General features: G+C 72.5%; 52 protein-coding genes (1 of these 52 running past the window's edge). 15 read left to right on the forward strand and 37 right to left on the reverse strand.

The window, feature by feature from the left end:
* Positions 1–528 precede the first annotated feature (528 nt).
* Both LE181_RS06245 and LE181_RS06250 read right to left on the reverse strand, forming a co-directional pair.
* A complete protein-coding gene (locus LE181_RS06245) occupies positions 529–834 on the reverse strand; it encodes a chorismate mutase (RefSeq protein ID WP_225660142.1) in 306 nt (101 codons plus the stop codon).
* 16 nt (positions 835–850) lie between these two features.
* Positions 851–1741 (reverse strand): helix-turn-helix transcriptional regulator, encoded by an 891-nt coding sequence (locus tag LE181_RS06250; RefSeq protein ID WP_225660143.1) that lies wholly within the window; start codon positions 1739–1741, stop codon positions 851–853.
* Between the two features lie 127 nt (positions 1742–1868).
* Here LE181_RS06250 and LE181_RS06255 point away from each other — a divergent pair, with 127 nt between their 5' ends.
* Positions 1869–3632 (forward strand): glycoside hydrolase family 35 protein, encoded by a 1764-nt coding sequence (locus LE181_RS06255; protein WP_225660144.1) that lies wholly within the window; start codon positions 1869–1871, stop codon positions 3630–3632.
* Here the strand turns inward: LE181_RS06255 and LE181_RS06260 are convergent.
* Positions 3608–6796 carry an endo-alpha-N-acetylgalactosaminidase family protein gene (locus LE181_RS06260; RefSeq protein ID WP_372458259.1) on the reverse strand — a complete coding sequence of 1063 codons (3189 nt, stop codon included), beginning with the start codon at positions 6794–6796 and terminating at the stop codon, positions 3608–3610. The two genes, LE181_RS06255 and LE181_RS06260, sit on opposite strands and share 25 nt — an antisense overlap.
* A 148-nt stretch (positions 6797–6944) precedes the next feature.
* Here LE181_RS06260 and LE181_RS06265 point away from each other — a divergent pair, with 148 nt between their 5' ends.
* Both LE181_RS06265 and LE181_RS06270 read left to right on the forward strand, forming a co-directional pair.
* Complete coding sequence (locus LE181_RS06265) at positions 6945–8228, forward strand: alpha/beta hydrolase (RefSeq protein WP_225660146.1); 1284 nt, start codon at positions 6945–6947, stop codon at positions 8226–8228.
* A 46-nt stretch (positions 8229–8274) separates the two neighbouring features.
* The gene (locus LE181_RS06270) at positions 8275–8679 is read left to right on the forward strand and encodes a VOC family protein (protein ID WP_225660147.1); all 405 of its coding nucleotides are present in this window, start codon (positions 8275–8277) and stop codon (positions 8677–8679) included.
* Here LE181_RS06270 and LE181_RS06275 read toward each other — a convergent pair.
* From LE181_RS06275 to LE181_RS06295, 5 genes are all read right to left on the reverse strand, one after another.
* Positions 8676–9392, reverse strand: a complete 717-nt coding sequence (locus tag LE181_RS06275) for an MBL fold metallo-hydrolase (RefSeq protein WP_225660148.1) — start codon at positions 9390–9392, stop codon at positions 8676–8678. The two genes, LE181_RS06270 and LE181_RS06275, sit on opposite strands and share 4 nt — an antisense overlap.
* 81 nt (positions 9393–9473) lie before the next feature.
* On the reverse strand, positions 9474–10628 hold the full coding sequence (locus LE181_RS06280; protein ID WP_225660149.1) for a sensor histidine kinase: 1155 nt from the start codon (positions 10626–10628) through the stop codon (positions 9474–9476).
* Positions 10625–11308, reverse strand: a complete 684-nt coding sequence (locus tag LE181_RS06285) for a response regulator (protein WP_225660150.1) — start codon at positions 11306–11308, stop codon at positions 10625–10627. Before LE181_RS06285 ends, LE181_RS06280 begins: the two co-directional genes overlap by 4 nt.
* A gap of 616 nt (positions 11309–11924) precedes the next feature.
* The gene (locus LE181_RS06290; RefSeq protein WP_225660151.1) at positions 11925–12629 is read right to left on the reverse strand and encodes a hypothetical protein; all 705 of its coding nucleotides are present in this window, start codon (positions 12627–12629) and stop codon (positions 11925–11927) included.
* A gap of 286 nt (positions 12630–12915) precedes the next feature.
* Positions 12916–13716, reverse strand: a complete 801-nt coding sequence (locus LE181_RS06295) for a serine protease (RefSeq protein ID WP_225660152.1) — start codon at positions 13714–13716, stop codon at positions 12916–12918.
* Between the two features lie 206 nt (positions 13717–13922).
* Between LE181_RS06295 and LE181_RS06300 the strand changes: the two genes are divergently transcribed.
* The gene (locus LE181_RS06300) at positions 13923–14792 is read left to right on the forward strand and encodes a hypothetical protein (protein ID WP_225660153.1); all 870 of its coding nucleotides are present in this window, start codon (positions 13923–13925) and stop codon (positions 14790–14792) included.
* A 43-nt stretch (positions 14793–14835) separates the two neighbouring features.
* Here LE181_RS06300 and LE181_RS06305 read toward each other — a convergent pair whose 3' ends face one another.
* Both LE181_RS06305 and LE181_RS06310 read right to left on the reverse strand, forming a co-directional pair.
* On the reverse strand, positions 14836–15885 hold the full coding sequence (locus LE181_RS06305; protein ID WP_225660154.1) for a glycoside hydrolase family 113: 1050 nt from the start codon (positions 15883–15885) through the stop codon (positions 14836–14838).
* 5 nt (positions 15886–15890) lie between these two features.
* Positions 15891–17732 carry a DUF2334 domain-containing protein gene (locus LE181_RS06310; protein WP_225660155.1) on the reverse strand — a complete coding sequence of 614 codons (1842 nt, stop codon included), beginning with the start codon at positions 17730–17732 and terminating at the stop codon, positions 15891–15893.
* 521 nt (positions 17733–18253) lie between these two features.
* On the opposite strand from LE181_RS06310, the gene LE181_RS06315 reads away from it, so the two are divergent.
* From LE181_RS06315 to LE181_RS06325, 3 genes are all read left to right on the forward strand, one after another.
* Complete coding sequence (locus tag LE181_RS06315) at positions 18254–19507, forward strand: glycosyltransferase (protein ID WP_225660156.1); 1254 nt, start codon at positions 18254–18256, stop codon at positions 19505–19507.
* A gap of 66 nt (positions 19508–19573) precedes the next feature.
* Positions 19574–20767 (forward strand): non-hydrolyzing UDP-N-acetylglucosamine 2-epimerase, encoded by a 1194-nt coding sequence (gene wecB / locus LE181_RS06320; RefSeq protein ID WP_225660157.1) that lies wholly within the window; start codon positions 19574–19576, stop codon positions 20765–20767.
* On the forward strand, positions 20764–21432 hold the full coding sequence (locus tag LE181_RS06325) for a calcium-binding protein (protein WP_225660158.1): 669 nt from the start codon (positions 20764–20766) through the stop codon (positions 21430–21432). Before wecB ends, LE181_RS06325 begins: the two co-directional genes overlap by 4 nt.
* A 120-nt stretch (positions 21433–21552) precedes the next feature.
* On the opposite strand, the gene LE181_RS06330 is transcribed toward LE181_RS06325, so the two are convergent.
* From LE181_RS06330 to hisI, 14 genes are all read right to left on the reverse strand, one after another.
* Positions 21553–23013, reverse strand: a complete 1461-nt coding sequence (locus tag LE181_RS06330) for a glutamate synthase subunit beta (protein ID WP_225660159.1) — start codon at positions 23011–23013, stop codon at positions 21553–21555.
* Positions 23006–27562: a glutamate synthase large subunit gene (gene gltB, locus LE181_RS06335; protein WP_225660160.1), complete on the reverse strand. Its 4557-nt coding sequence runs from the start codon at positions 27560–27562 to the stop codon at positions 23006–23008. The genes LE181_RS06330 and gltB overlap by 8 nt, the downstream gene beginning before the upstream one ends.
* 367 nt (positions 27563–27929) lie before the next feature.
* Entirely contained in the window at positions 27930–28661 is a 732-nt protein-coding gene (locus LE181_RS06340) for a VIT1/CCC1 transporter family protein (RefSeq protein WP_225660161.1), read from the reverse strand.
* Between the two features lie 235 nt (positions 28662–28896).
* Complete coding sequence (gene lgt / locus LE181_RS06345) at positions 28897–29925, reverse strand: prolipoprotein diacylglyceryl transferase (RefSeq protein WP_225660162.1); 1029 nt, start codon at positions 29923–29925, stop codon at positions 28897–28899.
* A 200-nt stretch (positions 29926–30125) separates the two neighbouring features.
* Positions 30126–30911 (reverse strand): DsbA family protein, encoded by a 786-nt coding sequence (locus LE181_RS06350; protein ID WP_225660188.1) that lies wholly within the window; start codon positions 30909–30911, stop codon positions 30126–30128.
* 65 nt (positions 30912–30976) lie between these two features.
* Positions 30977–31792: a tryptophan synthase subunit alpha gene (trpA, locus tag LE181_RS06355; protein WP_225660163.1), complete on the reverse strand. Its 816-nt coding sequence runs from the start codon at positions 31790–31792 to the stop codon at positions 30977–30979.
* Positions 31792–33036: a tryptophan synthase subunit beta gene (gene trpB, locus LE181_RS06360; protein ID WP_225660164.1), complete on the reverse strand. Its 1245-nt coding sequence runs from the start codon at positions 33034–33036 to the stop codon at positions 31792–31794. Before trpB ends, trpA begins: the two co-directional genes overlap by 1 nt.
* Positions 33037–33172: 136 nt before the next feature.
* Complete coding sequence (trpM, locus tag LE181_RS32605; RefSeq protein WP_372458261.1) at positions 33173–33325, reverse strand: tryptophan biosynthesis modulator TrpM; 153 nt, start codon at positions 33323–33325, stop codon at positions 33173–33175.
* A gap of 7 nt (positions 33326–33332) precedes the next feature.
* The gene (gene trpC / locus LE181_RS06365) at positions 33333–34145 is read right to left on the reverse strand and encodes an indole-3-glycerol phosphate synthase TrpC (protein WP_225660165.1); all 813 of its coding nucleotides are present in this window, start codon (positions 34143–34145) and stop codon (positions 33333–33335) included.
* A gap of 148 nt (positions 34146–34293) precedes the next feature.
* Entirely contained in the window at positions 34294–34734 is a 441-nt protein-coding gene (locus tag LE181_RS06370; RefSeq protein WP_225660166.1) for a DUF2752 domain-containing protein, read from the reverse strand.
* A 100-nt stretch (positions 34735–34834) separates the two neighbouring features.
* On the reverse strand, positions 34835–35062 hold the full coding sequence (locus tag LE181_RS06375) for an HGxxPAAW family protein (protein WP_225660167.1): 228 nt from the start codon (positions 35060–35062) through the stop codon (positions 34835–34837).
* A 102-nt stretch (positions 35063–35164) separates the two neighbouring features.
* Positions 35165–35815 carry a TIGR02234 family membrane protein gene (locus LE181_RS06380; protein WP_372458262.1) on the reverse strand — a complete coding sequence of 217 codons (651 nt, stop codon included), beginning with the start codon at positions 35813–35815 and terminating at the stop codon, positions 35165–35167.
* Between the two features lie 82 nt (positions 35816–35897).
* Entirely contained in the window at positions 35898–37454 is a 1557-nt protein-coding gene (locus tag LE181_RS06385; protein WP_225660168.1) for an anthranilate synthase component I, read from the reverse strand.
* 11 nt (positions 37455–37465) lie between these two features.
* A complete protein-coding gene (hisI, locus tag LE181_RS06390; RefSeq protein WP_225660169.1) occupies positions 37466–37849 on the reverse strand; it encodes a phosphoribosyl-AMP cyclohydrolase in 384 nt (127 codons plus the stop codon).
* A 123-nt stretch (positions 37850–37972) separates the two neighbouring features.
* Here hisI and LE181_RS06395 point away from each other — a divergent pair, with 123 nt between their 5' ends.
* Together LE181_RS06395 and LE181_RS06400 are read left to right on the forward strand one after the other, a co-directional pair.
* Complete coding sequence (locus LE181_RS06395) at positions 37973–38605, forward strand: TIGR03085 family metal-binding protein (protein WP_225660170.1); 633 nt, start codon at positions 37973–37975, stop codon at positions 38603–38605.
* Positions 38606–38667: 62 nt separating this feature from the next.
* Entirely contained in the window at positions 38668–39222 is a 555-nt protein-coding gene (locus LE181_RS06400) for a DoxX family protein (RefSeq protein WP_225660171.1), read from the forward strand.
* A gap of 116 nt (positions 39223–39338) precedes the next feature.
* On the opposite strand, the gene hisF is transcribed toward LE181_RS06400, so the two are convergent.
* The 8 genes from hisF to hisD are packed head-to-tail and all read right to left on the reverse strand — an operon-like array spanning position 39339 to position 45058.
* Positions 39339–40094, reverse strand: a complete 756-nt coding sequence (gene hisF / locus LE181_RS06405; RefSeq protein ID WP_225660172.1) for an imidazole glycerol phosphate synthase subunit HisF — start codon at positions 40092–40094, stop codon at positions 39339–39341.
* Entirely contained in the window at positions 40091–40495 is a 405-nt protein-coding gene (locus LE181_RS06410) for a RidA family protein (RefSeq protein WP_225660173.1), read from the reverse strand. Before LE181_RS06410 ends, hisF begins: the two co-directional genes overlap by 4 nt.
* Complete coding sequence (gene priA / locus LE181_RS06415) at positions 40492–41226, reverse strand: bifunctional 1-(5-phosphoribosyl)-5-((5-phosphoribosylamino)methylideneamino)imidazole-4-carboxamide isomerase/phosphoribosylanthranilate isomerase PriA (RefSeq protein ID WP_225660174.1); 735 nt, start codon at positions 41224–41226, stop codon at positions 40492–40494. Before priA ends, LE181_RS06410 begins: the two co-directional genes overlap by 4 nt.
* Positions 41226–41879, reverse strand: coding sequence for an imidazole glycerol phosphate synthase subunit HisH (hisH, locus tag LE181_RS06420; protein ID WP_225660175.1), 654 nt, complete (start codon positions 41877–41879; stop codon positions 41226–41228). Before hisH ends, priA begins: the two co-directional genes overlap by 1 nt.
* Entirely contained in the window at positions 41876–42043 is a 168-nt protein-coding gene (locus LE181_RS06425) for a CG2302 family histidine operon protein (RefSeq protein ID WP_225660176.1), read from the reverse strand. Before LE181_RS06425 ends, hisH begins: the two co-directional genes overlap by 4 nt.
* On the reverse strand, positions 42040–42633 hold the full coding sequence (hisB, locus tag LE181_RS06430) for an imidazoleglycerol-phosphate dehydratase HisB (protein ID WP_225660177.1): 594 nt from the start codon (positions 42631–42633) through the stop codon (positions 42040–42042). Before hisB ends, LE181_RS06425 begins: the two co-directional genes overlap by 4 nt.
* Positions 42630–43736 (reverse strand): histidinol-phosphate transaminase, encoded by a 1107-nt coding sequence (locus LE181_RS06435; protein WP_225660178.1) that lies wholly within the window; start codon positions 43734–43736, stop codon positions 42630–42632. Before LE181_RS06435 ends, hisB begins: the two co-directional genes overlap by 4 nt.
* Positions 43733–45058 carry a histidinol dehydrogenase gene (gene hisD, locus LE181_RS06440; RefSeq protein WP_225660179.1) on the reverse strand — a complete coding sequence of 442 codons (1326 nt, stop codon included), beginning with the start codon at positions 45056–45058 and terminating at the stop codon, positions 43733–43735. Before hisD ends, LE181_RS06435 begins: the two co-directional genes overlap by 4 nt.
* 208 nt (positions 45059–45266) lie before the next feature.
* Here hisD and LE181_RS06445 point away from each other — a divergent pair, with 208 nt between their 5' ends.
* The 4 genes from LE181_RS06445 to LE181_RS32750 all read left to right on the forward strand — a co-directional run bounded on the left by LE181_RS06445 (position 45267) and on the right by LE181_RS32750 (position 48333).
* Complete coding sequence (locus tag LE181_RS06445; RefSeq protein WP_225660180.1) at positions 45267–46871, forward strand: oxidoreductase; 1605 nt, start codon at positions 45267–45269, stop codon at positions 46869–46871.
* 44 nt (positions 46872–46915) lie between these two features.
* Complete coding sequence (locus LE181_RS06450; RefSeq protein ID WP_225660181.1) at positions 46916–47653, forward strand: LON peptidase substrate-binding domain-containing protein; 738 nt, start codon at positions 46916–46918, stop codon at positions 47651–47653.
* 17 nt (positions 47654–47670) lie between these two features.
* Positions 47671–48189: a Cys-tRNA(Pro) deacylase gene (gene ybaK, locus LE181_RS06455; protein WP_225660182.1), complete on the forward strand. Its 519-nt coding sequence runs from the start codon at positions 47671–47673 to the stop codon at positions 48187–48189.
* Between the two features lie 69 nt (positions 48190–48258).
* Positions 48259–48333 (forward strand): 50S ribosomal protein bL37, encoded by a 75-nt coding sequence (locus LE181_RS32750; protein WP_466319588.1) that lies wholly within the window; start codon positions 48259–48261, stop codon positions 48331–48333.
* 31 nt (positions 48334–48364) lie between these two features.
* On the opposite strand, the gene LE181_RS06460 is transcribed toward LE181_RS32750, so the two are convergent.
* The 4 genes from LE181_RS06460 to LE181_RS06475 form a co-directional block, all read right to left on the reverse strand.
* Complete coding sequence (locus LE181_RS06460) at positions 48365–49042, reverse strand: DUF2567 domain-containing protein (RefSeq protein ID WP_372458264.1); 678 nt, start codon at positions 49040–49042, stop codon at positions 48365–48367.
* Between the two features lie 59 nt (positions 49043–49101).
* Positions 49102–49938, reverse strand: coding sequence for an ABC transporter permease (locus tag LE181_RS06465; protein ID WP_372458266.1), 837 nt, complete (start codon positions 49936–49938; stop codon positions 49102–49104).
* Between the two features lie 58 nt (positions 49939–49996).
* Positions 49997–50971 (reverse strand): ABC transporter ATP-binding protein, encoded by a 975-nt coding sequence (locus tag LE181_RS06470; RefSeq protein ID WP_225660192.1) that lies wholly within the window; start codon positions 50969–50971, stop codon positions 49997–49999.
* 158 nt (positions 50972–51129) lie between these two features.
* Positions 51130–52428 carry an NYN domain-containing protein gene (locus tag LE181_RS06475; protein WP_225660183.1) on the reverse strand — a complete coding sequence of 433 codons (1299 nt, stop codon included), beginning with the start codon at positions 52426–52428 and terminating at the stop codon, positions 51130–51132.
* 250 nt (positions 52429–52678) lie between these two features.
* On the opposite strand from LE181_RS06475, the gene LE181_RS06480 reads away from it, so the two are divergent.
* Positions 52679–52849, forward strand: coding sequence for a hypothetical protein (locus tag LE181_RS06480; protein ID WP_225660184.1), 171 nt, complete (start codon positions 52679–52681; stop codon positions 52847–52849).
* A gap of 92 nt (positions 52850–52941) precedes the next feature.
* Here the strand turns inward: LE181_RS06480 and dnaE are convergent, their stop codons facing one another.
* Positions 52942–56487, reverse strand: a complete 3546-nt coding sequence (dnaE, locus tag LE181_RS06485) for a DNA polymerase III subunit alpha (RefSeq protein WP_225660185.1) — start codon at positions 56485–56487, stop codon at positions 52942–52944.
* A gap of 181 nt (positions 56488–56668) precedes the next feature.
* Between dnaE and LE181_RS06490 the strand changes: the two genes are divergently transcribed.
* Positions 56669–57671, forward strand: partial view of a DUF2252 domain-containing protein gene (locus LE181_RS06490; protein ID WP_372458268.1) — the 5' portion only. 323 nt of this gene lie beyond the right edge of the window; only the first 1003 of its 1326 coding nucleotides appear in the window; the start codon lies at positions 56669–56671; its stop codon lies off the right edge, out of view.

Consider the following 57671-nt stretch of genomic DNA (forward strand, 5'->3'; position numbering starts at 1 on the left):
GGGGGTGGCCCCGCCCCCGTCTACGGGCCGGCCCGCGAAAGGCTCCCGCCCAAGCGCGGCCCCGCCCCCGTCCACGGGCCGGACCTGCAGGCCCGGCCAAAGACCGGCCTACGGACCGGCCCGCAAAAGGCTCCCGCCCGAGCGCGGCCCCGGCCCTGTCCACGGGGCTCGGCCCAAAACCCCCTGCGGGCCCGGGCTGCGGGGGTTTCCGCCCGGCGGGCGTAGCCGGCTGCGAGCGGTGGGTGCGGCGGGACCGGCCGCGGGTCTGGGCAGCCCTGCCGGGGTGCCCGCGTCGTTGCGGCCTCGGCCCAGTGCCGGTGGGGGTCCGCGCGGGCCCGGCCCGGGCCCCGGCCTGGCTCTCCGGGCGCCGCGGGCCTGGCCCGGTGCCCGTCCCCGGCCGCAGACCCCGCCCCGCCGGGTCGGCTCAGGCCCGTCCCGGCCCCCGGGTGCCCGGTGCGGAACCGGTCCGCGCCCCGGGTGGGGCGAACGGGCGCCGGCCCCCCTCCCCCGGCCACCCGCGTCGGCGGGTCAGGCCCGGGCGATCGTCTCGTGGTGCCGGATGACCTCGGCGATGATGAAGTTCAGGAACTTCTCGGCGAAGGCCGGGTCGAGCTTGGCGTTTTCCGCCAGTTCGCGCAGGCGGGTGATCTGGCGGGCCTCGCGGGCGGGGTCGGCGGGGGGCATCCGGTGGGCGGCCTTGAGGTGGCCGACCTGCTGGGTGCATTTGAAGCGTTCGGCGAGCATGTGAATGACCGCGGCATCGATGTTGTCGATGCTGTCGCGCAGGCGGTTCAGCTCGGCACGGACGGACTCGTCGTTGGCACTGTTGTTCATGTCCACCCCACCGAGCCTATGCGGAAGAGCGTGATCTGATGACCGGCGGGTGCGCCGGGTCGGGGATCTCGTGGCTCCAGCCGCCCGGTACGGCGCGGCCCTGGCGTTCCCGGAAGCGGACGGGGGCGGTGCCGACCCGGCGGGTGAAGAGGCGGCTGAAGTAGGCGGGGTCGTCGTAGCCGACGCGCCGGGCGACGGCGGCGACGGGGAGCTCGGTGGCGGCCAGCAGTTCCTTGGCGCGGCCGAGGCGGATGCCGAGGAGGTAGTCCTTGGGGCTGCAGCCGGCGGCGCGCCGGACGGCGGTGCGCAGCTCGGCGGGGGTCATGCCGTGGCGGGCGGCGTGCTGGGTGACGGACAGTGGCAGGAAGGCGTCGCGGGCGAGGGCCTGCAGGACGGGGTCGGTGTCGTCGGCGCGGTCGGCGCGGGCCCGGCGCAGGGCGACGAGGAGTTCGTGGACGGCGGCGGAGGTCTCGACCTCCAGCAGGGGGTTGCCGCGGCGGGCGGCGCGGGCGATGCGGGCGACGGCGGCGCGGGGGGCGGTGGTGTCGGTGAGGGGGACGACGGGCCGTTCGGGCTGGATGTAGCCCAGTTCGGTGTAGGCGGTGACGGCGGCGCCGGTGAAGTCGACGAAGCTCTCGTCCCAGCCGGCGCCGTGTGCGGCTCCGTAGTGGTGGGGGGTGCCGGGGGCGAGCCAGATGAGGGCGGGGGCGGTCACGGGGTGGGTGCGGGCGTCGGGGGTGCGGTACCAGCCGGATCCGGCGCTGATGACGACGGCGACGTGGTGGTCGAGGGTGCGGGGGCCGACGGCGGGGAGGGCGCCGTGCTGGAGGCCGACGCCGAGGCAGACCAGGCCGAGGCGGTGGTGGACCGGGCCGGGGGTGAAGTACCGCATCCAGGTGTGATACACGCGTCCCTGCCCTTCGTCGTGCCGTGGGCTCCGTCCAAACAGGGCCGATCTTTGTCCATGGCCGTCCGGCCCGCCAGAGGGCGACGATGGCCCGGTCGGCGGTGGTGGCTGAAGGGTGGGTGGGGACGTGCCGGAGTTCAGGGTGGGGGACGACGATTTCGAGCTGGACGGGCGGCCCGTGCGGCTGTTGTCGGGGGCGTTGCACTACTTCCGGGTGCATGAGGGGCTGTGGGGGCACCGGTTGGGGATGCTGCGGGCGATGGGGCTCAACTGTGTGGAGACGTACGTTCCGTGGAACTGGCACGAGCCGCGGCCGGGGCGGTTGCGGGACGTGGGGGCGCTGGGCCGTTTCCTGGATGCGGCGTGGGCGGCGGGGCTGTACGCGATCGTGCGCCCGGGTCCGTACATCTGTGCGGAGTGGGAGAACGGCGGTCTGCCGTGGTGGCTGACGGGTCCACTGGGCCGTCGGGTGCGTACGCGGGACGAGCGTTTCGTGCGGGCGGTCGACGGCTGGCTGGAGGTGGTGGCGCGGGAGGTGGTGGGGCGGCAGATCGGCCGGGGCGGTCCCGTGGTGTTGCTGCAGGTCGAGAACGAGTACGGGTCCTATGGCAGTGACCAGGTTTATCTGCGGCATCTCGTAGAACGGTGGAAGGCGCTGGGGGTGAGCGTGCCGCTGGTCACGTCGGACGGTCCCGAGGGGTACATGCTGTCGGGTGGTTCGGTGCCGGGGGTGACGGCGACGGTGAACTTCGGCTCGGGGGCGCGCGAGGCGTTCGGGGTGCTGCGCGGGTTCCGGCCGCGGGGGCCGCTGATGTGCATGGAGTTCTGGTGCGGCTGGTTCACGCACTGGGGTGGTGAGGAGGCGGGGCGGGCGGCCGGGGATGCGGCAGGGGTGCTGCGGGAGATCCTTGAGTGCGGGGCGTCGGTGAACGTCTACATGGCGCACGGGGGCACGAACTTCGGGGGCTGGGCGGGTGCCGATCGCGCCGGGGAGGATCACCGGGGGGCGCTGCATCCGGTCGTGACGTCGTACGACTACGACGCTCCGGTCGACGAGTACGGCCGGCCCACGGAGAAGTTCTGGGCTTTGCGGGAGGTGCTGGCCGGTTTCCGGGCCGGGGAGGGGCCGCTGCCCGCTCTGCCGCCCGCTCCTGCGGTGCTGGGTGCTCCGGTGGGGGTGCGGGTGGGGGCGTGGGTGCCGTTGGCGGACGTGGTGGACGTTCTGGGGGAGGCGGAGGTGGAGGCGGTGGTGCCTCCGTCGTTCGAGGAGCTGGGGGTGGAGCGGGGGCTGGTGCGGTACCGCTTCGTGGTGCCGGGTCCGCGCGGGGCCGGGCCGCTGACGGTGGTGGGGCTGCGGGACGTGGCGGTGGTGCGGGTGGACGGAGAGCGTGTGGCGGTGCTGGACGGTGCGGACGGGGAGTGCGCGCTCGTCGGCGAGGTGGCGGGGCCGGCCGTGGTGGAGCTGTGGGTGGAGTCGCTGGGGCGGGTCAATTACGGTCCGCGGCTGGGCGAGGCCAAGGGCATCACGGGCGGTGTGCTGCACGAGCGGCAGTACGTGCACGGGGTGCGGGCGCGGGGGTTGCGTCTGGAGGCGCTGGAGGAGCCGGGTGCCGCGGCGGGTCTGCCCTGGCGGGTGTGGGAGGGGCGGGAGGGGGAACCCGGCCTGTACCGGGGGTCGTTCCGGGTGGTGGGTGCGGGTGACGCCTCGTTGGAGCTGCCGGGCTGGGTGCGCGGCCATGTGTGGGTCAACGGCTTCTGTCTGGGCCGTTACCGGGCGCTGGGGCCGCAGCGTTCGCTGTATGTGCCGGGGCCGGTCCTGCGGGAGGGGGAGAACGAGTTGCTGGTGCTGGAGTGCGAGGCGGCGGGTCAGGCGGAGGTGGGGTTGCGCTGAGCTCCCGTCCCGCTGGTCACCGGCCGATGACGGTGGCCAACGGGACGGAACCCCGTGGAGGTCTCTTGCCCGACTGGGTGCACGGTGAAGCCATCCAGGCAGAACTCAGCGGTCCCGTTGGTGCCGACTTTCCGCAGTCCCACCCATGCCTCACCCGTTTCCGGTGCGGTGAACTGGTAGGAGTGCAGGGTGGGGGCGGTGGCGGCCGGCAGGGGTGTGCGGTGGAGCTCGCGGGGGGCGGGTTCGTCCACGCCGGTGATCCAGGCGTACTGGTCCGCTCGTTCGTTGACGTAGCGGAAGGTCACGCGGTAGTGGCGGCCGGGGGTGAAGCGCACGGTGTGCGGAACGGTCCGGTAGACCAGGCCCTGGTTCTCGCCGCGTGACTTCAGTGACCGGGTGCCGTCGACGACGTCGTCGACGGCTTTGCCGTTCCAGCCGCGCTGGGTGTAGGGGGCGTGCCGCTGGGCGATGTGGGTGCGGGGGTCGGTGGTGCCTCCGGCGTCGCCCTTGACGAAGGGGCCCCAGCCCTGGGGGACGTTCTCGAAGTCCTCGAAGGCGAGGGCGCCGGGTGGTGCGGGGGCGGGCCGGCCGGGTACGAGGCGTACGGCGGCGAAGCGGATGCGTGCCGTGCCGGGGGCGGCCGTCAGGGACAGGGTGGTGGGGCCGCCGCCGGGCGGCACGGTGAACCACGTGAACATGCGTTGGAAGCGTGTGCCGTGTTTGCTGTCGGCGGCCATGTGGTTGACGGCGGTGGAGGTGTCGGTCCAGTTGGTGGCGGTGGTGCCGTCGGCCGTGCGGACGGTGAGGGCGGCCCGGCGCCGCTCCCCCGCCGTGGTGCCGACCTCGACCTGGACGGAGGCGGCGTAGGTGCCGGGTCGCAGGCGGGCCGTCCGCTGGCTGACGGTGGCGGCGGCACCGGGGCCGATGACCAGTTCCCAGTGCCCGGGGGTGCTGCGTTCGGCGCGGGCCGGGCCGGTGACGTGCCAGGCGTCGAGGGTGCCGGAGAGGAAGTTCGGGTCGTGCAGGGGGGTGCCTTCGCCCCAGTGGGGGTCGGGGCGGTGGCGGCGGTGGCGTGGGGTGAGGACGTAGGGCTGTGCGGGTGCGGCGTCGATGGTGATGCGGGTGTCGCGTACCGGTAGCTCGGTGATGTCGGTGCGGCCCTGGTCGGTGAGGCGGTGCAGGACGACGGTGGGCAGGGCGGCCCAGGCGCGGGGCAGCTGCCAGGTGGTGGCGCCGCCGTGCGGGTTGTAGTGGTAGAGCTTGGTGGGGTCGGTGGCGCGGCGGGGTTCCCAGGGCAGCAGGTAGGTGTCGCCGGTGCAGACGGTGCGGCCGTCGGTGGTGATGCGCCGGGTGCCGTCGGTGTCGGTGACGCGGGTGGTGAGCCCGCCGGGTCCGGTCAGGGTGATGTCGTGGTCGTGCCAGGTGTGGAGGGTGAACGCCTGGAGGTATTTGGCGGGGAGGTTCTCGGTCCACAGCTGCCGGTGGAAGGCCGTCCAGTCGGTCTTGCCGCGCCAGCCCTCGAAGGTGCCGAGTTTCACGGTGCCCAGGAGGGGCCACTTGTCGGCGAAGACGTCCTTTTGGTGGTGGCGGATGAAGCGGATGAGCCGGGAGTTGATGCCGCGGGAGGTGTCGGGTCCGTAGTCGGTCTCGGTCGCCCAGTGGGCCCACAGGCTGGAGCGTTCCAGGCCGTGTCCCCATTCGCTGGTGATCTTCCAGCCTTGTGCGTGCAGGATGCGCTGCAGTGCGTCGGAGTTCCAGCCGGACTCGCGGAAGACGTCGATGTAGAGGGTGTCCAGGGCGGGGTCGGTTTCCTCGCGCAGTTGCCGGAAGCGGCGGGCGATGTCGCCGGAGAGCAGGTCGCGGCGGGCGTCGATGCGGTACGACTGGTCGAGCCAGTCCCACTGCCGGTCGTTCTTGTCGACGAGCGTCTCGGAGAAGGCGTGGGCGACGGGGTAGGACTCGGTGGTGTTGACGTGGACGGCGAAGTCGCTGTTCCACTTCTTGCCGCGGCGCAGCAGGGTGTTGAGGTCGTCGAGGCCGCCGGCGCGGGTGTTGTAGTTGCCGCCGTAGTCGGGGTGGGCGGAGTCGTGGCCCTCGGACTGGTAGCCCTTGAGGAGGGTGAACTGGCGTAGTCCGTCGGTGGCGAGGTGGATGCGTTTGATGTGGTCGAGGGTGGTCAGGAACGGGTTGGTGGCCTGGCTGGCGAAGTTGAACGCGATGTGGGGGACGACGCGCAGGTGTTGTTCGTCCGCTCCGGGCGGGTCGGTCATGATGTCGCGCATCGCGATGGCCGCGTCCTGCCAGTCGACGGTGCCGTCGCCGTTGCGGTCGCCGGTGACGATGACGGTGACGTGTGGCAGGGGGTCGGTGGCGGAGGGGGGTGCGCCGGCGGGGCGGTGGGTCCATTCGCCGCAGGTGAGCCGGGCCTCGGTGTGGTGGGCGCGGGTGAGGGTCTGTCGCCGGAAGCGGCCGTTCTCCCAGGAGGTGGTGGTGTCCGGCCGGTCGTGGACGGTGTTGGTCTCGATGGCGGCCGCGAGCCGGTCGGTGCTGACGACGGCGTAGGCGCAGCCGGTGGGTGCGGGGTCGGGGGGTGTGGTGGCTGTGGGGCGGACGAGGGTGTCGCCGTCCTTGGTGGCGTCCAGGTGGATGCGGGCGGCGAGCAGGGCGGCGCCGGGCTGGGTGCTGCGGACGGACAGGAAGGCGAGGGCGGGGATGCGCAGGGTGCCGATGCGCAGGGCGGGGGTGTCGGTGATGCGGGTGACCCGCCAGTCGGTGCGCCAGTGGTCGACGCGGATCTCGACGTCGATGCGGGTGCCGCCGGCGAGGCGGAGGGTGTAGGTGGCGTGGTCGGCGGCGATGGTGGTGGTGACGGTGGGGGTGTGGGGGGTGTTGTCGACGAGCAGGGAGGTGACGGGTTCGTCCTGGGCGTGGAGGACGGCGCCGGTGGCGCGGTGGGTGTAGGTGAGGATGCGGGGGAAGGTGGTGTCGACGCGGACGTCCAGGGCGTCGGAGCGCAGGACGGCTTCGTGGTCGTCGGCTGCGGCGCGGGCGGTGCCGAGGCCGGTTCCGGCGAGGGCGGTGGCGACGACTACGGCCCGTCGGCTCGGGCCCGGGTGGTCTGCGGTCACGGCGATACCGTGGTGTGGCGGGGGCGGGGTGACCATGGACAAAGGTCGGGGTGGTCTTGGACTAACGGGGAGCGGGTGGGGTCGCCTCGGCGCCGGGGAGGAGGCGGGCCCTTAGGGGTCGGGGTGGTGAGGGCCCCTCTCAGGGAGGGGGAAACGACCCGTGGCGTCTCGTAGGGTCGTCGGCATGACAATCACAGCGATGGGTAACGAGCGTGCGGGCAAGGGGCGTTCGGCGGGCCGCCGGAGAGTGACGGCCGCGGCGGCGGTCGTTCTGGCGGCGTTGGCGGCGGCACCGGCCGTGGCAGCGCAGCCCTCGGCGGCAGGCACCCCGGCACACGCCGCGGCGGATGCCGGGCGGGGTGCGCTGCTGCGCACCGAGCGTGTGGCCGCGCTCGACGACAAGGAGGTCGCGGCGTACCTGGCCCCGGAGTTCACGGATGCGCCGGTGCGGTACGGGGTACGGGCCTACCGGTTGACCTACCGGACCGTCACCCCGCAGGGCCGGCCCACCACGGCCACGGGTCTGCTGGTCCTGCCCGACGGCGGCGGCCGCAGGCTGGCGGTGGTCTCCGACACGCACGGCACCATGGCCAGCCGCACGTACGCGCCGTCCGTCATCGAGGGCAAGGGCTTCGGCCGGCTCTCGCCGTACCTGCACGCGGCGGCGGGCCGTGCGGTGGCGGCGCCCGACTACCTCGGTCTCGGCAACGGCCCGGGCCGTCACCCGTACATGGACACCGCCTCGGCCGTCACCGCCTCCGTCGACATGCTGCGGGCGGCGCGCACGGCGGCGCAGCAGCAGGGCCGGCAGCTGACCGGTGACGTGTACGCCACCGGCTTCTCGCAGGGCGGGCAGGTGGCGGTGGCGCTCGCGCGGGCCCTGGACGCGGGCGCGGACCGGCACTTCAGGCTGCGGGCCCTGGCGCCGGTCTCCGGTCCGTACGACCTGGAGAAGGCCGAGATGCCCGGCATCGTCGACGGACGCGTCGACGAGCGCAGTGCGGTCTTCTACCTGTCGTACTACCTCACGGCCCAGAACCGGCTGCACCCGGTCTACCGGGACGCGGCCGAGGTGTTCCGGCAGCCGTACGCGGGCGTCGTCGACCGGCTCTTCGACAGCCGGCACACCGAGGAGGAGATCTTCAAGGTGTTGCCGGCGACGGTGCGGGAGCTGCTGACCGACGGGTTCTACGAGCGGCTGCAGCATCCCTCGGGCGGGTTGCTGGAGGCCATGCGGGCGCAGGACGGGGCCTGCGGCTGGAAGCCGGCGGCGCCCGTGCGGCTGCACACCGCGGCCGGGGACCGGGACGTGCCCATCGCCAACTCGGTCAACTGTGCCGGTGACTTCGCGCGCCACGGCGTGCGGGTGCCGGTCGTCGACCACGGGAAGACCGGTCACTTCGGGGCGTTCCTGAAGGCGACGCCGGAGATCGCACGCTGGTTCGATGCGGTGCAGCGCACGCCGTGAGCGGGCCTGCGTTCCCGTCCGGGGGGCGGCACGGCATCATGCTTCCATGATCGCCAAGTTGCAGTGCACCGTCATCGACTGCCCCGACCCCGCCGCCCTGGCGGCGTTCTACTCCGCCGTGCTGGGCTGGCGGGTCGTGGCGGACGACAGCGACCCGTCCTGGGTCTGGCTGACCGACCCCGCCACGCGCCAGAGGATCGCCTTCCAGCGGGTGGAGGGCGACTACCGCCCGCCCCGCTGGCCGGACGCCGCCCATCCGCAGCAGATGCACCTCGACTTCGACGTCGACACGCGGGAGGACGTGGAGCGCGCCCAGGAGGAAGTCCTCGCGCTGGGCGCCACGTTCCTGCACGACAGCGGTGGCCGGGAGCGGGGTTTCCGGGTCTACGCCGACCCTGCGGGGCACCCCTTCTGCCTCTGCTACGGACAGGAGTTTGTCCTTCCGTCCTAAGGGGCCGCCGTCAGCGCCTCGGCGGCGGCCCGCAGCGCCTCCCCCGCGCCGCCGACGATCGGCGCACCGTGACCGAAACAGGCCGTTCGGACGTCCAGTGCGGCCTGACGGTGGAAGGAGGCGATCGTCTGCTGCAGGTCGGTGTTGAAGACGCCCGGCATGAGCTGCTGGACGTTGGCGATGGTGTCGCCGGTGAACAGCACGCCCGACGAGGTCAGGTGCAGGGCCACGCTGCCGTCGGTGTGCCCTGGCACGGCGACGACCCGCACCTCCTCGCCCCAGTCCAGGGTGTCCCCGTCCACCAGCTCCCGGTCCACCCGGCAGGGCGGGGCGGGCGGAACGTCCACCAGCCCGGCCTGCACGGACTCGAACAGCGGGATCTCCCACTCCTGCAGCACCGGCGGCGGCTCCGGCACCTCGCCCCGTATCACGGGCGCGTCGGCCGCCCCGGCCAGCACCCGCGCCCCCGTCGCCGCGGCGAGGGCGGCCGCGGAGCCGGTGTGGTCCAGGTGGTAGTGGGTGAGCACGATGTCGCGGACGTCCTGCGGGCGGGCACCCAGCCCCGCGAGGGCGTCGAGGACCGGCCCCTCGTTCCCGGGCAGCCCGGTGTCGACGAGGGCCCAGCCCCGCCCGTCCGGCAGCCGCACGGCGTAGGACTGGCCGACGGCGAAGGTGAACATCCACAGGTCCGGTGTGATGCGCGTGGTCTCCATGGCGCCACGCTAAAGATCGTTACGGTCACGGGCCCAGCGTTTGCGCCGTGCGCGGATTGAGCCCCGGGCGTAACTCCCGCCTCACGCCGCCGTGCGGTCCACGGGGAACAGCGCGGTCACCTGCCAGCCGCCCTCGGGCGCCGGACCGGCCGTCAGCCGGCCGCCCATGGCCTTGGCGCGTTCGGCGAGGCCGACGAGGCCGAAGCCACCGCCCCGGGCCTGTTCGGACAGGGCGGCCGCCCGCTTGCCGTCGTCCGCGATGCGCAGTTCGACGCCCGCGGGCACCCCGCGCACCCCGATCCGGACGGCCGTGGCGTCCGCCGCGTGCTTGCGGACGTTGGTCAGGGCCTCGCGGACCACGCGGTGGACACCCGCGGCGACTTCACCCGGGATCCAGGTTTCCATGCCGCGCTCGATGTAAAGGGCGACGGGCGGCCCCGTACGGGCGAACGCCTCGGTCAGCTCGCGCACTTCGGGCAGACCGGCGACGGGCTCGGTCTCGGCCTCCCCCTCGCGCAGGACGCCCACGAGGCGGCGCATCGCGCCCAGCGCCTCGGACGCGGACGTCTCGATGCGTGCGAACGCCCCGGCGGCGGCCGGCCCCTCCAGGGCCGTGAAGCGGGCGGCCTGGGCCTGCACGGCGATGCCGGTGACGTGATGGGCGACCAGGTCGTGCAATTCGCGGGCCAGCTCCAGCCGTTCCGCGGTGCGCACGGCGACCAGGTCGCGGGCGCGCTGCGCGGACTGGCCCCGCAGGATCAGGGAGTAGCTGCCCACGACGACGGTCAGGATCGCGGCCAGCGCCGTGAACCACTCGGGGTTGAGGTCGCGCATGGGCGCCGCGACGACGGCCAGCGCGAGCAGCGGGCCGAGGACGCGGGCGACGCGCTGCGAGGACCGGCCGACGACGAGGCTGAGCAGGACGAGCAGGGCGATGCCCTCCCCCATGCCCCACACGACCGTCGGGTGCCGCCCGGCCATCAGCGCGACGGACGCGGTCAGGGACACGGCGGCGGCGATGCCCGCCCGTACGTTCAGGGAGATCCAGCCGTAGGGCACGGCGCACAGGCAGACCAGGACCCCGGAGGCGAGGACGACGGCGTGCGGCTCGCTGGGCTGGCGGGCGAGGGCGAAGCCCTCGAAGCCGACGAGGAAGAGCAGGACGGCCCCCAGGGCGGCCTTCGCGACGGCCGATCCCCGGGGGTGGCGGGCGGCCCACCCGGCCCATCTGTTCACGTGCCGCCCGTGGCCAGTCCGCTCTTCCAGGCCCAGGCGGCGATCTCGACGCGGTTCCGGGCGTCGAGCTTGAGCTGCACGTTGGCCAGGTGGGTCTTGACCGTGGACAGGGAGACGAAGAGTTCACCGGCGATCTCGGCGTTGGTGGCCCCGCGGGCCAGGCAGCGCACGACGTCGGCCTCGCGGTCGGTGAGCGGCTCGGACGGCTGCCGGACGGTGCCGGCGGCCCCCGCGCCGGCCGGCGCCATGTCGCGCAGCAGCCGGACGGTGATCGCGGGCGAGATGAGGGAGTCGCCGACGGCCGCGGCGTGCACGGCCTCGACCAGCATGGCCGGGCTGGCGTCCTTGAGCAGGAAGCCGGAGGCGCCGTTGCGCAGGGCGGTGTGGACGTACTCGTCGAGGTCGAAGGTGGTGACGATGACGATGCGGGGGTGCCGGCCGCGCTCGGGGTGGGCGGCGGACAGCTCGGACAGGCGGCGGGTGACCTCCAGCCCGTCCAGCTTGGGCATGCGGATGTCGAGGAGCAGGACGTCGGGCCGGTGCCGCTCGACGGCCTCCAGGGCCGCCTCGCCGTCGACGACGTCGGCGACGACCTCGATGTCGGGCTGGCTCTCCAGGATCATCCGGAACCCGGTGCGGACCATCTCCTGGTCGTCCGCGATGACCACGGTGATCGGCATGCTGTGCCCTCGCTCCTTTGCAGCCTTTTTGCAGCCTCGGACGGTCTCGGAAGGGTCGGTGCGCGCGGAGCCGCGCCCGTACCGGGCGTCCCTCCATGTCACCGGGGGTGCCCGGGGGCCGCAACCGCAGCGGACGGCGGGGGCGGCCGGGGCCACCGACGGGTCGGGCCCGTGCCCGCGCCGGTTCCGGCCCCGGGGCGCGCCGAGGGCCCGCGGGGCGGGCCGAAGGGGTGGCACCGGCCGGACGGGGAACGCCACGGGTCTGCCCGGCCGCGGGCCGCTCGGCCGCCTCCGCGGCGCCGGGCGGCGGCACTGCTCGCCCCGTCGCCCTCCGGTCCTGCCCGGCCGCGGGCCGTCGGGGTGCACCGGCCACTCGGCGGACCGGCCGGTGGCCTGTCGTCCGATGGCCGGTCGTCCGGCGATGAGCCGTCCCGTGACCAGTCGGCCGGTGATCTGTCGGCCGGGGGCAGTCGTGCCGGGGCCAGCCGGCCCGTGGCCTGTCGACCGGCGATCAGCCATCCCGTGACCAGTCGGCCGATGGCCAGGCCGTCCGGCGATCTGTCCGCCGGGGGCAGTCGTGCCGGGGCCAGCCGTCCCGTGACCAGTCGGCCAGCGGTCAGTCCGCCGTGCGGCCGTAGCGGCGCAGTGCCACGCGTACGCCGTAGGCGCCGCCGGCGACGGCCACGAGGGCGGCGCCGGCCGCGACGGCCGGGGTGCGGACGTCCCCGGCGTCGTGGCTGGCCTTGATGATGTGGCCCGCCTCGACCACGCGCTTGACGGGGTTGCCGGACGAGTCGTGGGGCGGCCGGCCCGCGGTCGCGGTCCGGGGGGCGTGCCCGGCGTCCTTGGCCGTGGCGGCCGCGCCGGGCGCCTCGTGCGTCCGGGAGACGGCGGTGGTGGCGGACGGGGCGGCGGCCGTGGCGGTCCGGCCGGTGGCCTCGGGGGTGTGGCGCAGGGAGCCGGAGGCGAAGTCGTAGTAGTTGGTCAGGCTGCTGCCGTCGAGCCGGGCGCGCAGGGTGGGCCGGTCGCCGTCGCCGCCGAGGATGCGCAGGTGGAGCCGGTCGAGGTCGGCGGTGGGGCGGCCGGCGTCGAAGGTGCGCTGCTCCTTGCCGTGGCTGGTGACGGTCACGCGCGCGCCGCCGCTGCCGGAGGTCAGGCTGGCCCGGCTGCCGTCGGGGAGCCGTACGTGCTGGACGGTGGTGCCGCGGCGGATGTCGTGGTCCCGCCCGTCCGCGGCGAAGGCGGTCGCCGTCGGGTACGCCACGGCCGCGACGGCGGCGGTGAGGACGGTGGCGGCGGCGATGCGGGACGTGACGGACACGGAGGTGCCTTTCCGTAACGGTCGGCTCTGGCTGCGGCCGCCGGTCCTTCCCGGCGGCACGCCCTTCACGTTACGGACGTTTATGCGCCCCACACCTCGACTGTCCGACCATTCTCGTCTCGGCCGAAAGGATGACGGGGCCCCCTCCGGGTCATACCAAAGTGCGGGTCGGTGGCCCGGGGCAGCGGCGCGGCGGGGCCGCGGAGGGGGCCCGGGAGCCCGTACCGGGGCTGGGCCGTCCGGGTCAGCGGACGGCCCGGCCAGGCCGGTACGGGCCGGGGTGCGCTCAGCCGCCGAGGCTCGCCGCGGCGGAGCGGATGGCGGAGGCGAAGGTGCTCACCTCGGTGTAGACGCCGGGGTAGCCGGGGCGTGCGCAGCCCTGGCCCCAGCTGACGATGCCGACCTGTATCCAGGCGCCGGCGTCGTCCTTGCGGAACATCGGGCCGCCGGAGTCGCCCTGGCAGGTGTCGACGCCGCCGGTGTCCATGAAGCCGGCGCAGATCTCCTCGCCGGGGGTGAGGCTGCCGCCGTAGGCGCCCTCGCAGGTGGCGTCGTCGACGTAGGGGACCTCGGCCTTGAGCAGGAGCCTGGACTGCGGGCCGCCCTCGCTGGTGGCGCCCCAGCCGGCGACGGTGAAGGTGCCCTGGTTGTAGGCCGTGGTGTCGGCGGTCTTGAGGGTGGGGAGGTTGATGGGTTTGGCGAGCTTGATGAGCGCCCAGTCCTTGCCGACGCCGTTGTAGCCGGGGGCCTGCAGGACGCGGGTGGACTTGACCTTGACCGCCTGGGAGGACTGGAGGTCGACGACGCCGGCGGTGACGGTGATGGAGGTGTTGGGGCCGCTGCCGCTGACGCAGTGCGCGGCGGTCAGGACGATCTGCTGGGTGTAGAGGGCGCCGCCGCAGCCCATGGACAGCCGCACCATCCAGGGGAACTCGCCCTGGGCGGCGGGTTCGCCGCCGATGACGCTCGGGCCGGGCCGCGGTTCGGGGTCGTGCGCCTGGGCGGTGCCCGGCTGGAGGCTGAACGCGGCGAGGGCGACCGCGCCGACTGCGGTGGCTCTCCTGAGCACCTTGAGGAAGTTGCGCAACGGTCTTCCTTTCGTGGGAGGTTGTGCGCACTCCACGGCCGGGTGGGGGATGGTCGTTCGCGTTGGTCTTGTTCGGCTCATGACAATGCGCTTTGCGATTATCGGGCGGGCGGCAGCCGCGACCTAGTCGCGTTTTCGGCCAGTCGGCAGGGGTCCCGCGCCCGTAGAGTGGAAGGGCACCGGCAACCGCACGGGGGTGGTCACGCGTGGGCTCGGACCTCGCGATCGAGCACGGCTTCCCGCACCTGGAGACGGTGCGCTCGGCGATCACCGCGCTCTACAAGCGGCTGTCCTGCGACGGGGTGCGCTCCTTCGCGGCGAGCGTGCCGCCGGCCGACGTCGCCTTCTCCGACGACGAGGACCCCTACCTGGGCGTCCAGCGGATCGCCGGCGAGATAGTGCGCCACCTGCGGCTGCCGGACGCCCGGATGATCGTCGCCTTCCGCGACATGCGGCACGCCGGCAGCATCGAACTGGCCGCGGGGCCCGAGTACTTCATCGAGCTCAACGCGCGCTTCAAGACCCACCGCCGCGACATCGGGGCCGCGCTCTCGCACGAGGTGATGCACGTCTACCTGCACCGGCTCGGACTGGAGTTCCCCGGCACCCGGGACAACGAGATCCTCACCGACACCGCCGCCGCCTACCTCGGCGCGGGGTGGCTGCTGCTGGACGCCTACCGCGAGTCCTCGGTCTCCGCGCAGAAGCTGGGGTACCTCACACCCGAGGAGTTCGGGTACGTGCTCGCCAAGCGCGCCCTCGCCTTCGGCGAGGACCCCTCGCCGTGGTTCACCAGCGCGCAGGCGTACGACGCGTACGTGCGGGGGCGCGGCCGGGCGCAGCGGGACGCGCGGCGCCCTCCGCTGGCCGCCGCCGGGCGGCTGGGGCGCCACCGCTACGCACGGGACCGGCGCGGACGGGTGGCCGCGCCGGAGGCGGGGTACGCCTTCGAGGGCGATCCCCCGCGGGTCAGCTTCCCCTGCCCGACCTGCTGGCAGCGCATCCGGCTGCCCGTGCGGGGGCGGGTGCGGGCCCGATGCACGCTGTGCCGGACGGAGCTGGACTGCGACACGTGACGGCCGGCCGGCGCCTGCCGCGGCCCGCGGCGGCGGACGGCTCCTACCGGCCCCACCACTTGCGCAGCACCTTCTCCGCGGGCTTGCCGTGCGGCGTGTACGCCAGGCGCTTGGCGGTCTCGCCGCTGTCCGGCCAGTCGTCCCACATCCACCAGCACACGCCCGCCCACCAGGGCTTGCCGTCGAACGCGGCGAGCAACGCCTCATAGGCCGCGGCCTGTTCCTCCTCGCCGTCCCGCTTGCTGACGGTCCAGGAGAAGGGCGCCGTCGTCGTGCCGCGCTGGCTGACGTACCCGGCCTCGGTGAAGAGGATCTTCCGGTGCTGCCGCTCCGAGAAGGCGGCCAGTTCCTCCGTGATGGGCTGCCATGCCTGCCGCAGCCGCGCGGGGTCCGTCGTGGCCTTGTCGGCCAGCGGCCAGTAGGCGTCGATGCCGATGACGTCGAGGTCCTTCCAGAAGGGGATCTTCTGGTACTCGTCGTAGTTGGCGGCGTACGTCAGCGGGCCCTTGTAGCGCTCGCGGATCGCGGCGATGGTCCGCCCCCAGCGCTCGCCGTCCTGCGAGGTGCCCGCGAGCTCGGTGCCGACCGAGAACTGCTCGACGCCCGCGTCGGCCGACAGCCGTGCGTAGTGGGTGATGAAGCGCCGGTACGCGTCGAACCAGGCGTCGCGGTCCTTGGGCCGGATCTCGGCGCGGTCGCCGCCCTTGGTCAGGTCGACGTGCGGCTTGACCATGGTCTTGAGCCCCGCCTCGTGGGCGAGGCGGATGATGTGGCGCAGGCTGTCGTCGCCGGCGGTCTCGTCGGTGGTGCGCATGGCCGAGTCGGTGACCTTGTCCTGGTACCAGGTGGGGGTGAACGTCACCCACCGGGCGCCGGTGCCCGCGATCTGCCGCAGATACGTTCCGGCTTTCTTGCTGCTGTAGTCGTCGGTGTTCCACGAGGGGAGCGTGAAGCCGCGCAACCCGCTCACCTTCCTGTCGTCGGGCCGGCCGCTCGGACCGGTCGTGGGGCCGGAATCGTCGTCGTCGCCGGACGAGGAGCACCCGGCGACGAAGAGGACGGCCACCGCCACCGCGGCGGCCGTCCTCCTCATCGCGTTCACTGGGTGAGCGCCGCGGGGGCCACGAAGGTGTAGCCGAGGGCACGGATGCCTTCGACCGTCTGCTTCAGCGGCTCCACGTCGTAGTACGGGTGGTAGAAGAAGCTCGCCACGCCGTCACGCACCGCCAGGTTGGCCTTGGCCGAGGCGATGAGGTCGGCCGGCAGCCGTGCGGGGTGGTTGTTGTACGGCACGGGCTCGTAGTTGCCGATGTTCTCGGGGAGCACGGTCGTACCGTAGACGTCCTTGACGGCGTACGGGAAGAACTGGCCGATGTAACGGCTGGCATTCGTCGTTCCGCCGCTCAGCGTTCCCCCGAAGTACAGGGAACGCTCCAGCCGGGCCGTGTAGTTCTGGCCGAAGACCCGGTAGTCGGTGGCGGAGGCCGCGTAGTGCGGGGTCGTCCACAGCGTGGGCTTGGGCAGTCCGGCCGCGGTGAAGGCGGTGAGGGCCGACGTCACGCGGGACTGCGCCCAGACGGTGGAGTCCTCGGGCACCGGCCCGTCGTAGATGACGTTGTCGGCGGCGTCGACGTGGGCGCGGAAGAACTCGAAGTCGTCGCCCGTGACGCCGGTGTAGGGGTTGTTGACGTTCTTGTACTGGTGTGTGTAGCCGTGGTTCATCAGGACGGCGCCGCGCTGCAGCATGTACTTGAGCGCCGCCACCACCTCCGGGGCCTGGGCCAGGGTGACGGTCTTCGGCACACCGTTGTTGTAGGCGCCCTTGGGGTCGGTGTAGACCGGGATGACGTTGATCCCGTAGGGGATCTTCTGCGCGTAGAGGTAGTCGGCCATCGCCCGCAGCTTCGCCGGCTCGGCGTCGGGGCTGATGTCCTCCAGCCGGACGAACGCGCGGTGGCGCTCGGCGGTCGCGGGGGCCAGGCCGTCGAAGAGGAGGTCCTCGAAGACGATGACGCGGTCGGCCTCGGAGACGTAGGTGAAGGGGATCTCGCCCACGTAGGTGAGGTTGGAGGAGCGGAAGGCCCAGGGGAGCGTGGCGCCGTTGTTGGCGTCCTTGGCCTGCGCGAGCTCGGTGATGTCCGGGTAGTCGGGGCCGTCGACGACCGCCGGGTGCAGGACGCCGCCGTCGAAGCCGGCCGGGATCTTCCTGGTCAGCGTCTGGTTCTTGTACGTGACCTGGTTGATGTTGCCGACGTTGCCGTTGGTCTCGAAGAAGGAGTTGGTCGGGTCCCAGCCGTACTTCTTCTTGAAGTTCTCGATGCCGACCGTGTTGGCCATGTTCCAGATGTTGTCGCCGATCCAGGTGACGGGCTTCGCGGTCTTCAGCGCGTCCTGGTAGAAGGCGGCGGGGATGGCATCGGGGATGGTGCCGCCGTAGTACGTCGAGCCGACGTAGTAGGTGGAGGTGTACTGCTCCACCATGCCCGCGGTGTAGGCGGAGACCGGCTTGGCCGTCACGGTGCCGAAGTGGCCGGCGAGGTTGGCGATCGCCATGGCGTAGAGCTCGCCGAGGTGGCCGTAGGGGCCGGTGGTGTCGTAGAGGACGAGCGCCGCGGGGCCGGCCGGGGCCGCGAGGGCCTGCACGGGGCCGGCGGTGGCGGTCTTGGTGACGGGCGCCGGGGTGACCGTCAGCTGGTGCGCCAGGCGCTTGCGGTCGTTGCTCAGCCGGGCGGAGACCCAGCCCTTGAGGTCATTGGTGCTCGCTCCGGAGAGCGAGGCGGACCCGACCCCCTTGAGGCCGTACGAAGGCCGGGGTTTGCCGTCCCCGGCTATCGCGGCCTCGGCCCCCGTGGAAAGCGCGACGCCGCCCAGCAGGGCGGCGATCAGGGACAGGATGAGCGAGAGACGGGAAAACCCTGCTCTCCCTCGCGAATTTTTCATTGTTGTTCCCCCCTGGTTGACGAGCTGTTGCCGGTCCCGTCCCCCAACGGTTCAAGTCCCGACAGTTGGCCGATTCTTGTGGGGCGTCGGGGCGGGTGTCAATAGACGCCGCTGGTCCGGACCGTTCAATAAATGACAGCTGAATTGGTGTAGACCTTCAATCCCATGCGTCACACAAGTGACCCCAGCTGGCATAACTACCGGTTGGTACACAGAATTTACTGTTCCGATTCAACAAGTCTCACCATGCGGGACGGAACAGGTCGCTCAGTCTGATACCTTCCCAGCGCACGCCTCAAGCGAGGCGGAATCCGGGGGGAACTCATGTACGGAAAACCCGCTCTGGGGACAGTTCTGCCTTTGGCCGGACTGACGGCAGCCCCAGAAGTTATGCCGGGCATACCCTTTGCCAGGGGACTGCAGGAGGCGGCCGGAGCAGGTTTCCTGCTCTACTGCGCGATAGCCGCCGCTCTTCTTTCGGCCAAATTCTGGTACGTGCTCCGAAACTCCGGTGACCGTTCATGATCACCGAAGTCCTGCTCTGGTCGAGCATCGCCATCATCGTGATGGCGGGGTGCTACAACAGCACCCTCTTCGTCCTTTCCAGACGTCGCGTCCGCCGCGACCGCGGCCCACGCACGGAACGTCTCTACGTCTTCCTCCTCGCCTGCCTGAACGAGGAGAAGGTCCTCGCCGAGAGCCTGGCGCGCATCACCTCTCTGCCCGCCGGGAACTTCATGGCCCTGGTCATCGACGACGCGTCCGACGACCGCACGGCCGCCATCGCCCGCGCCGCCGACCCCGACCGGGTCCGGCTGCTGCAGCGGCACCTGCCCAACGCCCGCAAGGGCAAGGGGGCGGCACTCAACGACGGCATCCGCCACCTCCGCGAATCCGGCATCCTCGACGGCCGGGACCCGGCCGACGTCATCGTCTGCGTCGTGGACGCCGACGGCCGGCTCGACCCGCACGTCGTCCAGGCCGTCGACCCCTACTTCGACGACCCGCGCACCGGCGCCACCCAGGTCGGTGTGCGGATGTACAACCGCCACAAAGGACTGCTTGCCCGCCTCCAGGACATGGAATTCGTCATCTACGGCGACATCTTCCAGTCCGCCCGCCGCTACTTCGGCAGCGTCGGCATGGGCGGCAACGGCCAGTTCATGCGCCTGTCCGCGCTGGACTCCCTCGGTGGTGAGGACGGCCGGGGGCCGTGGAGCGACTCCCTGACCGAGGACCTCGACCTCGGGGTGCGCCTCATCGCCCGCGGCTGGACCAACCAGCACTGCACCACCGCGGCGGTCTCCCAGCAGGCCGTGCTCGACGTCAAGCGCCTGGTGCGCCAGCGCTCCCGCTGGTTCCAGGGCCACCTGCAGTCGGCCGGGCTGATCCCGCTCATCCTGCGCGAGGTGCCCACCAAGGCCGCCGTGGACCTGCTGTACCACCTCTCCAGCCCCGTGCTGATCCTGCTCACCTCACTGCTGCCGCTGTCCTTCGTCATCGCCACGGCCGGCACCCTCATCGGGTCCGTCCAGGCCGGGCACGCCCTGATCTCGCCCCTGTGGATCGTCGGCCCGTACGTCCTGTCGTTCACCGCGGCGTACGCCTACGGCTGGGTCTACTCACGGCGCGAGCGAGGGCTCGGGCTCGTCCGGGCCATCCTGCTGTCCCACGTCTTCGTCTTCTACGGCTACATCTGGTTCGCCGCCGGATGGTGGGGCCTGTGGCGGATGCTCACGGGCAAGCAGACCTGGCTCAAGACCGCGCGCACCTGACGCCACGCGGCACAGCGGAACGGCACTCCACAACCGTCAGCCATGCATGCTCTCCGAGGGAGAACCATGTCCCCGAACGTCATCACCACGCCCGTACGCGCCATGCTCGTCCTGGGCACCCGTCCCGAAGCCATCAAACTCGCCCCCGTCGCCCGCGCCATGGCGGCCTCACCGCTCTTCGAGCCCATCGTCGTCACCACCGGCCAGCACCGCGAGATGCTCCACCAGATGCTGGAGCTCCTCCAGGTCGAGGTGCGCGTCGAACTCGACGTCATGCGCGACCGGCAGGAACTGTCCACCCTGACCGCCCGCCTCATCGACGGGCTCGGCGAGGTCGTCCGCGCCGAGCGGCCCGACGTCGTCGTCGTGCAGGGCGACACCACCTCCGCGCTGACCGGCGCCCTCGCCGCCTTCTACGAGCACATCCCCGTCGCCCACGTGGAAGCGGGGCTGCGCACCGGGGTGCTGGACAACCCCTTCCCCGAGGAGCTCAACCGGCGCCTCATAGGCCGGATGACCCGCTGGCACTTCGCGCCCACGCCCCGCGCGGCCGGGCACCTGACGGCCGAGGGGGTGCCCGACGCCGAGGTGTTCGTCACCGGCAACACCGTCATCGACAACCTCCTGTGGGTCCTCGAACAGAACACCGGCGTCAACCACTTCCGCAGCGACCTGCGCCGCGTCCTGGTCACCCTGCACCGCCGCGAGAACCAGGGCGACAAGATGCGGGCCATGGGCAAGGCCCTGCGCCGGCTCGCGGACCGCGGCGACGTGGAGATCGTGCTGCCGCTGCACAAGAGCCCCGCCGTCCGCGAGGCCCTGCTGCCCGAACTCTCCGGCCACGAGCACATCCACGTCGTCGAGCCGCTGGGCTACGTGGACTTCTCCGCCACGCTCGCCGGCTGCGACCTGGTGCTGACCGACTCCGGCGGCATCCAGGAGGAGGCCCCGAGCCTCGGCAAGCCGGCCCTGGTCCTGCGGACCACCACCGAGCGGCCCGAGGCCGTCGACGCGGGCGCGGCCCGGCTCGTCGGCACGGACCCGCAGACCATCCTGGACGCGGCCATGCAGCTGCTGGACGACCGGGAGGAGTACGAGCGCATGGCGACGGCCGGCAACCCCTTCGGGGACGGGCTCGCCACGGAGCGCATCGTGGCGCAGCTGGCGGAGGACTTCGGCGCCGACGCCGACGCCGCGGCCGCCCAGGATGCGCTGATCGTCTCCCCGTCCGACGGTCCGGGGTCATACTCGACGGCATGACGAGAGTTCACCGGCTCCTCGCCCTCACCCTGTTCGCGGCCGCCGTCGTGGCGGGCATCATCTTCGCCGTGAGCGGCATCTGGGGGGACGAGGACGGAGAGCCGGCGACGCCGTGGGCCGAGGGATCGGTCCACGGGCCGTGGAGGTCGGTCTTCGACGGCCACGGCGAGAACATCGGCCGGCACGACGGCCTGGCCCTCTCCCCCAAGCCCTCCCAGGTGCCGGAGGAGACCCACGCCGGGCTGATCGTCTCCACGCAGCAGTACACGGACGTGGACTACCGGGCGCGGATGCGCACGGTGGCCCAGCTGCGCACCCCCAAGCCCAATCCGTGGGAGGTGCCGTGGCTGGTCTGGGGCTACATGGACCCGGAGCACTTCTACTACATCACCCTCAAGCCCAACGGCTGGGAGCTGGGCAAGCGCGACCCCGCCTATCCCGGGGGGCAGCGCTTCCTGGCCACCGGCTCGGAGCGGTTCCCCGTCGGCAAGTGGTCGGACGTCCGGGTCGGGCAGCGCGGGGCGCGGATGGAGGTGAGCGTGGACGGACGCGGCCTGGTGGCCTACGAGGACAAGGAACGCCCGTACCTGCGGGGCAACGTCGGGGCGTACACGGAGGACGCCCGGGTGGTGTTCAGCGACATGTCGGCGCGTCCCGCCGAGTGACCTCCGCTGCGCACGGCGGCGCCTGCCTCGGGGTCGGGGACGAGGCAGGCGCCGAGTGTGCGGCGGGCCGCGCGGCGGCCCGGTGTGGTGAGGCGCCCGGTGTGCCGGACGCCCGGTGGGTCAGACGCTGAGCGCGCGGTCCGTCGGCCTGACGGGGGCCGGCAGGGTGCTGGTCCCGGTGAGGTGGCGGTCCACGCCGCGGGCGGCGGAGCGGCCCTCGGCAATGGCCCAGACGATCAGCGACTGGCCGCGGCCGGCGTCACCGGCGACGAACACGCCGGGGACGTTGGTGGCGTAGTCGGCGTCGCGGGCGATGTTGCCGCGCTCGTCCAGCTCCAGGCCGAACTGCTCGACGAGACCGTTCTGTCGGTCGGTGCCGGTGAAACCCATCGCGAGGGTGACGAGCTGGGCGGGGATGCGACGCTCGGTGCCGGGCTTCTGCGTGAGCTTGCCGCCGGTGAACTCCACCTCGACGAGGTGCAGCCACTGGACGTTGCCGTCCTCGTCGCCCTCGAAGTGGGTGGTGGAGACGGAGTAGATGCGCTCGCCGCCCTCCTCGTGGGCCGAGGTGACCTTGTAGAGCATGGGGAAGGTGGGCCAGGGCTGGCCCTCGTTCCGCTGCTCCCCCGGCCTGGGCATGATCTCCAGCTGGGTGACGGACGCGGCGCCCTGGCGGTGGGCGGTGCCGACGCAGTCGGCGCCGGTGTCGCCGCCGCCGATGACGACGACGTGCTTGCCCTCGGCGGTGATCGGGGAGACCGTCAGGTCGCCCTCCTGCACCTTGTTGGCCAGGGGCAGGTACTCCATGGCGAAGTGGACGCCCTTGAGGTCGCGGCCGGGCACGGGCAGGTCGCGGGAGGTGGTGGCGCCGGCGGCGATGACGACGGCGTCGTAGCGCTTGCGCAGCTTGGCGGCGTCGATGTCGCGGCCGATCTCCACCTCGGTGCGGAACTTGGTGCCCTCCGCGCGCATCTGCTCGATGCGGCGGTTGATGTGCCGCTTCTCCATCTTGAACTCGGGGATGCCGTAGCGCAGCAGGCCGCCGATGCGGTCGGCGCGCTCGTAGACGGCGACGGTGTGGCCGGCCCGGGTCAGCTGCTGGGCGGCGGCGAGGCCGGCGGGGCCGGAGCCGATGACGGCGACGGTCTTGCCGGAGAGCCGCTCGGGCGGCTGCGGGGTGACGTCCCCGGCCTCCCACGCCTTGTCGATGATGGTGACTTCGACGTTCTTGATGGTGACGGGCTGCTGGTTGATGCCGAGCACACAGGCGGACTCGCAGGGCGCCGGGCACAGGCGGCCGGTGAACTCGGGGAAGTTGTTGGTGGCGTGCAGCCGCTCGCCGGCGGCCTGCCAGTCGTCGCGGTAGGCGTAGTCGTTCCACTCGGGGATGAGGTTTCCGAGGGGGCAGCCGTTGTGGCAGAACGGGATGCCGCAGTCCATGCAGCGGCTCGCCTGCTTGGTCACGATCGGCAGCAGGGAGCCGGGGACGTAGACCTCGTTCCAGTCGCGGACGCGCTCGGCGACGGGGCGGGTGCGGGCGACCTCGCGGTCGGTGGTGAGAAAGCCCTTCGGGTCAGCCATGGGTCGCCGCCTCCATCATCTTCTCGTGGGTCTCGGTCTCGGTGAGACCGGCTCGCTCGGCGGCGTCCTTGGCGGCGAGCACTGCCTTGTACGTGGTCGGCATGACCTTGCGGAAGCGGGTCACGGCCGTGTCCCAGTCGGCGAGGAGGCCGGCCGCGACGGTGGAGGCGGTCTCCTCGTGGTGGCGGCGCACCACGTCGTGCAGCCACTGCCGGTCGTCGGCGTCGAGGGTGTCGACGGCGGCGGCCAGCTCCTTGTTGACGTTGTCGGGGTCCAGGTCGATGACGTAGGCCACGCCGCCGGACATGCCGGCCGCGAAGTTGCGGCCGGTGGGGCCGAGGACGACGGCCTTGCCGCCGGTCATGTACTCGCAGCCGTGGTCGCCGACGCCCTCGGAGACGACGGTGGCGCCGGAGTTGCGGACGCAGAAGCGTTCGCCGACGCTGCCGCGCAGGTACAGCTCGCCGCCGGTGGCGCCGTAGGCGAGGGTGTTGCCGGCGATGGTGGAGTACTCGGCGAGGTGGTCGGCGCCGCGGTCGGGGCGCACCACGATGCGGCCGCCGGAGAGGCCCTTGCCGACGTAGTCGTTGGCGTCGCCCTCCAGGCGCAGGGTGACGCCGCGCGGCAGGAAGGCGCCGAAGGACTGGCCGGCGGAGCCGGTGAAGGTGATGTCGACGGTGTCGTCGGGGAGTCCGGCGCCGCCGTACTTCTTGGTCACCTCGTGGCCGAGCATGGTGCCGACGGTGCGGTTGATGTTGCGGATGGGCAGCTGGGCGCGGACGGGCTGGGGGGCCTCGGCGCCGACGGTGTTGAGGGCGTCGGCGGCGAGCTTGATCAGCTGGTTGTCGAGCGCCTTGGCCAGGCCGTGGTCCTGTGCGGTGGTGCGGTGGCGGGCGGCCCCGGCGGGCAGGTCCGGCACGTGCAGCAGGGGGGCGAGGTCGAGGCCCTGGGCCTTCCAGTGGGTCACGGCCTTGCTGGTGTCGAGGAGTTCGGCGTGGCCGACGGCCTCCTCCAGGGTGCGGAAGCCCAGCTCGGCGAGGATCTCGCGGACCTCCTCGGCGATGAACTCGAAGAAGTTGACGACGAATTCGGCCTTGCCGTTGAAGCGCTCGCGCAGGACCGGGTTCTGGGTGGCGATGCCGACGGGGCAGGTGTCCAGGTGGCAGACGCGCATCATGACGCAGCCGGAGACGACCAGGGGTGCGGTCGCGAAGCCGAACTCCTCGGCGCCCAGGAGGGCGGCGACGATCACGTCGCGGCCGGTCTTGAGCTGGCCGTCGGTCTGCACGACGATGCGATCGCGCAGGCCGTTGAGCAGCAGGGTCTGCTGGGTCTCGGCGAGGCCGAGCTCCCAGGGGCCGCCCGCGTGCTTGAGGGAGGTCAGCGGGGAGGCGCCGGTGCCGCCGTCGTGGCCGGAGATGAGGACGACGTCGGCGTGGGCCTTGGAGACGCCCGCCGCGACCGTGCCGACGCCGACCTCGGACACCAGCTTCACGTGGATGCGGGCGGCGGGGTTGGCGTTCTTGAGGTCGTGGATGAGCTGGGCGAGGTCCTCGATGGAGTAGATGTCGTGGTGCGGGGGCGGTGAGATCAGGCCGACGCCGGGGGTGGAGTGCCGGGTTTTCGCGACCCAGGGGTAGACCTTGTGGCCGGGCAGCTGGCCGCCCTCGCCGGGCTTGGCGCCCTGGGCCATCTTGATCTGGATGTCGTCGGAGTTGACGAGGTACTCGCTGGTGACGCCGAAGCGGCCGGACGCCACCTGCTTGATGCTGGAGCGGCGCGTGGGGTCGTAGAGGCGCTCGGGGTCCTCGCCGCCCTCACCGGTGTTGGACTTGGCGCCCAGCCGGTTCATGGCGATGGCGAGCGTCTCGTGCGCCTCCTGGGAGATGGAGCCGTACGACATGGCGCCGGTGGAGAAGCGCTTGACGATGGCGCTGACGGGTTCGACCTCGTCGAGGGGGACGGGGGTGCGGTCGCTCTTGAAGGAGAACAGGCCGCGCAGGGTCATCAGGCGCTCGGACTGCTCGTCCACGCGCTGCGTGTACTGCTTGAAGATGTCGTAGCGGCGGGCGCGGGTGGAGTGCTGGAGCCGGAAGACGGTGTCGGGGTCGAACAGGTGCGGCTCGCCCTCGCGGCGCCACTGGTACTCGCCGCCGATGTCGAGGCGGCGGTGGCTGGCGGGGATGCCGGTGGCGGGGTACGCCTTGGCGTGCCGGGCCGCGACCTCACGGGCGACGACGTCCAGGCCGGCGCCGCCGATCTTGGTGGCGGTGCCGTGGAAGTAGGTGTCCACGAAGGTCTCGTCGAGGCCGACGGCCTCGAAGACCTGGGCACCGCGGTAGGAGGCGACGGTGGAGATGCCCATCTTGGACATGACCTTCAGGACGCCCTTGCCGAGCGCCTTGATGAGGTTGCGGATGGCGTCCTCGGGGGCCAGGTCCGGCAGGAACGTCCCTGCGCGGACGAGGTCCTCCACGGACTCCATGGCCAGGTAGGGGTTGACCGCCGCCGCGCCGTAGCCGATGAGCAGCGCGACGTGGTGGACCTCGCGGACGTCACCGGCCTCGACCAGCAGGCCCACCTGGGTGCGCTGCTTGGTGCGGATGAGGTGGTGGTGGATGGCCGAGGTCAGCAGCAGGGAGGGGATGGGGGCGTGCTCGGCGTCGGAGTGACGGTCGGAGAGCACGATGAGGCGGGCGCCGCCGGCGATGGCGGCGTCGGCCTCGGCGCACATCGCCGTCAGGCGCGCGGCCAGGGCCTCGCCGCCGCCGGAGACGCGGTAGAGGCCGGAGAGGGTGGCGGCCTTCAGGCCCGGCAGGTCGCCGTCGGCGTTGATGTGGATGAGCTTGGCCAGCTCGTCGTTGTCGATGACCGGGAAGGGGAGGGTCACGCTGCGACAGGACGCGGCGGTCGGGTCGAGCAGGTTGCGCTGCGGGCCGAGGGAGGAGACGAGCGAGGTGACGAGCTCCTCGCGGATGGCGTCCAGCGGCGGGTTGGTGACCTGCGCGAAGAGCTGGGTGAAGTAGTCGAAGAGCAGGCGGGGCCGCTCGGAGAGCGCGGCGATGGGGGAATCGGTGCCCATCGATCCGATGGGCTCGGCGCCGGACTTCGCCATCGGGGCGAGGATGACGCGCAGCTCTTCCTCGGTGTAGCCGAAGGTCTGCTGGCGGCGGGTGACCGAGGCGTGGGTGTGCACGATGTGCTCGCGCTCGGGGAGGTCGGCCAGGTCGATGAGGCCGGCTTCCAGCCACTCCCGGTAGGGCTGCTCGGCGGCGAGGGCGGCCTTGATCTCGTCGTCCTCGATGATGCGGTGGCCCTCGGTGTCGACGAGGAACATCTTGCCGGGCTGCAGGCGGCCCTTGCGGACGACCTTGGCGGGGTCGATGTCGAGGACGCCGACCTCGGAGGAGAGCACGACGAGGCCGTCGTCGGTGACCCAGTAGCGGCCGGGGCGCAGGCCGTTGCGGTCGAGGACGGCGCCGACGAGGGTGCCGTCGGTGAAGGTGACGCAGGCCGGTCCGTCCCAGGGCTCCATCAGGGTGGAGTGGTACTGGTAGAAGGCGCGCCGGGCGGGGTCCATGGAGGCGTGGTTCTCCCATGCCTCGGGGATCATCATCAGCACGCTGTGCGGCAGGGAGCGCCCGCCGAGGTGGAGCAGCTCCAGGACCTCGTCGAAGGAGGCGGAGTCGGAGGCGTCGGGGGTGCAGACGGGGAAGAGGCGGTCCAGGTCCCGGTCCGGGCCGAACAGCTCGCTGGCCAGCTGGGACTCGCGGGCGCGCATCCAGTTGCGGTTGCCCTTGACCGTGTTGATCTCGCCGTTGTGGGCGACGAAGCGGTACGGGTGGGCGAGCGGCCAGCTGGGGAAGGTGTTGGTGGAGAAGCGGGAGTGGACCAGCGCGATGGCGGTGGCGCAGCGGCGGTCGGAGAGGTCCGGGAAGAACGGCTCCAGCTGCCCGGTGGTGAGCATGCCCTTGTAGACGATGGTCCGGGAGGACAGCGAGGGGAAGTACGTGTCCGCCTCGCGCTCGGCGCGCTTGCGCAGGGCGAATGCCTTGCGGTCGAGGACGAGGCCGGTCGCCTCGCCGTCGGTGTCCGCCACGAACAGCTGGCGGAAGGCGGGCATGGTGGCCCGGGCGCCGGCGCCGAGGAGCTCGGGGGCGACGGGGACCTCGCGCCAGCCGAGGACGGCCAGGCCCTCTTCGGCGGCGATCGTCTCGATGTGCGAGACGGCGCCGGCCGCGTCCGCGGGCTCGGCGGGCAGGAAGCCGATGCCGACGGCGTAGGAGCCGGCGGCCGGGAGGGTGAAGTCCACGCTCTCGCGCAGGAAGGCGTCCGGGACCTGCAGGAGGATGCCGGCGCCGTCGCCCGAGTCGGGGTCCGAGCCGGTGGCGCCGCGGTGCTCCATGTTGCGCAGGACGGTGAGCGCCTGTTCGACGAGCGCGTGGCTCGCCTCGCCGGTGAGAGTCGCGACGAAGCCCACGCCACAGGCGTCGTGCTCGTTGCGAGGGTCGTACATCCCCTGCGGGGCGGGGTGGGATGCGTGGCGCATCGGCGCTCCCGTCGTCGTCTGGCAGTCATGTCGTGATGCATGTGCCGAGGGACGACGCTGGCCCTCTGCTGAAGAAGGTGGTGCGAAAGGTGGTGCGAGTGGTGTGAGCTACAGGATGAAGCGTTCTCCAGAATATGGAAGACACATTCCACCATGTGGACACATGCGGCCACCGGACGGCGGCCGGATGGCTGCCGGACGTTGCGGTGAGGCGCTCCGGGAACCATGGGATCACCAGGCCCGGCCGCACCGGAAGGAAAAGCGGGACGCGGGCGGCGTTGCCCGCTGCGCTTCCGGATTGTGCCCGGCCACTCAGGGCCTGAAACCGCGCAGAAACGCGTGCGTTATGCGGCAGCCCGCATAAGAATTACCCGACAGCCGTGCCGAAGGCAATACCGAGGAGGTACGTCACACCCGCCGCGGCACCGCCGAGCACCAGCTGGCGCAGCCCGCTGAACCACCACGACCGGGCCGTCACCCGCGCCACGACGGCGCCGCAGGCGAACAGTCCCAGCAGCGCCAGCAGCACCGCAGGCCACAGCTCGGTGGCACCCAGCAGATAGGGCAGGACCGGCAGCAGGGCACCCAGCGCGAACGAACCGAAGGAGGAGGCGGCGGCGACCGTGGGAGAGGGCAGGTCGGAGGGGTCGATGCCGAGTTCCTCGCGGGCGTGGATCTCCAGCGCCTGCTCGGGGTCCTTCGACAGCTGCCGGGCGACCTCGCGGGCCAGCTTCGGCTCGACGCCGCGCGACTCGTACAGCGCCGCCAGCTCCTGCAGCTCGTCCACCGGGTGCTTGCGCAGCTCGCGCCGCTCGACGTCCAGCTCGGCGAGGACGAGCTCGCGCTGCGAGGCGACCGAGGTGTACTCGCCGGCCGCCATGGAGAACGCTCCAGCGGCCAGGCCGGCGAGGCCGGCTATGACGATCGCCTCCGAGGAGGCGGTGCCACCGGCCACACCCGTCATCAAGGCCACGTTGGAGACGAGTCCGTCCATGGCACCGAACACGGCGGGGCGCAGCCAGCCGCCGTTCACGTCGCGGTGCGTGTGATTGTCACGGTGGGCGGCGTGTGTCGCCGCGGCCGTATCCAGGACAGCCATTCTCCGAACGCTCCCTTCCCCAGGGGCACGGGCCCGACGCCCCACCCCTCTGAGATCCGAAGGTACGCACGAACACGGGTGCCCTGCCAGCAAGGAAGGCCGAACTTACCTCTCTGACCTGCGGTTTTGCGGCGGGCTCCGGAAAATTCCCGGGCGGAGGAGGAAACCGGGAAAGAAAACCGGCCCCCACGGACGAGCCGTGGGGGCCGGGGTGACGCAGGGGTGCCGCTGTGCGTCAGAGCTTCTTGGTGCTGCCGGAGGAGGAGTCCTCGGGCTTGGCACCGGCGGGCTTGGCCGCGGCGGGCTTGGCCGCGGCCGGCTTGGCGGGCTCGGCAGACTTGGCAGGCTCGGCAGGCTTGGCGGGCTTGGCGGCCTTGACGGCCTTGTTCCCGGCATCCGCAACCGCATGTGCATCCGCGCCCGCATCCGCGCCCGCGTCCGCATCGGCGGCCGGCTCCACGACGGTCTCCCGCCCGGGGACCCGCTTGGCGGAGATCACGATGTAGGCCACGGCGGCGAGGAAGACCAGGATCGAGGTCCACCCGTTGAGCCGCAGGCCGAGCACGTGATGGGCCTCGTCGACGCGGAGGTACTCGGTCCAGAAGCGCCCGACGGTGTAGGCGGCGACGTAGAGGGCGAAGGCCCGCCCGTGCCCGAGCCGGAACTTCCGGTCGGCGAAGATCACCAGGGCGGCGACGCCCAGGCACCACAGCGACTCGTAGAGGAACGTCGGGTGGTACGTACCGGCGACGCGCCCGATGGCCGGGTCCGCGTCGATCTTCAGCGCCCACGGCAGGTCGGTGGCCTTGCCGTAGAGCTCCTGGTTGAACCAGTTGCCCCAGCGCCCGATGGCCTGGGCGAGGGCGATGCCGGGCGCGATGGCGTCCGCGTAGGCCGGCAGCGGGATCCCCCGGCGCCGGCACCCGATCCACGCCCCGACCGCGCCGAGCGCGACGGCGCCCCAGATGCCGAGGCCGCCTTCCCAGATCTTGAAGGCGTCCACCCAGTTCCGCCCCGAGCCGAAGTACAGCTCGTAGTCGGTGATCACGTGGTAGAGCCGCCCGCCGACGAGCCCGAAGGGCACCGCCCACACGGCGATGTCGGCCACGGTCCCGGCCCGGCCGCCGCGGGCGATCCAGCGCTTGTTGCCGAGCCAGACGGCGACGAAGACGCCGATGATGATGCAGAAGGCATAGCCGCGCAGCGGGATCGGTCCGAGATAGACCACCCCGGTCGAGGGGCTGGGGATGTATGCGAGTTCCATGACAGCTACGAACCTACCCTGTGCCGCCGCCGAGTCCCAGAGCGGCCGCCCCGCCCCCCTTTACTCACGGTAGGCCCGCACCGCATAAGGATCTTGCGGACGATGGCGTCCGGCATCTCCTCGACCACGCCCTTCACTCCGTGGAAGGCCAGGGAGGGGCTGCTGTTCTGGCCACCGACATTACGGAACGTACCCCTCCGCTACTTCTGCGCCTCCGCCACCAGTTGCCGGAACTTCTCCGGCGTCAGCGGCTTCGTCGGGTCGTCGTAGAGGCTCTTGCCGTTGAGGACGACCGTGGGGGTGCCGCGCAGGCCCGAGGTGCTGAAGTTGTCCTGGGACTTCTGGACCCAGCTGTCGTGGGTGCCGTCGTTGAGGCACTTCTCGAAGGCCGGGGTCTTCAGGCCGTCGATCCTGCCGGCCAGTTCCAGCAGCTTCGCCTTCTTGCCGTAGGCGTCGTCGGTCTCCGGCGGCTGGTTCTTGTAGAGCTCGTCGTGGTAGGCGAGGAACTTGCCGGCGTCCTGGGCACAGGCCGCGGCGTTGGCGGCGTTGACGGAGCCGGTGCCGTGGAGGTTCTTGTCGATCAGGGCGACCAGGTGGTACTCGGCCTTGAGCTGGCGCTTGTTCTGCAGGTCGTGGATGGTGTCGCGGAAGCCGTTCTCGAACTGGCCGCAGCCGGGGCAGCGGAAGTCCTCGTAGACGACCAGGGTGGCCTTGGCGGACTGGTCGCCCACCGGGATGGCGAGGTCGTCCTTGCCCGTCGCGCCCCGGGGGGCGACGACCGGGCCGGACGTCTTGCGCTTGTTGTCCTTGCCGCTCGTGGAGCCTGCCACCAGGGCCGCGATGCCGGCGCCCGCGCCGAGGACCGCCACCACCACGACGCCCGCGATCAGGGTCCGCTTGCGCTTGGCCCGGGACTCCTCCCGCTGGCGCTGTTCCTGCAGGCGCTCGCGGGCGCTGCGCTTTCCGTCGCTGTTCTTCTGGCTCACGTCCCGGTACAACGAACCGGGGGTGCGCACCAGCGCACCCCCGGCCGTCGTTTCCTTCAAAAGAGTTACGCGCGCTTGCGTACGCCCTCTGCCAGTTCGCCCGCCAGGGCGCGGACCGCGGCGAGGCCGCTGTCCAGGTCGGAGGCGTCCAGCAGCCGCTTGACGAAGGCCGAGCCGACGATGACTCCGTCGGCGAACTGGGCGACCTGGGCCGCCTGTTCGGCGTTGGAGACGCCGAGGCCGACGCACACCGGCAGCGACGTCACGGCGCGGGTGCGGCGGACCAGGTCCTGGGCCTCCTGGCCGACCGACTCCCGCGTGCCCGTCACGCCCATCAGGGAGGCGGCGTAGACGAAGCCGCTGCCCGCTGCCGTGATCTTGGCGAGGCGGTCGTCGCGGCTGCTCGGCGCGACCACGAACACCGTGGCCAGGCCGTGCTGTTCGGCGGCCTTGCGCCAGACCTCGGACTCCTCGACCGGCAGGTCGGGCAGGATGCAGCCCGCGCCGCCCGCTGCCGCGAGGTCGGCCGCGAAGCGCTCCACGCCGTAGGCGTCGACCGGGTTCCAGTAGGTCATCACCAGGACGGGCGCGCCGGTGATCTCGTGCGCCTCCCTGACCGTGCGGAGGACGTCGGTGATCTTGATGCCGCCGCGCAGGGCGATGTCGTCGGCGGTCTGGATGACCGGGCCGTCCAGGACCGGGTCACTGTGCGGCAGGCCGACCTCGACGACGTCGCAACCGCCGTCGAGCATGGCCGTGATGGCCCGTACGCCGTCGGCGACCGTGGGGAAGCCCGCGGGGAGGTAGCCGACGAGCGCGGCGCGGTTCTCGGACGCGGCCGCGGCCAGGACCGAGTTCAGCAGTTCGATGTTGCCCGCCATCACTCGGCCCCCTCGGCGTCGTTGTCGTACAGCCCGAAGTAGCGGGCCGCCGTGTCCATGTCCTTGTCGCCGCGGCCGGAGAGGTTGACCAGGATCAGCCCGTCCTTGCCGAGCTCGCGGCCGAGCTCCAGGGCGCCGGCCAGCGCGTGGGCGCTCTCGATGGCCGGGATGATGCCCTCGGTGCGCGAGAGCAGGCGCAGGGCCTGCATGGCGTCGTCGTCGGTGACGGCGCGGTACTCGGCGCGGCCGATGTCCTTGAGGTAGGAGTGCTCGGGGCCGATGCCCGGGTAGTCGAGGCCCGCGGAGATGGAGTACGGCTCGGTGATCTGGCCGTCCTCGTCCTGCAGGACGTAGCTGCGGGAGCCGTGCAGGATGCCGGGGGTGCCGGCGGTGAGGGTGGCCGCGTGCTCGCCGCTCTCGACGCCGTGGCCGCCCGGCTCGCAGCCGATCAGCCGGACGCCCTCGTCGGGGATGAAGGCGTGGAAGAGGCCGATGGCGTTGGAGCCGCCGCCGACGCAGGCGACGGCCGCGTCCGGCAGCCGGCCGGCGCGCTCCAGGATCTGGCGGCGGGCCTCCACGCCGATGACGCGGTGGAAGTCGCGGACCAGCGCCGGGAAGGGGTGCGGGCCGGCGACCGTGCCGAAGAGGTAGTGGGTGCGGTCGACGTTGGCGACCCAGTCGCGGAACGCCTCGTTGATGGCGTCCTTGAGGGTGCGGCTGCCGGACTTCACGGCGATGACCTCGGCGCCGAGCATCCGCATGCGGGCGACGTTGAGCGCCTGTCGCTGGGTGTCGACCTCGCCCATGTAGATGGTGCATTCGAGGCCGAAGAGGGCGCAGGCGGTGGCGGTGGCCACGCCGTGCTGCCCGGCGCCGGTCTCGGCGATGACGCGGGTCTTGCCCATGCGCTTGGTGAGCAGCGCCTGGCCCAGCACGTTGTTGATCTTGTGTGAGCCGGTGTGGTTGAGGTCCTCGCGCTTGAGGAAGACGCGGGCGCCGCCCGCGTGTCCGGCGAACCGCGGCACCTCGGTGAGGGCGCTGGGACGGCCGGTGTAGTTGACCATCAGGTCGTTGAGCTCGGCGGCGAAGGCGGGGTCGGCCTTGGCCTTCTCGTACTCGGCGGCGACCTCGTCGACGACGGCGACGAGCGCCTCGGGGATGAACTTGCCGCCGAACGCGCCGAAGTAGCCGGTGGCGGTGGGTACCGATCCCTCGGGGTCGGGGACGAAGAAGTCAGAGGACACGGAGGTACTCCTCATGCGGATCTGTGGGCGATCCGGGTGACGGGCGGGCGGTCGGACGCGAACGCCCGCCGCCGGTGGCCACCTCCTGCCGCACGGCGGGAGGGGCGACGGCGCTGCACCCGGCGATGACGGGAAGCTACAGCTCGGCGCTGCGGCGCCATCGCATCCCGTTGATCTGGCCCGGCTCACAGCCGATGTGGTACCGCACGCGCCGCCCGAGTATGCGGCGCGCGGGCGCACGGCAGCCCCGGGGGCGGCACCCCCGGGCCAGACGCGCGTACGCCCTCATGGCTCGGTCAGCCCCGTCCGTGCTGCCGCAGGGCCGGGTGGGCCCCGGCGGCGACGAGGTCGGCGACGGCGCCCTTGGGGTCACGGCCGGTGACCAGGGACTCGCCCACCAGCACGGCGTCGGCGCCCTCGTTGGCGTAGGCGATGAGGTCGTGCGGGCCGCGCACGCCGGATTCGGCGATCTTGATGATGCCGTCCGGGATCTCGGGGGCGACGCGGGCGAAGGTGCCGCGGTCGACCTCCAGGGTCTTGAGGTTGCGGGCGTTGACGCCGATGATGCGGGCGCCGGCGTCCACCGCGCGCTGCACCTCCTCCTCGTCGTGCACCTCGACCAGCGGGGTGAGCCCGATGGACTCGGCCCGCTCGATGAGGGAGACGAGGGCCTCCTGCTCCAGCGCGGCGACGATCAGCAGGGCGAGGTCGGCTCCGTAGGCCCGCGCCTCCCACAGCTGGTAGGCGGTGACGATGAAGTCCTTGCGCAGGATCGGGATGTCGACCTTGGCGCGGACGGCCTCCAGGTCGGCGAGCGAGCCGCCGAAGCGCCGCTGCTCCGTGAGGACGCTGATGACGGCCGCGCCGCCCGCCTCGTAGTCGGCGGCGAGGCCGGCCGGGTCGGCGATGGCCGCGAGGGCGCCCTTGGAGGGGCTGGACCGCTTGACCTCGCAGATCACGCTGACGTTCTCGCCGCGCAGGGCGGCGGCGCCGTCGCGGGCCTGCGGAGCCTTGGCCGCGCGCTCCTTGAGCTCGTCGAGGCTGACGCGCGCCTGCCGTTCCGCGAGGTCGGCACGGACTCCGTCGATGATCTCGTCGAGCACACTCACGCGAGCGGCCCCCTTCCGGACTCGGCTGGTCTGGACTGGTGCGGCTCGGCACGAACCCACCAGGCAACTGCGATGGTACTTGCCGGAGGGCGAAGGTTTCGCATCCGGTTGACGCAGGTTCCCGTCGTCCGAACCCGCGAGTAACTCCTCAGGGCGCCAGCGCGGCCCCGAACGGGAGGTTCCGCACGGTCGTGAAGGCGAGGACGATCCCCGCCAGCACCCACCAGTGTTTTGCCCGCAAATCGACCGGCATACCCCCACCCGTCCGTACTGCCCGGACCAGCCACGCCCCCCAGAGCACGGCGAAGACGGCATACCCGGCGACGGCCAGGGCGTTGGCGCCCAGCGCGGTGACGAGGTCGCCGTGCGCCAGCGCGTGCAGGCCGCGCAGGCCGCCGCAGCCGGGGCAGTACAGGCCCGTCCAGTGCAGCAGCGGGCAGGCGGGGTAGCGGCCGGGCCGGTTGGGGTCCACGACGGCGACCCACGCGACGGCCGCGCCGAGGCCGGCCGCCACGCCCAGCGGCGCGGCCAGCCCGGCGCACCGGGCGGTCGTACGGGCGCGGCGCGGGCCGCGGGCAGGAGCGCTCACACAGCCGAGTGTCGGCCGGAAAGCACGAAGGCGCAGCTCAGGGCCCGTGTTCTGACGACCGTACGGGCCCGGGCTGCGCCTAGGCGGGGGAAGGAGGGGGTCAGGCCCTCTGCGCCTGGGGCTTCGAGGCGCTCTTGGGGGCCTGGCCCATGCCCATGGAGCGCATGATCAGACCGACGACGCCGCCGAGGGCGACCACGACCATCCCGGCCCAGAAGCCGACGGGCTTCGCCATCACGACGAACGCGCCCGAGATGCAGAAGCCGATGAAGGCGATGGTGACGCCGGTCCAGGCGGCAGGGGTGTGGCCGTGGTCGCTAGCCGACATGAGTTGACTCCTCGTTGCTGTGACGCGCCTGCGGGCGCAGAGATCGCTCGGGGCCATTGTCCCCGACGCCCCGGGCCGCCGTGCGCCGGGGTTGGCCGTGTGTCACCGGCTCGTTCCGCCGGTGGGATCCTCGCCGCGGTCCAGGGCCTTCCACAGCTCCTCGGGGCGGTCCGGGTCGGGGGCGGTCCGGGTGCGGCGGGCGCGGGGCGCGCCCTCGCGCTCGTAGCGGCCGGACATGGCCGGCCAGTGCCGGCCGTAGCGCAGGGCGAGCAGTCCGGCCAGGAGCAGCAGCACGCCGCCGGCGACGGCGACCCAGGGCCAGGCGGTGTGGCCGACGTTCTCGATGGAGGCGCGGGTGAGGCCGGAGACCTTGGCGGCCTTCTCCTCCAGCGCGGCGGTGTCGCCGGCGCCGGTGAGCGCGGCGGCGACGATGCCGGCGCCGCTCAGGGCGAGCAGCGCGGACACCAGCGTGCGGCCGGCGCCGCGCACGGCGAAGACGGCGACGAGGGCGGCGAGGGCGACGATGGCCAGCGCGCCGGGCAGGGCGGTGACGTCCTGGCCGCTGGCGTGCTCCGGGATGCTGCTGCCCTCGGCGACGGGGGCGGTGCCCTCGGACCAGGTGCGGCCGCCGGCCAGCAGGACGAGCGCGGCGCCGGCCGCGCTCAGCAGGAGGGCGACGGCGACGCTGCGTCGGGCGCCACCCGTCGAGTGCGGGGCGGCGGCGGTGCGGGGGTGGGGTACGGCTGCGCTCACGGGTACCACTATCCCCTGTCGGCCGGGGGCCGTGCCCACGGGGGCGTACGTCGGCCGTACGTCCCCGTGGGTCACGTCCGCTCTAGCGCCCGGGCCGGCCGAGGCGGTTCGCCGTGTTCACCGCCCTGAGGACGGCCGCCGCCTTGTTGCGGCATTCGGCGTCCTCGGCGGCGGGGTCGGAGTCGGCGACGACGCCGGCGCCCGCCTGGACGTAGGCGGTGCCGTCGCGCAGGAGCGCGGTGCGGATGGCGATGGCGGTGTCGGAGTCCCCCGCGAAGTCGAGGTAGCCGACGCAGCCGCCGTAGAGGCCGCGCCGGGTGGGCTCCAGCTCCTCGATGATCTGCATGGCGCGGGGCTTGGGCGCCCCCGAGAGGGTGCCCGCCGGGAAGCAGGCGGTGAGCACGTCGAAGGCCGTGCGGCCTTCGGCGAGCCGGCCCGTGACGGTGGAGACGATGTGCATCACGTGGCTGTAGCGCTCGATCGCCATGAAGTCGACGACCTCGACGCTGCCGGGCCGGCAGACCCGGCCGAGGTCGTTGCGGCCGAGGTCGACGAGCATCAGGTGCTCGGCGCGCTCCTTGGGATCGGCCAGGAGCTCCTCGGCGAGCGCCGCGTCCTCCTGCGGGGTGGCCCCGCGCGGGCGGGTGCCGGCGATGGGGTGCACCATCGCCCGCCCGTCCTCGACCTTGACCAGCGCCTCGGGGCTGGAGCCGACGACGTCGAACCCGTCGAACCGGAACAGGTACATGTACGGGCTCGGGTTCGTCGCCCGCAGCACGCGGTAGACGTCCAGCGCGGAGGCCGTGCAGGGGGTCTCGAACCGCTGCGAGGGCACGACCTGGAACGCCTCGCCCGCGCGGATGCGCTCCTTGATGTCGTCCACGGCCGCCATGTAGTCGGGGCCGCCCCAGCGGGCGGTGTACTCCGGCAGCTCCGAGGGCGGCAGGGCGGTGGGCTCGGTGGGGACCGGGCGGCACAGGTCGGCGGCCATCGCGTCGAGGCGCGCGACGGCGTCGGCGTACGCCTCGTCGACGCCCGTCGACAGGTCGTTGTGGTTGATCGCGTTGGCGATCAGCAGGACCGTGCCGTTCCAGTGGTCGAGGACGGCGAGGTCGGAGGTGAGCAGCATGGTCAGCTCGGGCAGGTCCAGGCCGTCGGCACCGCCGGGGTGCTCGCCGATCCGCTCCAGGCGGCGCACGACGTCGTAGCCGAGGTACCCCACCATGCCGCCGGTGAAGGGCGGCAGTCCGACGCCCTCGATGAGGTCGCGCGGGGTGTGCAGGGCCTGCACGGTGGCCCGCAGGGCGGCCAGCGGGTCGCCCGTGGTGGGCACGCCCACGGGCGGGGTGCCCAGCCAGTGGGCCTCCCCCTCGCGCACGGTGAGGGTGGCGGCGCTGCGGACGCCGATGAAGGAGTAGCGGGACCAGGTCCGGCCGTTCTCCGCGGATTCCAGGAGGAACGTTCCGGGCCGTTCGGCGGCGAGCTTGCGGTAGAGGCCGACAGGCGTGTCCCCGTCGACGAGGAAGCGGCGGGTGACCGGGATGACCCGGCGGCCCTTCGCCAGCGTGCGGAAGGTGTCGGCGTCGGGGGTGACATCCCCGCCGGACCCGTGGGCGACAGATGCGGACGTGGCAGCCATGGCAGCGGAGCCTACTGTCCCAGCGGGAGGCTGTCGGCATCGAAGCAGGTGCGGGTGCCCGTGTGGCACGCCGGGCCGACCTGGTCGACCTTCACCAGGAGGGTGTCCCCGTCGCAGTCCAGGGCCACGGACTTCACGTGCTGCGCGTGCCCGGAGGTGTCGCCCTTGACCCAGTACTCCCGGCGGCTGCGGCTCCAGTAGGTGCAGCGGCCGGTGGTGAGGGTGCGGTGCAGTGCCTCGTCGTCCATCCAGCCGAGCATGAGCACCTCACCGGTGTCGTACTGCTGGGCGATGGCGGGGACCAGGCCGTCGGCGCTGCGCTTGAGGCGGGCGGCGATGGCGGGGTCGAGAGCGGAGCGGGCCGTGGGGCCGGAAGGTCGGGCGTTGCCGGTCATGGCCCCATTCTGCCTCGTCGCCGCCGGCCGGGGGCCGCGGTCGCGGCTTGCCGCCGGGGACGCCAACACGCCTGGCCCCGGTGGGCGTGGCCCCGCCAGGGGGCGCAGCCGTAGGCTGACGCCATGTCAACTCACGCCCAGCGCGAACGTCTGCTCCTCGCCGACCTGTTGGAGACCGTGGGCCCCAACGCGCCCACGCTGTGCGCCGGCTGGCGCTCCCGCGATCTGGCCGCGCACGTCGTGGTGCGCGAGCGGCGCTCCGACGCGGCCGCCGGCATCGTCTTCAAGCCGCTGGCGGCCCGCCTGGAGCGAGTGCAGGCGGAATTCGCGGCGAAACCGTACGAGGAGCTGATCCAGCTCATCCGCACCGGCCCGCCGCGCCTGTCGCCGTACGCCCTCAAGCAGGTCGACGAGGCGGCCAACACCGTCGAGTTCTTCGTCCACACCGAGGACGTGCGCCGCGCCCAGCCCGAGTGGTCGGCGCGCACCCTGGACCCGGTCTTCGCCGACGCACTGTGGAGCCGCCTGGAGCGTACGGCGCGGCTGCTGGGGCGCAGGGCGCCGGTGGGGCTGGTGCTGCGCCGGCCCGACGGCCGCACGGCGGTCGCCCGCCGGGGCACGCCCGTGGTCACGGTCACCGGGGAGCCCGGGGAGCTGACCCTTTTCGCCTTCGGCCGCCAAGAGGTCGCCGCGGTGGAGCTGGAGGGCGGCGAGGACGCGCTGGCGAAGCTGCAGAAGGGGACACTGGGAATCTAGAGGCTCGGGGGCCCGTCCCGGAGGGATCCAGGAATCCAGGGATCCGGAGAAAGGTGCCCATCATGACTCACCGTAGCGGAACCTATGCCTATGGCGACCGTGGCGGGCCGGCGCCCCCACCGGCAGGGGTGGGGACGGGCGTCTCGCTGGGGCTCCTGCTGCTGCGCCTCATGCTCGGCATCATCATGGTGGGGCACGGCACGCAGAAGCTGTTCGGCTGGTTCGACGGGCCGGGGATCGACGGCGTCGCGAAGGGCTTCGCCGCCCTCGGCTATCCGGCGCCGAAGGCGATGGCCGTCGTCGCCGGGCTCAGCGAGACGCTGGGCGGCCTGGGGCTCGCCCTGGGGCTGCTGACGCCGCTGGCGGCCGCGGCGGTGCTGGGCACGATGGTCAACGCACTGGGTGTGACATGGGACGGCGGGTTCTTCCTGCCGAAGGGCGTCGAATTCACCCTTTTGGTCGCCTTGTCGGCCACCGCTTTGGCCCTGACCGGGCCGGGGCGGTACTCGGTGGACCACCACCTGCCGGTGCTGCGGGAGAACCGGCCGGCGTACGGGGTGGGCGCGATCGTCCTGGCGCTGGTGGCGGGGGCCGTGTTCCTGCTGATCCGGGACTAGGGGCGGATGGGGGCGGGTCCCGAAACCGGGGCTCCGCCCCGGACCCCGGTCCTCAATCGCCGGACGGGCTGGATTTTCCAGCCCGTCCGGCGATTGAGGACGAAAGCCCCGCGGGGCTAACGCACCGGGTGGCCCGCCGCGCCGAGGGCCGCCTTCACGTCCGGGATGCGCAGGTCGCCGAAGTGGAACACCGACGCGGCCAGGACCGCGTCCGCGCCCGCGGCGACGGCCGGGGCGAAGTCCGCGAGCTTGCCGGCGCCGCCGCTGGCGATGACCGGCACCGAGACGTGGCGGCGCACCGCCGTGATCATCTCGGTGTCGTAGCCGTTGCGGGTGCCGTCGGCATCCATGGAGTTCAGCAGGATCTCGCCGGCGCCCAGCTCCGCCGCCCGGTGCGCCCACTCCACGGCGTCCAGGCCGGTGCCGCGGCGGCCGCCGTGCGTGGTGACCTCGAAGGAGCCGGACGGGGTGCGGCGCGCGTCGACCGACAGCACCAGGACCTGGCGGCCGAAGCGCTCGGCGATCTCGCGGATCAGGTCGGGCCGCTCGATCGCGGCGGTGTTGACGCCGACCTTGTCGGCGCCGGCGCGCAGCAGCTTGTCGACGTCGTCGGCGGTGCGCACGCCGCCGCCGACGGTCAGCGGGATGAAGACCTGCTCGGCCGTGCGGCGGACCACGTCGTAGGTGGTCTCGCGGTTGCCGGACGAGGCGGTGATGTCGAGGAAGGTCAGCTCGTCGGCGCCCTCCCGGCCGTAGACGGCGGCCATCTCGACGGGGTCGCCCGCATCGCGCAGGTTCTGGAAATTGACGCCCTTGACGACGCGGCCGTTGTCCACGTCCAGGCAGGGGATGACTCGGACGGCGAGGGTCACGCCGGATCTCCTTGGAAGGCTTCTACTTCTACTTCCACCAGGACGCGCGAGTCGACGAACCCGGAGACCACGACGAGGGTCGCGACCGGCCGGACGGTGTCGAAGAGCTCCTTGTGGGCGCGGCCGACCGCGTCCACGTCCCGCGCGTGGGTGATGTACATCCGGGTGCGGACGACCGACTCGGGCCCGAGGCCGAAGCGCTTCAGCGCGTCCAGGGCGTTGCCGAAGGCGGCCAGCGTCTGCTCGTAGGGATCGCCTTCGCCGTGCAGCACGCCGCCCACCAGCGGCATGGTCCCGGCGACGAGCACCCGGTCCCCCACCGCCACGGCACGCGCGAAGCCGATCGACTCCTCCCAGGAGCTGTCTGTCTGCACGCGCCGCGGGGCGGGGGATTCGCTCATACGGACACTGCCTCCAGGGCCTCTTCCAAGGTGAACGCCTTGGCGTAGAGGGCCTTGCCGACGATGGCGCCTTCGACCCCCTGAGGTACCAGGGTGGCGAGCGCACGCAGATCGTCAAGGGAGGAGACGCCGCCGGAGGCGACGACCGGCCGGTCGGTTGCCGCGCAGACGTTCTTCAGCAGCTCCAGGTTGGGGCCCTGGAGGGTGCCGTCCTTGGCGATGTCGGTGACGACGTAGCGGGCGCAGCCCTCGGCGTCGAGGCGGGCGAGGGTCTCGTAGAGGTCGCCGCCGTCGCGGGTCCAGCCGCGGCCGCGCAGGGTGGTGCCGCGGACGTCCAGGCCAACGGCGATGCGGTCGCCGTGCTCGGCGATGACCTTGGCGACCCACTCGGGGGTCTCCAGGGCGGCGGTGCCGAGGTTGACGCGGGTGCAGCCGGTGGCGAGGGCGGCGGCGAGGGTGGCGTCGTCGCGGATGCCGCCGGACAGCTCGACCTTGATGTCCATGGAGCGGGCGACCTCGGCCACCTGCGCCCGGTTGTCGCCGGTGCCGAAGGCGGCGTCGAGGTCGACCAGATGCAGCCACTCGGCACCCGCGCGCTGCCAGGCGAGGGCCGCGGAGAGGGGGTCGCCGTACGAGGTCTCGGACCCGGACTCGCCGTGGACGAGGCGGACGGCCTGGCCGTCGCGGACGTCGACGGCGGGCAGGAGTTCGAGCTTCGGCTGATCGGTCATCACAGGGTCTCGATCCAGTTGGTCAGCAGCTGGGCGCCGGCGTCGCCGGACTTCTCGGGGTGGAACTGGGTGGCCCACAGGGGCCCGTTCTCCACGGCGGCGACGAACGGCTCGCCGTGCGTGGCCCACGTGACCCTGGGCGCACGGATGTTGGCGTTGGTGACCTCCAGGCGCCACTCGCGCACCGCGTAGGAGTGCACGAAGTAGTACCGGGTGCCGGCGTCGAGGCCCGCGAAGAGCTGCGAGCCCTCGGCCGGGGTGACGGTGTTCCAGCCCATGTGCGGGACGACGGGGGCCTTGAGCGGCTCGACGACGCCGGGCCACTCGTCGAGGCCCTCGGTCTCCACGCCGTGCTCGATGCCGCGCTCGAAGAGGATCTGCATGCCGACGCAGATGCCCATGACCGGGCGGCCGCCGGAGAGCCGGCGTCCGATGATCCAGTCGCCGCGGGCGGCGCGCAGGCCCTCCATGCAGGCGGCGAACGCGCCGACGCCGGGGACGAGGAGCCCGTCGGCGTTCATGGCGGTGTCGAAGTCGCGGGTGATCTCCACGTCCGCGCCGACGTGGGCCAGCGCCCGCTCGGCGGAGCGGACGTTGCCGAAGCCGTAGTCGAAGACGACGACCTTCTTGGCCGCCTTCGCGGGGGTGCTCATGACCACAGCCCTTCGATGCGCAGCGCACCGGCGGTCAGGCACATGGCCGCGCCGATGCCCAGCAGGACGATCAGGCCCTTGGGCATGCCCTGCTTGAAGAACGAGATGATGCCGCCGATCAGGAACAGGCCGACGACGATGAGGACGGTCGACAGGCCGTTCACAGCGCACCCTTCGTGGAAGGCAGGATTCCGGCCGCGCGCGCGTCGCGCTCGCAGGCGTAGCGCAGGGCGCGGGCGAGGGCCTTGAACTGGCACTCCACGATGTGGTGGGCGTTGCGCCCGTACGGGACGTGGACGTGCAGGGCGATCTGCGCCTGGGCGACGAAGGACTCCAGGATGTGCCGGGTCATCGTCGTGTCGTACGTGCCGATCATCGGCGCCATGTTCTCGGGCTCGCTGTGCACGAGGTACGGGCGGCCGGAGAGGTCGACGGTGACCTGGGCGAGGGACTCGTCCAGGGGCACGGTGCAGTTGCCGAAGCGGTAGATGCCCACCTTGTCGCCGAGGGCCTGCCTGAAGGCGGCGCCGAGCGCGAGGGCGGTGTCCTCGATGGTGTGGTGGGTGTCGATGTGCAGGTCGCCGTCGGTCTTGACCGTGAGGTCGAAGAGGCCGTGGCGGCCGAGCTGGTCGAGCATGTGGTCGTAGAAGCCGACCCCGGTCGACACGTCGACCTGCCCGGTGCCGTCGAGGTCTATCTCGACCAGGACGGAGGTCTCCTTCGTGGTGCGCTCGACGCGCCCAACGCGGCTCATGAGTTGTTCTCCTTGCGAATGGCGCGGACCGCGTCCAGGAACGCGTCGTTCTCCTCCGGCGTGCCCGCGGTCACCCGCAGCCACCCCGGTACGCCGTTGTCCCGTACCAGGACACCGTGGTCGAGGATGGCCTGCCATGCGGCGTGGCTGTCGTCGAAGCGGCCGAACTGGACGAAGTTGGCGTCCGAGTCGGTCACCTCGCAGCCCATCGCGCGCAGCTCGGTGACGAGGCGGTCGCGCTCGGCCTTGAGCTGTTCGACGTAGCCGAGCAGGGTGTCGGTGTGCTCCAGCGCGGCCAGGGCCGTGGCCTGGGTGACGGCCGAGAGGTGGTACGGCAGGCGGACCAGCTGCACGGCGTCGACGACGGCGGGGTGCGCGGCGAGGTAGCCCAGGCGCAGCCCGGCGGCGCCGAACGCCTTGGACATGGTCCGCGAGACGACCAGGTTCGGGCGGCCCTCGATGAGCGGCAGCAGCGAGGGGCGGTGGCTGAACTCGCCGTACGCCTCGTCGATCACCACCAGCGAGGGCCTGGCCGCCTGTGCGGCCTCGTACAGCCGCAGGACCGTCTCCTCGTCGACGGCCGTGCCCGTAGGGTTGTTCGGCGAGCAGACGAAGACGACGTCGGGCCGGTGCCCGGCGATGGCGCGCTCGGCGGCCTCGACGTCGATGGTGAAGTCGTCGCGGCGCGGGCCGGAGATCCAGCCGGTGCCGGTGCCGCGCGAGATCAGGGCGTGCATGGAGTACGAGGGCTCGAAGCCGATGGCGGTGCGGCCGGGGCCGCCGAAGGTCTGCAGCAGCTGCTGGATGACCTCGTTGGAGCCGTTGGCCGCCCAGACGTTCGCCAGGGTGACCTCGTGCCCGGCGGTGCGGGTGAGGTACGCGGCGAGCTCGGCGCGCAGCTCGGTCGCGTCCCGGTCGGGGTAGCGGTTGAGGTGCCGGGCGGCCTCGGCGACGCGCTCGGCGATGCGGGCGACGAGGGGCTCGGGCAGGGGGTAGGGGTTCTCGTTGGTGTTCAGGCGTACGGGCACGTCGAGCTGGGGGGCGCCGTACGGGGACTTGCCGCGCAGTTCGTCCCGGATGGGGAGGTCGTCGATGCCGGTCACTTGCTCTGCGGCACCTTCCAGTCGAACCTCGCCTTGACCGCCGCGCCGTGCGCGGGCAGGTCCTCGGCCTCGGCGAGCGTGACGACGTACCCGGCGACCTCGGCGAGCGCCTCGCGGGTGTAGTCCACGACGTGGATGCCGCGCAGGAAGGACTGCACGGACAGGCCGGAGGAGTGGCACGCGCAGCCGCCGGTGGGCAGCACGTGGTTGGAGCCGGCGGCGTAGTCGCCGAGGGAGACCGGGGCGTACGGGCCGACGAAGACCGCGCCGGCGTTGCGCACGCGGGCGGCGACGGCGGCCGCGTCGGCGGTCTGGATCTCCAGGTGCTCCGCGGCGTAGGCGTTGACGACCTCCAGGCCCTGCTCGATGCCGTCGACCAGCACGATGCCGGACTGGCGGCCGCCGAGGGCGGGGAGGATGCGGTCCTCGACGTGCTTGGTGGCGGCCACCTGGGTCTTGAGCTCACGCTCGACCGCGTCGGCGAGCTCCTCGGAGTCGGTGACGAGCACCGAGGCGGCCAGCGGGTCGTGCTCGGCCTGGCTGATCAGGTCGGCGGCGACGTGGGCGGGGTCGGCGGTGCGGTCGGCGAGGACGGCGATCTCGGTCGGGCCGGCCTCGGCGTCGATGCCGATGCGGCCCTTGAGCAGCCGCTTGGCGGCGGCGACCCAGATGTTGCCGGGGCCGGTGACCATGGTGGCCGGGCGGCACTCGTCGGTGCCGTAGGCGAACATGGCGACGGCCTGGGCGCCGCCGGCGGCGTAGACCTCGTCGACGCCCAGCAGCGCGCACGCGGCCAGGATCGTGGGGTGCGGCAGGCCGTCGAAGTCGGCCTGGGGCGGGGAGGCGACGGCCATGGAGGCGACGCCGGCCTCCTGGGCGGGCACCACGTTCATCACGACGGACGAGGGGTAGACCGAGCGGCCGCCCGGCACGTACAGGCCGACGCGCTCGACGGGCACCCAGCGCTCCGTGACCGTGCCGCCGGGCACGACCTGGACGGTGTGGTCGGTACGGCGCTGCTCGCGGTGGACGAGGCGGGCCCGGCGGATGGACTCCTCCAGCGCGGCGCGCACGGCCGGGTCGAGCTCCTCCAGGGCGCGGGTGATCGCCTCGACGGGCACCCGGACACGGTCGATGCGCACGCCGTCGAAGCGCTCCGCGTACTCGATCAGGGCCGCTGTGCCGCGATGATGCACGTCGTCGCAGATGGGCCGCACCTTTTCCAGGGCGGCCGCGACGTCGAGCTCGGCACGGGGCAGCAGGTCGCGGTCGATGCCCCCGGCAGGGAAGGCAGCACCGCGCAGATCGATTCGGGAGATCACGCGGTCAATTGTCTCAGACCCGTCCCGTCGCACGGCTCCCCGTACCACCCACTGATACTCGGCCGAACGAGTTGATCTTTTATCTGACCGAGGACGGACAATCTGCCCCACTGCGGGTGTTCAACCGGTCACCTTGCGGGAAAGGGCCCCGTACGGCCGTACGGGAGGGGCGCCCCGGGCGACGGCCGCGGGCAGGAAGGGGAGACCCGTGACCGATCCGGCCGACGGCGAGCCGCCCGCGGGACTGGAGCTCACCGACGCCGAACGGCAGATGTGGCAGGCGTTCCGCACCGGCAGCACCCTCGACCTGCGCAGCCCCACGGCCGGCCACAACGATCCGGCGGGTCCGCAGACCTGGGGCCCCGAGCGCAGCGTGCGGGCCCGTACCGTCGCCCTCCTGCTGCTGCACGGACCGGCGGCCCGCCCCGGGCGTGTCGCCGCGCTCAAGCTCAACGGCGTGCGGATCACCGGCACCCTCGACCTGTCCGGCGGGACCGTCGTGCCCTACGTCGAGCTGCACAACTGCCGCTTCGACGAGCAGCTGCTCGTGCCCGAGTGCAGCTTCACCACCCTGCGCCTGGTCGGCTGTGCGATCCCCCGCCTGGAGGGGGCGCGCATCCGCACCGAGGGCGACCTGCACCTGCCGCGCTGCGTCGTCCCGCACGGCATACGGCTGACCGACGCGCACATCGGCACGGACCTGCTGCTCAACCAGCTGGTGGTGCGCCGCGACCGGCGCGGGCTGTCGATAGCCGCCGACGGGCTGACGGTGGGGCAGGACCTGCAGGCCGAGATGATGCGCTCGCACGGCGAGCTGAGCATGCGCGGCGCCACCGTCGGCGCCTCCCTGAGCCTGCGCGGCTCCACGCTCAACAACCCCTACGGCCGGCGCGCACTCAACGCCCCGCAGCTGACGGTGGAACGCACCCTCTACCTCACCGCGGCCGGCATCGGCAGCGGCCGCTACGCGGGCGGCGCCACTCCCCCGTACGGCATCGTCCTCACCGCGCCCGAGCACGGCACCCGGCTGCGGCGCTTCGAGTGCCTGGGCGGGGCCCGGCTGGACGACGGGCGGTTCGGGGACGCGGTCGACCTCAGCCAGGCGCGGTTCGTGATGGAGGCCGACCAGGAGCTGTCGCTGCGCCGCGTCCAGACGCCCGAGCTGCGCTTCGTGGGCGAGAGACAGCAGCGCGGCCGGGTGGTGCTGTCGGGGGCGCAGGTGACCAACCTGATCGACCGCTACGACAGCTGGCCGGGCCCGGGCGGACTGGTGATGGCCGGCTTCTCCTACGAGCGCCTCGTGCCGCTCGGCCACTTCCCGCTCGCCCGCCGCCTGGACTGGGTGGCCGCGGCCACCCCCGAGTACGCCCCGGAGCCCTACGAGCGGCTGGCCGGCGCCCTGCGCGCCAGCGGCGAGGACGCCGACGCGCGGGCGGTGCTGCTGGCCAAGCAGCGCCGCCGGCGCGAGACGCTGCCGCCGGCCGGGAAGGCGTGGGGCTACCTGCAGGACTGGACGGTGGCCTACGGCTACCGGCCGGGCCGGGCCGCGGTGTGGATGGCGTTGCTGTGGGCGCTGGGGGCGTTGTACTTCACCTACCGCCCGGTGCCGCCGCTCAAGGACGGCGAGGGCCCGGCGTGGAACGCCGCCCTGTACACCCTCGACCTGCTGCTGCCGGTCATCGACCTGGGCCAGGGCACGGCCTGGCGGCCGGCGGGCGGCCAGCAGTGGGCGGTGGCGGCGCTCACCCTGCTCGGCTGGATCCTCGCCACCACGGTCGCGGCGGGCGCCTCCCGGCTGCTGCGCCGGCAGTGAAACCCCGGGCGGCTCCGGCGGGCGGCCCATTAGGCTTACCGGCCGTGACCATCGCGCGCCTTCCCCTCTTCCCGCTGAACTCGGTGCTGTTCCCGGGACTCGTGCTCCCGCTCGGCGTCTTCGAGCAGCGGTACCGCGCGCTGATGCGCGACCTGTCGAAGCTGCCCGAGGACGAGCCGCGCCGCTTCGGGGTCGTCGCCATCCGCGACGGGCACGAGGTGGCGCCCAGCGCGCCGGGCCTGCCCGACGAGTCCCGCCCGGAGCCCGGGCCGGCCTCCGGCTTCGGGCCCGACCCGATGGCGTCCTTCCACACCGTCGGCTGCATGGCCGAGGCGGCCACCATCCGCGAGCGCCCGGACGGCACCTACGAGGTGCTCGCGACCGGCACGACCCGCTTCCGGCTGCTGTCCGTCGACGCCTCGGGCCCGTACCTGACCGGCGAGGTGGAGACGGTCGAGGAGCGGCAGGGCGAGGGGGCGGGGGCGCTGGCCTCCGGCGTCGTCCGGGCCTTCCGCGCCTACCAGAAGCGGCTGGCCGGGGCGAACGAGGCGTCGCTGGCGCGGCGGGCGGAGCTGCCCGGCGAGCCCCAGGTGCTGTCCTACCTCGTGGCGGCCGCGGCGGTGCTGGACACCCCGGTCAAGCAGCGGCTGCTGCAGGCGCCCGACACCGCGACCCGGCTGGCGGAGGAGCTGAAACTGCTGCGCGCCGAGACGGCGGTGATCAGTAAGCTCCCCTCGCTGCCGGCCGTCGAGCTCACCCGGCGGCCGACCAGCCCCAACTGAGCCGGAGGGACGCGGCCTTGGCCAAGCAGGCGAAGAAGCAGCAGAAGAAGCAGACGACGGGGGCGACGCCCGCGATCGTCGCCCTGGAGAAGGCCGGCACCGCCTTCTCGGTGCACGCCTACGAGCACGACCCGGCTGCCGCCTCCTACGGCGAGGAGGCCGCCGAGGCGCTGGGCGTCGACGCGGGCAGGGTCTTCAAGACGCTGGTGGCCGACGTGGACGGCACGCTGACCGTGGCCGTCGTGCCGGTCGCGGGCTCCCTCGACCTCAAGGCCCTCGCGGCGGCCGTCGGCGGCAAGCGGGCGGCGATGGCCGACCCGGCGGCCGCCGAGCGCACGACGGGGTACGTCCGCGGCGGGATCTCCCCGCTGGGGCAGCGCAAGCGGCTGCCGACCGCCCTCGACGCCTCCGCGCGCTCCCACGCGACGATCTGCGTCTCGGCCGGACGGCGCGGGCTGGAGGTCGAGCTCTCCCCCGGCGACCTGGCACTCCTCACGGACGCGGTGGTGGCGCCCATCGCGCGCGGTCTGGACTGACGCCCCTGCGTTCGCTACGACGAAGGGGCGGGACGCCGTGCGTGCGTCCCGCCCAGGGAGGGGACGCCCATGTCGAAGCGCACCCGCAAGCGCCGCTGGCGGCTGAAGAAGGGACGCGCCAACCACGGCCGCAGGCCCGCGTAGGGCACCGGCTCCTCCCCGGCCCGCCCGGCCGCTAAGCGGCGGGGTGGGGCGGGGGGAAGGCGTCGTGGGGCTCGGGGTCGCGCGGGCCGAACAACGCCGTCAGCCCCAGGTGCACGGCCATCGCGGCCAGCGGCCAGGCCAGCAGCATGCCCTTGGCCGCGAGCTTGAGCGGCGCGTCGAAGACCACGCCCTTGCCGACCGCCTTGGCGTGGGCGACGACGTCGGCGGTCGGCCCGAGCCACACACCCAGCCGCCAGCCGAGCAGCGAGGCCAGCAGCGAGCCGGCGGCCAGGGCGACGACGAGCGGAATGCCGCCGGCCCGCCGCAGGAGGAAGACCACGGCCGCACTGACCGCGCCGAACGCCAGGCCCAGCAGCGCGAACCAGCCGTCCGCGCCGATGGCCTGCTCGCCCTCGGTGTTCTTGAGGTAGACGGCCTTGCCGTCGGAGATCAGCGGCACCCGCGGCGCCAGCCACGCCCACAGCAGACCCAGCAGCACGCCGCACACCACGACGGCGGCGAACACGACCGCGGCGTCCCGGATCTCGGTGCGCAGCTCCTCGGCGCGGGCGGCGGCCGCCTGCGCGTCCCGCTCCACGGAGGGTTCCTGCCCGTCCGCCGGCTGCGGCTCCGGCGGCCCGGCGGGCGAGGAACCGGAGGAAGCGGCGGAGGCGGAGGGGTCGTCCTGCGGTGTCAGCGGTGCGGTCACCCTGCCATCGTGCCAGGTGGACGCGGACGCCCGATCCCCAGGAGGGTCGCTGCGGCGCGTCACCGCACGGCCGCCCGGCGGTAGGCCCAGGTGGCCACGGCCAGCGACACCACGCCGACGGCCGCGCACACGCCCAGGTCGGCCGCCACCAGCAGCCAGTCGGGGTGCGCGTCGAAGCTCCGGGCCAGCGCCTCCACGCCGTAGGTGGACGGCAGCAGGTCGCGCGCCCACACGATGGGCTCGGGCATGCGGGCGGCCGGCAGCACGCCCAGCAGCAGCGCCGCCGACATGCCCAGCTGGCCGCAGAGGGTCGCCAGCTCCTGGCGGGGCGCCAGCAGGCCGAGGGCCGCCCCGAGCCCGGCGAGCGCCGCACCTGAGAGCGGGACCACCGCGGCCAGCACCCACAGGTGCACCAACGGCAGCTTGAAGAGCAGGCTGCCCGCGACGGCGGTCACGACCGTGCCGGGCGCGGTGAAGGAGGCGTACGCGCCCGCCGCCCCGAGCACGACGGCCGCGGGGGGCACCGGCAGCGTGGCGTAGTGGTCGAGGCCGCCGCTGGCCCGCAGCTGGCCGAAGTACTGGGCGAGGAGGTTGAGCGCGACGAACGCCACGACCAGCACGCTGGAGCCGGCCACGACGGCCCGGGCCTCGTCCCCGCCGTCGACGACCCCGCGCATGAGGATCATGATGCCGACGGACTGGAAGGTCGCCACGAACAGCAGCGGGATCCGCGCCACGCGGGCACGCGAGAGCTGCGCCCGGTAGACCGCGGACAGGGCGGGCAGCAGCCGCGCCCGGGGGGCGAGCGCGGCGGCACCCTCACCGTCGCCGGCCTGCCGGTCCCCGCGCGGGGGACGGACCTTTCCGGGCGACGCCTCGGCGGACACAGCACTCACGCGGCACAGCTCCTGTTCGGTACGGCCTTCGCGCGGCCCTGCGGTACGTCGGTGCGCCTCACGCCTTGACCAGCCCCTGGGCACGGCCGCCGCCCAGCGCCAGGTAGACGTCCTCCAGGCTCGGCGTGGCGAGCGTGAAGTCGTCGAGCGCGGCGAAGGCGGGGCCGCCGGTCACGGCGGCGACGGCGGCGCGCGCCTCGGCGGGCGCGAGCCGCAGCGACCACCGGCGGCCCGTCTCGTGCGCGGCGTCGCGCAGCGCGGCGACCTCGGGGACGTCGAGCGGCGGCTCGTCGCGCCAGACGAGGTCGACGCGCACCTCGTCGCCGACGAGCTCCTTGAGGCCGGCGGGCGTGTCGCAGGCGATGATCCGGCCGCGTTCGAGGACCGCGACCCGGTCCAGCACGGTCTCGGCCTCGATGACGTTGTGGGTGACCAGCAGCACCGTGGTGCCGTGCTCGGCGCGCCGCCGGTCCACGGCCGCCCACACGGCCCGGCGGGCCACGGGGTCCATGCCGGTGGTCGGCTCGTCCAGGACGAGCAGGGGCCGCTCGCCGACCAGGGCGGCGGCGAAGCAGGCCAGGCGGCGCTGGCCGCCGGAGAGCTTCTTCAGCGGGCGGCCGGCGATCGCGGTGAGCCCGAGCTCGTCGAGGACGGCGTCGCGCTCGGCACGGGCGGCGCGCAGGTCCAGGCCGCGCAGCCGGCCGGTGGTCTCGGCGGCGAGGGCCACGGTCAGCTCGTCCAGCGCGCTCGACTCCTGGCCGAGGTAGCCGATGAGGCGGGCGGCCCGCTCGGGGTGGCGCACGATGTCGTGGCCGAGGAGGGCGACGCTGCCCTCGTCGGGGCGCAGCAGGCCGGTGAGCTGGCGCACGAGCGTCGTCTTGCCGGCGCCGTTGGGGCCCAGCAGGCCGAAGATCTCGCCGCGTCGCACGTCGAGGTCGATGCCGTCGCTGGCCCGCACGGCGTCCGCGCCGGGCGCGCCGCGCCGGGCGCGCGCGGGCGGGTAGGTCTTGACGAGCCCGCGCACGGCACACACCGTGGCGCCCGCGGCACGCTCCGCCTGTTTCCCGACCGTTCTCACGAGCTATGAGGGTACGCGCCCGGGGGCCTGCGGCTTGCTGCGGGGGCAGGTTTGCGGCGGTTCGGCGCCTCCGCTCGCCCCCGGGGCGCCCGGCGGTGTGCGGTCGTGTCCGGTCAGTCTCCCGCCGGGGCGTGTTCCGCCGCGGTGCGGGCGTCGATCTCACGCCAGAAGCCGGCCCGGATCGCGTAGCGGTCGTGTTCGTCGATCTGGTCGTCCTTGTGGGCGAGGAGGCCGAAGCGGGCGGCGTAGCGCAGCAGCTCGCCGTCGATGCGGTGCGGGATGCGGGGGTATTCGGTGGACAGGTGCTGGAGGTGGATGGAGTCGGTGATGCGTTCGGTCCAGCGGCGGGCGAAGACCTGGCCGACCTCGAAGGGGTCGCCGCCGACGGTGGTGATGTCCTCCTCGCGGTCCGCCCAGCGCTGCTCGGCGCTGGTGAGCTGGGCGAGCATGGGCAGGGAGGCGGTTTCGGGAGGCTCCCCCAGGCCGTTGCCGGCGCCGCGGTCGACCCAGCCCTTGTCCGAGGACCAGCGCAGGGTCGCGCTGGGGGTCGTGACGGGCCCGGCCGACGCGGCCTGTGCGGCGGCGGGCCGGTCGCTCTGGCCGACGGGCCCGCGGCCGAGGCCGGCGAGGTCCTTGGGGGTGGGCACGCCCCGGGCGGGGGTGTCGCCGGCCCGTTCGGCGCCCGGGCAGGGGGCGGCGGACGCGGGGCGGGTGCCGTTGCGTTCGGCGGGCGGGCGGGCGTCGGCCGTCCGGCCCGCGGCGGCCGCGGCGGCCGCTGCGGCGGCGGTCTCCGGCAGCGGGGCGGAGAGGATGGCGGCGATCTCTGGGCCCGGGGAGGGCTGCGGGGCGCAGATGCCGTTCAGCTCCTTGGCCCGGACGGCCCGGGTGATCCAGGTGCGGTCCAGGACGCGCCGCTCGTCCGCCTCGGCGACGAGGTCCTCGGACTGGTTGTAGTCGCCGTCGCCGGCCTGCACGGCCCACAGGTGGACGGCGACGCCGTGTTCCTTCGCGGCCATCAGGCCGGGGAGCAGGTCGCCGTCGCCGGTGACGAGCACGATGTCGGAGCAGGCGCGGTTGCGGGCGAGCTCGGTGAGCTCGGCGTGCATGGCGGCGTCGACGCCCTTCTGGGCCCAGCGTCCGTCGCTGCGGGTCAGGGCGCCCAGCCGGACGGTGACGCGGGGCATCACGCGCAGCCGGCGGTGCTCGGGCTGGGGCACCCGGTCGGGGGCGCCGTCGAACCAGTAGATCCTCAGCAGCGGGTGCTGGGTGTCGGCCTCGGCGCGCTCGCGCAGACCCTGGACGAGCGTTGTGTGGTCGACCGTGATGCGTGACCGGGCGGGTTCCCCGGCCAGCAGGCTCGCGGCGGCGCCCAGCAGATACCCGGCGTCCACCAGGACGACGCAGCGGTCCACGTTCCACCCTCTTTCCGTGAGTTCAGAAGTGCGGCCCCCCGGCACAGGCGTGCCCCGGTCTCCTTGGCTTTCCCAGGAGTCTGCCCGACCGTGCGGGGGTTATCAGTCCGAACTGGATCTTCGGCGTGGCGGATACGGGCCACGGCCGATAAGTACCCCTGTCACTCACGGTAATTACCCGAAATGCACGTTTCGGCGGTGCGTGCGAGGGTGAGCCGAGGGGGTCGTTCCAATGCGGAGGCACATCAGCATGGCGAAGAACAAGAACCGGCAGCAGCCGTCGAAGCAGAGCGCGGCCGAGCGCGGCCAGCAGCAGGCCAAGAGCTCGTCGATGGAGTCCCAGTCGGAGCAGCGGTCCTCCCAGGTCACCCCTGCCGATCTCGCCCGCAAGGGCAAGCAGAAGCGCTTCGGCCACAACTGACCGGCGCTTGGGTGCATTTGAGGGGCGCGTCCGCTTCAGGCGGGGCGCGCCCCTCGTGGTGTTCAGGGTCCGGCGGGCCGGGGGCCCGCGTCTCAGCCCGCCAGGCAGGACGGGCCGAGCAGCTGCTTCAGGTCGCCGAAGAGCGCCGGGTCGGGCGTCACGCGGTGCCGGTCCAGGCGCAGCACGGTGGTCTTGCGGGCCCCCTGGAGCCTGATGCGCACCTCGGTGGAGCCCTTGTGGTGGGTGAGGACCTGGCCGAGCCGCTCCACCAGCGGCGGGGTGACCTTCACCGTGGGGATGGTGATGATCACGGGCGCGTTGGTGCCGGCGTTGGAGAGGTCGGGGACCATCAGCTCCATGGCGACCAGACGGGGGATGTCCTCGCGCTTGTCGAGCCGGCCCTTGACGAAGACGACGGCGTCCTCGACGAGCTGGGTGGAGACCAGCTGGTAGGTGGCGGGGAAGAACATGCAGTCGATGGAGCCGGCGAGGTCCTCGACGGTGGCGATGGCCCAGGCGTTGCCCTGCTTGGTCATCTTGCGCTGCATGCCGGAGATGATGCCGCCGATGGTCACGATGGCGCCGTCGGCGTGCTCACCGCCGGTGAGCTGGGAGATCGAGGCGTCGGCCTTGTCGTTGAGGACGTGCTCGATGCCGAAGAGGGGGTGGTCGGAGACGTAGAGGCCGAGCATCTCGCGCTCCTGCGCGAGGAGGTACGCCTTCTCCCACTCGACGTCGGAGAACTCCACGTCGAGGCCGAAGCCGGGGCCTTCGTCGGCGCCGTCGCCGCCGCCCATGCCGCCGAAGAGGTCGAACTGTCCCTCGGCCTCCTTGCGCTTGACCTGCACCACGTTGTCGATCATCGGTTCGTAGTGCGCGGTGAGGCCCTTGCGGGTGTGGCCCATCTCGTCGAAGGCGCCGGCCTTGATCAGCGATTCGACGGTGCGCTTGTTGCAGACGACGGCCTCGACCTTGTCGAGGAAGTCGGGGAAGGAGACGTACTTCCCCTTGGACTTGCGGCAGCGGATGATCGAGTCGACGACGTTGGCGCCGACGTTGCGGACGGCGGTGAGGCCGAAGAGGATCACGTCGTCGCCCTGGGCCGCAAAGTTGGCCTCGGACTCGTTGACGTTGGGCGGGAGCACCTTGATGCCCATGCGCCGGCACTCGTTGAGGTACGTCGCCGACTTGTCCTTGTCGTCCTTGACCGAGGTCAGCAGGGCGGCCATGTACTCGGCGGGGTGGTTGGCCTTGAGGTAGGCGGTCCAGTACGAGACGAGGCCGTACGCGGCGGAGTGGGCCTTGTTGAAGGCGTAGCCGGCGAAGGGGACCAGCACGTCCCACAGGGCCTGGATGGCCTCGTCGCTGTAGTTGTTCTTCCGGGCGCCGGCCTGGAAGATCGTGAAGTTCTTCGCCAGCTCCTCGGGCTTCTTCTTGCCCATGACGCGGCGGAGGATGTCGGCCTCGCCGAGCGAGTACCCGGCGATGATCTGGGCGGCCTTCTGCACCTGCTCCTGGTAGACGATCAGGCCGTAGGTGACGGCCAGGACCTCTTCCAGGGGCTTCTCCAGCTCCGGGTGGATCGGGGTGATCTCCTGCTGGCCGTTCTTGCGCAGGGCGTAGTTCGTGTGCGAGTTCATGCCCATCGGGCCCGGCCGGTACAGGGCGGACACGGCGGAGATGTCTTCGAAGTTGTCGGGCTTCATCAGCCGCAGCAGGGACCGCATGGGCCCGCCGTCGAACTGGAAGACGCCGAGGGTGTCACCGCGCTGGAGCAGCTCGAAGGTCGTGGGGTCGTCGAGCGGCAGGCTCAGGAGATCGATGTCGATCCCCTTGTTGGCCTTCACCATCTTGACGGCGTCGTCCATGATCGTGAGGTTGCGCAGGCCGAGGAAGTCCATCTTCAGCAGGCCGAGCGACTCACAGCTCGGATAGTCCCACTGTGTGATGGTCACACCGTCGGAGTGGCGCACCCAGACCGGGACGTGGTCGGTGATCGTCTCGCTGGACATGATCACGCCGGCCGCGTGCACACCCATCTGCCGGACCAGGCCCTCGACGCCCATGGCGGTGTCGATGACCTTCTTGACGTCCGGCTCGTTCTCGTACATCGAGCGGACCTCGCCCGCCTCGCTGTAGCGGGGGTGGTTCGGGTCGGTGATGCCGGAGAGCGGGATGCCCTTGCCGAGGACGTCGGCGGGCATGGCCTTGGTGATGCGGTCGCCCATGGCGTAGGGGTAGCCCAGGACGCGGGCGGAGTCCTTGATGGCGTTCTTGGCCTTGATGGTGCCGTACGTGCCGATCATGGCGACCTTGTCGGCGCCGTACTTCTCGGTGACGTACCGGATCACCTCGGCGCGCCGGCGCTCGTCGAAGTCGATGTCGACATCGGGCATCGAGATGCGCTCGGGGTTCAGGAAGCGCTCGAAGATCAGGCCGTGCGGGATCGGGTCGAGGTCGGTGATGCCGAGGGCGTACGCGACGATCGAGCCGGCGGCGGAGCCTCGGCCGGGGCCCACCGCGATGCCCTGCTTCTTGGCCCACATGATGAAGTCGGCGACCACGAGGAAGTAGCCCGGGAAGCCCATCGAGATGATCGTGTCCATCTCGTACTCGACCTGCTTCATGCGGTCCTCGGGGATGCCGCCCGGGAAGCGGCGGTGCATGCCCCGCATGGTCTCCTCGCGGAACCAGGTGACCTCGGTGTAGCCCTCGGGGATGTCGAACTTGGGCATCAGGTTCCGGAACTGGAACATGCCCTCGGTGTCGATCTGGTCGGCGACCAGCTGGGTGTTGGCGCAGCCCTCCTGCCAGGCGTCGGAGGAGTCGATGGCGTACATCTCGTCCGTCGACTTCAGGTAGTAGCCGGAGCCGTCGAAGCGGAAGCGGTCGGGGTCCGAGAGGTTCTTGCCGGTCTGGATGCACAGCAGCGCGTCGTGGGCGGTGGCCTCGTGCGCGTAGGTGTAGTGCGAGTCGTTGGTGACCAGGGGCGGGATGCCGAGCTTCTTGCCGATCTCCAGCAGTCCGTCGCGGACCCGGCGCTCGATCTCGATGCCGTGGTCCATCAGCTCCAGGAAGTAGCGGTCCTTGCCGAAGATGTCCTGGTACTCGGAGGCCGACTTCAGGGCCTCGTCGAACTGGCCGAGGCGCAGCCGGGTCTGCAGCTCGCCGGAGGGGCAGCCGGTGGAGGCGATGAGCCCCTCGGACCACTGGCTGATGGTCTCCTTGTCCATGCGCGGCCACTTGGTCAGCCAGCCCTCGGCGTAGGCGTCGGAGGACAGCCGGAAGAGGTTGTGCAGGCCGGTGGCGTTCGCCGCCCAGATCGTCTTGTGGGTGTAACCGCCGGAGCCGGAGACGTCGTCCCGCTTCTGGTGCGGCTGGCCCCAGGTGATCCTGCGCTTGTTGCGCCGGGACTCGGGGGCGACGTACGCCTCGATGCCGATGATCGGGGTGATCCCGGCCTTCTGGGCGGAGTGGAAGAAGTCGTACGCACCGTGGAGGTTGCCGTGGTCGGACATGGCAATGTGTGTCATGCCCATCTCATTGCAGGCGTTGAACATGTCCTTGAGCCGCGCGGCACCGTCCAGCAGCGAGTACTGGGTGTGGACGTGCAGGTGCGTGAACGGCGTCTTGGCCACGGTGGAAGACCTCCGGCGGGCGGCAGCGGGTCGGAAAGGGACAGCTTCGAAGGTTACCGGCCCCCACCGACAGTCGAGGGCACGCGCCGGTAGCCTCGGACGCTGCGGGCGGCAGCACATGTGTCCGCCCGATGCCCCTCCCCGGCCACCGCCGGGGCGCCACCACCAGGAGGACCCAGCGATGGCGACCGAGTACGCCCCGGCCACGCAGCGCGGCGAGGAGATCCTCGCCGTTTTCGACACCGCCTTCGGTGAGCTGCTCGCGGCCGACCCGGCCGCCTTCCGCGTGAAGTTCCGGAAGATGGCCGCCTCGGCCTTCGCCTTCTACCGGGGCACCGCCTGCCTGTTCTACTCCGACCTGGAGCACGAGCGCGACGCCGGCCCGTACCTGGACGACCGCACGAGCCGGGTGTGGATCCACGGCGACCTGCACGCCGAGAACTTCGGCACGTACATGGACGCCAACGGCCGCCTGGTCTTCAACGTCAACGACTTCGACGAGGCGTACGTCGGCCCCTTCACCTGGGACCTCAAGCGCTTCGCCGCCTCCCTGGCACTGATCGGCTACACCAAGGCCCTCAGCGACGAGAAGATCTCCGAGCTGGTGCGGATCTACGCCGCCGCCTACCGCGAGCGCATCCACGCCCTGGCCACCGGTGCCAAGGATGACGAGCTGCCGCCCTTCACCCTGGACACCGCCGACGGCCCGCTGCTGGACGCGCTGCGCGAGGCCCGCTCGATGACCCGCTTCGGGCTGCTGGCCACGATGACCGAGATCAGGGACTTCGAGCGGCGCTTCCTCGACGACGACGGCTCCATCGAGCTGGACGCGGCCACCCGCTACAAGATCCTCGCCGCCTTCGACGGCTACCTGGAGACCCTCCCCGACACCAGCCTGGCCCGCCCCGACTCCTACCGCGTCAAGGACGTCGTCGGCCGCCGCGGCATCGGCATCGGCAGCGCCGGCCTGCCCTCGTACAACATCCTCCTGGAGGGCAACAGCGACGCCCTGGAGAACGACGTCGTCATCTACATGAAGCAGGCGCAGACCCCCGCGGTCTCCCGGCACATCACCGACCCCGCGGTGCGCGGCTACTTCCAGCACGAGGGCCACCGCACGGTGATCTCCCAGCGCGCCCTGCAGGCCCACGCCGACCCGTGGCTCGGCTGGACGGAGCTGGACG

The sequence above is a fragment of the Streptomyces sichuanensis genome (assembly GCF_020328095.1).
Taxonomy (GTDB): Bacteria; Actinomycetota; Actinomycetes; order Streptomycetales; family Streptomycetaceae; genus Streptomyces; species Streptomyces cinnamoneus.

Bases quoted from the DNA above. Each gene is read 5' to 3' on its own strand.
- LE181_RS06245 (WP_225660142.1), bottom strand. From the start codon at position 834: ATGAACAACAGTGCCAACGACGAGTCCGTCCGTGCCGAGCTGAACCGC.
- LE181_RS06260 (WP_372458259.1), bottom strand. From the start codon at position 6,796: ATGGTCACCCCGCCCCCGCCACACCACGGTATCGCCGTGACCGCAGAC.
- LE181_RS06265 (WP_225660146.1), top strand. From the start codon at position 6,945: ATGACAATCACAGCGATGGGTAACGAGCGTGCGGGCAAGGGGCGTTCG.
- LE181_RS06270 (WP_225660147.1), top strand. From the start codon at position 8,275: ATGATCGCCAAGTTGCAGTGCACCGTCATCGACTGCCCCGACCCCGCC.
- LE181_RS06275 (WP_225660148.1), bottom strand. From the start codon at position 9,392: ATGGAGACCACGCGCATCACACCGGACCTGTGGATGTTCACCTTCGCC.
- LE181_RS06285 (WP_225660150.1), bottom strand. From the start codon at position 11,308: ATGCCGATCACCGTGGTCATCGCGGACGACCAGGAGATGGTCCGCACC.
- LE181_RS06305 (WP_225660154.1), bottom strand. From the start codon at position 15,885: ATGAGGAGGACGGCCGCCGCGGTGGCGGTGGCCGTCCTCTTCGTCGCC.
- LE181_RS06310 (WP_225660155.1), bottom strand. From the start codon at position 17,732: ATGAAAAATTCGCGAGGGAGAGCAGGGTTTTCCCGTCTCTCGCTCATC.
- LE181_RS06315 (WP_225660156.1), top strand. From the start codon at position 18,254: ATGATCACCGAAGTCCTGCTCTGGTCGAGCATCGCCATCATCGTGATG.
- wecB (WP_225660157.1), top strand. From the start codon at position 19,574: ATGTCCCCGAACGTCATCACCACGCCCGTACGCGCCATGCTCGTCCTG.
- LE181_RS06325 (WP_225660158.1), top strand. From the start codon at position 20,764: ATGACGAGAGTTCACCGGCTCCTCGCCCTCACCCTGTTCGCGGCCGCC.
- LE181_RS06330 (WP_225660159.1), bottom strand. From the start codon at position 23,013: ATGGCTGACCCGAAGGGCTTTCTCACCACCGACCGCGAGGTCGCCCGC.
- gltB (WP_225660160.1), bottom strand. From the start codon at position 27,562: ATGCGCCACGCATCCCACCCCGCCCCGCAGGGGATGTACGACCCTCGC.
- LE181_RS06340 (WP_225660161.1), bottom strand. From the start codon at position 28,661: ATGGCTGTCCTGGATACGGCCGCGGCGACACACGCCGCCCACCGTGAC.
- lgt (WP_225660162.1), bottom strand. From the start codon at position 29,925: ATGGAACTCGCATACATCCCCAGCCCCTCGACCGGGGTGGTCTATCTC.
- trpA (WP_225660163.1), bottom strand. From the start codon at position 31,792: ATGGCGGGCAACATCGAACTGCTGAACTCGGTCCTGGCCGCGGCCGCG.
- trpM (WP_372458261.1), bottom strand. From the start codon at position 33,325: ATGAGGGCGTACGCGCGTCTGGCCCGGGGGTGCCGCCCCCGGGGCTGC.
- LE181_RS06375 (WP_225660167.1), bottom strand. From the start codon at position 35,062: ATGTCGGCTAGCGACCACGGCCACACCCCTGCCGCCTGGACCGGCGTC.
- LE181_RS06385 (WP_225660168.1), bottom strand. From the start codon at position 37,454: ATGGCTGCCACGTCCGCATCTGTCGCCCACGGGTCCGGCGGGGATGTC.
- hisI (WP_225660169.1), bottom strand. From the start codon at position 37,849: ATGACCGGCAACGCCCGACCTTCCGGCCCCACGGCCCGCTCCGCTCTC.
- LE181_RS06395 (WP_225660170.1), top strand. From the start codon at position 37,973: ATGTCAACTCACGCCCAGCGCGAACGTCTGCTCCTCGCCGACCTGTTG.
- LE181_RS06400 (WP_225660171.1), top strand. From the start codon at position 38,668: ATGACTCACCGTAGCGGAACCTATGCCTATGGCGACCGTGGCGGGCCG.
- LE181_RS06410 (WP_225660173.1), bottom strand. From the start codon at position 40,495: ATGAGCGAATCCCCCGCCCCGCGGCGCGTGCAGACAGACAGCTCCTGG.
- priA (WP_225660174.1), bottom strand. From the start codon at position 41,226: ATGACCGATCAGCCGAAGCTCGAACTCCTGCCCGCCGTCGACGTCCGC.
- hisH (WP_225660175.1), bottom strand. From the start codon at position 41,879: ATGAGCACCCCCGCGAAGGCGGCCAAGAAGGTCGTCGTCTTCGACTAC.
- hisB (WP_225660177.1), bottom strand. From the start codon at position 42,633: ATGAGCCGCGTTGGGCGCGTCGAGCGCACCACGAAGGAGACCTCCGTC.
- LE181_RS06480 (WP_225660184.1), top strand. From the start codon at position 52,679: ATGGCGAAGAACAAGAACCGGCAGCAGCCGTCGAAGCAGAGCGCGGCC.